Source organism: Avibacterium endocarditidis (assembly GCF_965138825.1).
GTDB lineage: Bacteria > Pseudomonadota > Gammaproteobacteria > Enterobacterales > Pasteurellaceae > Avibacterium > Avibacterium endocarditidis.
Map to the genome: position 1 here is coordinate 55128 of NZ_CBCSDH010000007.1, position 57671 is coordinate 112798.

The following is a 57671-nucleotide window of genomic DNA, read 5'->3' on the forward strand; positions in this document are numbered from 1 at the left end:
ATCGCATAGTGAAACTGGGTGATAAACGCATTTCGCTGGTTAATATAGAACAAGCCTTGCAGCAGCATTCTTGGGTGGTGGATTGCTTTATTGCGCAGCACCCTAATCAGGCTCGCCCTGCGGCTTGGGTAGCATTAAATGAGAAAGGGTTAAACCTATATCGCACACAAGGGCGTAATGCGGTCATTCATTCACTTCGCCAGCATCTTAGCCAAACTCAAGAAGCCGCAGCGTTGCCACGTTTTTGGCGTTTTACCGAGAAACTGCCACGCAACAGCCAATCAAAAATTTTAAAAGCAGATTTCGAGCAGGCCTTTCTCCGCCAGCAAGAGGAATTAACCAATGCATAATCAGCCAATAAATCAACAAGTGATTGCCCTTATTCCTCATTACAATCATTCCAACACCGTAGGTGCCGTGGCACATCAGCTACGCCAACTTAATTTACCTGTGCTGATTATTGATGATGGCTCAACAGCGGAGCACAAAGTGGCACTTCACGAACTTGCACAACAAGACGGTATTCAAGTTCATTTTTGTCCGCAGAATGGGGGCAAAGGCGCAGCAATGAAAGTGGGATTTAAGCTAGCTTGGGAACAGGGTTTTGCCTATGCTGTACAAGTTGATGCAGACGGACAACATCAACTTTCTGATGTGGCGATCTTTTTACAAAAAAGTGCGGAAAATCCCACCGCACTTATTTGTGGACGTCCTATTTATGGTGATGACGCACCAAAATCCCGTTTATACGGTAGAAAGATTACCGATTTTTGGAATGCCATTCACACCCATTCACGGGATATTTTAGATGGAATGTGTGGTTTTCGGCTTTATCCTGTGGTGGCAATGATGGATTTGTTGAAACAGGAAAAAATTGGCGATCGAATGGATTTTGACATTGAAATTATTGTCAAAGCACATTGGTATCAAATTCCAATGGTATGGGTGGATACCCCCGTGCGTTATGATAAGAACGGCACATCACATTTCCGAACTTTTGCGGATAACTGGAAAATCAGCAAAATGCACACCAAACTTTTTTGGCAAATGGTATGGCGAATGATACGAGGCAAACCGTTATGAGCCAACAAGAAAAACATTGGGCAAAGCAACAAGAGCGTGGTACAAGATTCTTTCTCAATCTCACCCGATTGATTGTGGCATATCTGCCTTTGTGGGCGATCCGCATTGCCACCTTCGTGGTGGTGAGCTATTTTTTTGCCACTTCAAAGAAAGCGCGTCAGTATATTGCTGAATATCAGCAACGTTTGTGTCAAACCTTTCCAGAAGTGAAATTACCAACTTGGGCGGTTTTTCGTCAATTTTTAACTTTTGGCGAAGCAATCACGGATCGCTTTGCAGTGTGGCAAAATAAAATTAACTATCACGATTTGCATATTGATGATGCGGATAATCTTTATCACGACATTGATCATCAAAGCCGTGGACAAATTTTATTATGCTCCCATTTTGGCAACATTGAAATTTGTCGCGCGCTAGTTGATAGCGGACATCATCCTAATTTTGTGCTGAACGTGTTAGTACATAGCCACCACGCAGAGGCTTTCAATGAAGCCTTAGAAAAAGCGGGGGCAAAAGCCCTTCCTGTCATTCAGGTAACGGATTTAGATGCACAAAAGATGTTTGAATTGCACCAACGTATAGAACGTGGCGAATGGATTGCCATTGCAGCAGATCGCATTCCTGTGCGTGGCGATAAAACACAAAAAGTTAATTTTCTCGGCAGGCTAGCAGATTTTCCGCAAGGCGCTTGGCTGCTTTCGACATTGCTCAAAGCACCGCTTAATACGGTGTTTTGTGTGAAATCGCAAGGGCGTTATCAATTAAAATTGCGCCGTTTCAGCCCTGCTATCTCAGGACGTGGTGAAGTGCGTCAGCAACATATTCAACAGGCAATGCAGCAATATGCTGATGTATTGGCGCAAGCCTGCCGTGAGCAGCCATTACAATGGTTTAATTTTTACGATTTTTGGAACGATAACAAAGAATGAAAGCGAAAAAACACGTTTATTGCCAACATCAATCTGATTATGAAATTCCCTTTTTTGATGTGGATTCTGCGCATATTATGTGGCACGGGCATTACATTAAATATTTTGAAATGGCACGTTGTGCATTGCTAGAAGACATTGGCTACACTTATGATGATATTCGTGCTGACGGCTATGGTTGGCCCATTGTGCAACTGAATGTGAAATACGTTCGCCCTGCACTTTTTCGTCAAAAAATCCGCGTAACCCTTTCCGTGGTGGAATATGATACCTGCCTGCGTATTGATTATGTGATTACCGATTTAGCAACGGGTAAAAAACTCACGGTCGCCAGCACCACACAAGTGGTGGTGGACGCCCAAACAGGCGAAATGCAATTAGAGGCAACGGAAAATTGGCGTAAAGCCTTTGAAGCCTACAAAGACTTTCAACCGTTAGCATAAGGCAAAGGAAAAACTGAAATGAAAAAATATTTGGTGTTATTGCTAGGGGTAATCAGCTTACCCCTTTGGGCATTCTCTGAGCAAGATCTGATCAAACAACTTCAACAAAGCCATAATGTGCAAGGGGATTTTGTGCAGCAACGCTTTCTCAAAGCATTACCCCAACCGATTGAAAGCAGCGGGCAATTCGCCTTAGTGGCAGAAAAGGGATTGCTGTGGAAAATGCAACAGCCGTTTAACACGGAATTACGCATCACGCCACAAGGCATTGAGCAATGGAATGGGCAACACTGGATTTCCAACGGAAATATGGCACAATCGCAACAAATTCGCTTGTTTTTAGGGTTGTTGTCGGGCGATTTGTCAGGACTAAAAAGCCATTTTGACGTGGCATTAAGTGGCGATGCAAAACAATGGACATTGCACCTTACGCCCAGTTCACTCTTAATGAAACAGATCTTTACGTCAATTATTGTGCAGGGAAATCAAAGCGTTACCGCAATGCAACTGAATGAAGTCCAAGGTGATAGCACCAAAATTCACTTTCAGCACATTCAGCTTAATCAACCCTTACCACCTGCGGTGAAGCAAGCACTAGAATAAAAAGTGGAGCCAAAATGTCGCACTTGCCAATAAAAACAGCAAAATTTTCCACCGCACTTTTTTCTACATCGGTTCGCCTTGCTTATGTAATAAGCTTGGTGTTTTGTGTGGCTGTGCTGGCGGTGTTTATTTGGCGTGGGAATTGGCTACAAACGGATTTACAAGCACTGCTCCCTAAGGATCAACAATGGCAAGCGGTGCAACAGCAAGTGGATAAACAACAGGAACAACAACTTAACCGAAAAATTATTGCCCTTGTCGGCTCACCGCAAGCTCACCAAGCATTGCAACTTTCGCAACAAATCGCACAGCGCTGGCGTGAGAGCGGATTGTTCAGCCAAGTGGCGAGTGAATTTCAACCCGATCTTAATCAGCTTCGTGAAGGCGTAAAAGCCCTTGCTTTCGCCACCTTGCCTGTGGATATTCGTACACAATTAATTCAACAGCCCCATCAATATTTTCAGCAATATGCCGAGCAAATTAGTAATCCTTTCGCGGCACAAAGTTTATTGCCCTTAGATCAAGATTGGCTTGGCTTCGGACGATTTACACTCGCGCAAGCACAGTCACAAAGCAATGTGCAATGGCAGGCAGAAAGTGGCGCATTAACAGTCAATGAGCAAGGAAAAACTTGGGTATTATTGCAAGGCGAATTAGCCCCAAAAAACTGGCTTACTCCACCTTTGGCATTGCAGCAACTGATTGCGCAAAATCAGCACCTTGTGCAAGAACAGGGGGCGGAAATGGCGATCACTGGCGCAAGTTTATTTGCGCTGCAAGCCAAACAAGGGGCGGAACGAGAAAGCCAATTAATGAGCGGTTTTGGCATTGGGCTGACTTTAATCTTATTGCTGATGGTATTTCGCTCGTTACGCGTGTTATGGCTATTTTTTCCCATTTCGGCTGGAGTGTTGGTCGGCTTAGTGGTAACCCTTGCTTGGTTTGGACAAGTGCATATTTTAACCCTGGTCATCGGTACGAGCTTAATCGGTGTGTTGATTGACTTTCCGCTACATTGGCTATCTGGCTCATTGCTTTCTCGCCGTTGGCAAGCGCAGCCTGCAATGCAAAAATTACGCCTAACCTTTAGTGTGAGTTTATTAGTCACCTTGCTTGGCTATGGTTTGCTGGGGTTCACCACCTTACCCGTGTTACAGCAAACTGCGCTATTTTCAGCGGCGGCACTATTGGCAGCGGTGTTGTGTACACAACTTTTATTGCCTTATTTTTTCCGCCATTATCAAACTAAACGCCCAACAAATTTGTTATATGCCTTTTACAAAGTGCGGTGCTTTTTGCAAAAGTTTTTTGTTTACCGAAAAGCCTTGATCGCTATGCTCATTCTTTTTGTGGCAGGCGGAATTACGCAATCTAAGTGGCAAGATGATATTCGCCAATGGGTGGCATTGTCGCCCAACTTAGTCAGCCAAGCACAAAGAATTGGTGAATTAACCGGAATGCAGTTAAGTGGGCAATATTTTTTAGTGCTAGCAGAAAATGATGAAAAATTACTCGAAAAATTGACCGCACTTGATATTCGATTAAAACAAGCCAAGCAGCAACAGCAGCTAGACAGTTATCAATCTTTGAGCCAATGGTTAATGAGCGAAAAGCAGCAGCATAATTTTGCCCAACAATTACAGAATTTATCTGAACAGGATTTCGCACCGCTCACCGCAATGGGTATTACTTCTGAAATTGTGCAACAACAGCTTAACGCATTGATAACCCAACCTGCGGTATCCTTACAAGCTGCACTAAAAAATCCCTTAGGGCAAGGGTGGCAAAGTTTGTATTTAGGGCAAATAAACGGACAACGCACAGCGATTGTTCCAGTTAATGGTGGAGTTCACCAAGCCTTATCGCAACTTGCGAATGATCAAGATATTTTCTGGCAAGACAAGCGTAGCCACTTAAACGAATCTTTCCAACAAACCCGTAATCAAGCAGCGTGGTTGAAACTGCTTTCTTTCGCGTTGGCGGGATTGTTGTTATGGCGTTATTTCGGGGCGAAAACCAGTGGCAAAATGTTATTTGTGCCAGTTTGTGCGGTGCTTGCCACCTTGGGGATTTTCGGCTGGCTTGGCTTGCCAATCAGTTTGTTTGCGATATTTGGAATGTTATTAGTTTCCGCCATTGCAGTGGATTATGTGGCGTATTTGCAAGCGGTGTCGGCATTGACTGCGCATAAGCAATTCGCCATTTTACTCGCGGCCAGTACCACGCTGATTTCTTTCGGTTTGCTCACGTTAAGCAGCACGCCAGCGGTGGCGTTGTTTGGACTAAGCGTGAGTATCGGCGTGATCTGTGCAGTGGGGATTGCGTTTATAATGTATCGTAAATAATAACTAAACTTTTTAGGGAGAAAAAATGAGTCAATGTGATATTGCAATTATTGGTGCAGGGCCTTCAGGTTCAGTGACTGCGGCATTGTTAGCAAAGCAAGGGTTGTCTGTATGCGTGTTAGAGAAACAATATTTCCCACGCTTTGTGATTGGTGAGAGCCTACTGCCTTATTGTATGGAAATTTTGCGTGAAGCAGAGTTGGTGGACGCAGTAAACCGCGAACCGAGTTTCCAATTTAAAAATGGCGCAGCGTTCACTTGGGGCAATCGCTATACTTATTTTGATTTTACTGACAAATTTACCGCTGGCGCTGGCACAACCTTTCAAGTTAGACGGGGAATTTTCGATAAAATTTTAATTGATGAAGTAGCAAAGCGTGGCGTTGATGTGCGTTTTGGCAATGAAGTGTTAGCTTTTGAATCTCAAGACAATGGTGTGCAATTACAGGTGCGTAATGATAAAGGCGAAAGCTACAATTTGAACGCGAAATTTGTTCTTGATGCAAGTGGTTACGGGCGCGTATTACCACGCTTATTAGATTTGGAGTTACCTTCGCACTTGCCTGCTCGTGTGGCTCGCTTCACCCATATTGATGACAATATTGATGATCCTGAGTTTGATCGAAACAAAATTCTTATTACCACTCACCCAGAGCATCGTGATGTATGGCTATGGTTAATTCCATTTGCCGATAATCGTTGCTCAATTGGCGTGGTTGGTTTGCCAGAAACCCTTGATGGTGATGATGAACAGGTGCTGAAACAATTTGCGTTAGAATGCCCTATGTTAAAACGGATATTAAAAAATGCAGTGTGGGAAAACGACTTCCCTTATCGCCATATTCAGGGCTATTCTGCGAATGTAAAAACCTTGCACGGCAAAGGCTTTGCTTTATTGGGTAATGCGGCGGAGTTTTTAGATCCCGTATTTTCATCAGGGGTAACCATTGCGTTGCATTCCGCGCATCTTGCCGCGCCGTTAATCGTGCGTCAATTAAAAGGCGAGAGCGTTGATTGGCAAAAAGAATTTGCCGAGCCATTAATGCTTGGCGTTGATACCTTCCGCACTTATGTAAATGGCTGGTATGATGGTTCGTTCCAAGATGTGGTGTATGCCAAAGATCCACAGCCTGAAATTCGCCGTATGATTTCTTCTATCTTAGCTGGCTATGCGTGGGATAGTGCCAATCCATTTGTGGCGAAATCAAAACAGCGCCTTGCTGCGTTAGCTGAGATTTGTGGTGCGGCAAGCCAAGAGTAATGAGAAATAAAAATAGATAGAAAATTAAAGTGCGGTGGGATTTTTGCGTGTTTTTCCAAATTCGTTGGTGCATAGCATCAGGTTCTCGTTTTTCTGTGAATTGAAATAAAAAGAAATATGCTACAATCGAAAAAATCAAAAAAAACAACCGCACTTAATATGATGATAAAAAGAATGAATCAATGGCGAGCTGGGTTTATTGCTGTTGTGCTATGTGGTTTGATGGGCTGTCAGAATTTGCCGCAACCGCAAGATTTTCCAGCGAATACGCCAGCGAGCCAATTATTTAAAATTGAACGGCAAGATGAGCAAAATCTCTCACAGCAACAAAGTTTACTTGCCTTACAATATCAGCCTAAACAATGGCGTTGGGTGCAAACCGATCCCCTTGGTGCGCCCTTAGCACGGGCGATTTTAACGCCGCAAGGCTGGCAAAATGATGGTTTTGTAATGCCAAATCCACAAGCGAAGTGGTTATTTTCTGCGATCGCAACGGCGTTATATCCAGACGCTCCGCTTTTTCCATTTAGCGCAGTGGAAATGCAAGGTAAACAACGAGTTTATTTTATTAATCACAAACCAGTGTGGTCGATTGAAGGGCAATTCCCTGCGTGGAAAATTGATTTAACCGACCACAGCCACTGGCGTGTAACGTTACTAAATTAAGGAATAATGTGAGTAAATTGTATTTATCGCAACCTGCGGTGGTAAGTAGTTTAGGCGAGGGGCTGGCAGCCCATATTTCAACCTTATTATTAGGCGCACCTTCTACATTAAGTTTGTGTGATACGCCATTTAGCGAAAATGGGCTGTCAGACAATGCTCGAATGTATGGTGCGGTGAATGTGCCACTTCGCCCTTTTCAAGATACTGTTCCTGCCGAACATCGTAGCCGTAATAATCAACTTTTGTGGCATTGTTTAGCCCAGCTAGAAACGCAGATTGAGCAAGCCATTCAGACGTTCGGCAAACATCGCATTGCGGTGGTGGTGGGGACATCCACCACAGGCGTAGATGAAAACATTGAAGTATTTAAGCAAGCAGCGGAACATCAAGATTGGTCGAAAGTTCCTTTTAAACAGCAACAACAATATTTTTCAGCACCCGCAGATTTTGTCGCGTGGCAATATGGTTTGAATGGCTTATGTTATGGCATTTCCACCGCTTGCACGTCTGGGGCAAGAGCCTTAATGAGTGCGGCACGATTATTGAAAAATAATCTATGTGATGCGGTGATTTGTGGCGGTGTGGATACCTTATCGCCTTTAACCATTAAGGGCTTTCAATCCTTGTCTGTGTTATCTGATCGCCAAACGAATCCGCTTTCAGCAAATCGTAAAGGGATTAATATTGGCGAGGGCGCAGCAATGTTTGTGCTGTCCAAACAACCTTTAGGGCAATCGGTGGAATTATTAGGTTATGGCGCGAGTAGTGATGCGTATCATATGTCTTCCCCACACCCCGAGGGGGAGGGAGCGATTGCGGCATTTCGTGCCGCTTTAGCAAATAGCCAGCTTGTGGCAGATGAAATCGGTTGGATCAATTTGCACGGCACAGGCACAATCCATAACGATCAAATGGAAATTTTAGCAGTGCATAATGTGTTTGGTGAAAATACCCCTTGCACCACAACAAAACCTTACACAGGGCATACATTAGGCGCTGCCGGCGCAGTAGAAGCCGCGATTTTGTGGGGAATGATTCATTCTGATTTCAATCCCGAGGGGAAATTGCCTCCACAATTATGGGACGGCGAGCCCGATCCTGCCTTACCAAAAGTTGCGATTACAGACGATAACAGCCGTTGGACGCATAGAAAACGCATTGGTGCAAGCAGCTCCTTTGCTTTTGGCGGCAATAATACGGTGATCATTTTGGGAGAAAGTGATGTTTGATTTAACCTGCCCGATTACCCATATTGCACCACTTTTGCCACATAGCGGTGAAATGGTGTTATTACAACAAATTGATGAATTTGGAGAAGATTTTCTCATTGCGCAAGCGCAGGTAAGTGCGGAGCATATTTTGCTAAAAAATGGCAAACTAGCAAGTTTTGTAGGGGCTGAAATTATGGCTCAGGGCATTGCGGCTTGGGCGGGTTGTAAATGTGTTCGAGCAGGTCAGCCTATTGGGCTAGGTTATTGGCTTGGTACAAGAAAATTACATATTTATCAGCAAAATATTCCTGTTGGCAGCACATTAGAAATTCGCATTCAGCGCTCTCTTGAAGATGACACTGGCTTTGGCGTATTTGATTGCCAACTGCGAAATAAAAATACGAATGAACTGATTATTGAAGGGACGCTGAATGTATTGCGTCCACCAAAAGAGAAAAGAGTATGACAAATAGCGTATTAATTACAGGCTCTAGCCGGGGTATTGGCAAAGCCATTGCGTTACAGCTGGCGCAATCAGGCTTTGATATTGTATTGCACTGCCGTAGTCGAGTGGCAGAAGCACAAGCAGTGGCAGAACAAATTCGAGCAATGGGACAACATGTACGCATTTTGCAATTTGATGTGAGTGATCGTGATGACACCGCCCAAAAATTACTGGCTGATGTTGAGCAATTTGGGGCTTACTATGGCGTGGTGCTCAATGCAGGATTAACCCGAGATAATGCCTTTCCTGCATTAACCGATGAAGATTGGGATATTGTGTTACGTACTAATTTAGATGGCTTTTACAATGTTCTTCACCCCATTATGATGCCGATGATCCGCCGCCGAAAAGCAGGGCGAATTGTGTGTATCACATCCGTGTCTGGCTTAATTGGAAATCGTGGACAAGTGAATTACAGTGCCTCAAAAGCAGGGATTATTGGCGCTGCCAAAGCCCTTGCTGTGGAATTAGCAAAACGTAAAATCACGGTAAATTGCGTTGCTCCAGGGTTAATTAATACAGAAATTTTAGACGAAAATGTGCCTGTTGAAGAGATTCTCAAAGCCATTCCCGCTGCAAGAATGGGTGAACCTGAAGAAGTGGCACACGCAGTAGATTTCTTAATGAATGAAAAAGCAGGCTATATTACTCGCCAAGTGATCGCCGTAAATGGCGGATTATGCTAAGGAACAAATGATGAAACGAGTTGTGGTAACAGGTGTTGGCGGTATTACCGCATTTGGGCGTGATTGGGCGAGCATTAAGCAAGCCTTCGCAAAACAAAAAAATGCGGTGCAAACTATGGATTGGGGCAGGTTAGACGGAGAAATTGAATCTCGTCTTGGCGCACCGATCAACAACTACACACCGCCAAGCCATTGGAATCGTAAGCAGTTACGCAGTATGGGGAAAGTGGCTCGGCTTTGTGTTGATGCTGCTGAAATGGCGCTAACAAATGCCGGTTTATTGCAAAATGGCGAACTGGATCCTTGTGTACTCAATGGCAATATGGGGGTAGCAAGTGGTTCATCATCAGGTAGCACTAAAGATATTCAAGATCTTGGCTTAATGATGGCAGGCTATCCGAACACCAGCAGTGCCAATACTTATGTGCGAATGATGCCCCATACCACAGCGGCAAATATCGGCATTTTCTTTGGCTTAAGCGGACGCATTATTCCCACCTCCAGCGCCTGCTCATCAGGCAGCCAAGGCATTGGTTATGCCTATGAGGCGATCAAATATGGAATGATCCCAATGATGTTAGCTGGAGGCGGTGAAGAATTCTGCCCTTCACAAGTTTATGTGTTTGATTCCCTTTACGCCGCAAGTCGTCGTAATGACCAACCGCAGCAAACACCGCGCCCTTATGATCAGGATCGTGATGGCTTAGTGATTGGTGAGGGCGCTGGGATCTTAGTCTTAGAAGAACTTGAACACGCGAAAGCGCGTAATGCAACAATCTTAGCGGAAGTCGTAGGCTATGGCGCAAATAGCGATGGTAGCCATATCACGCGTCCGCAAAAAGAAACGATGCAACGCTGTATGGAATTGGCTTTAAAAGACGCAGGCTTACGTCCTGAGCAAATTGGCTATGTAAATGGACACGGCACCGCCACAGAACAAGGTGATATTGCAGAAACCCTTGCCACCGCCGCTTTATTTGGTAACGTACCGCTTAGTTCTCAAAAAAGCTATCTTGGACACACACTCGGTGCGTGCGGTGCATTAGAATCTTGGTTCTCCATTGAAATGATGCGAGATAACTGGTTTGCCCCAACGCTTAACCTAGACAATATCGATCCACGTTGTGGTGAGTTAGATTATATCCGCCACGCCGCAAGAGAAATTCACACAGATTATGTGATGAATAATAACTTCGCCTTTGGCGGAGTGAATACGTCGCTTATTTTTAAACGCTGGACGGAAAACTAAGCCTGTAGTGGATATTTAGAAATAGAATTTTCTGTAGCCCACAAAAATTCAATGATTTTCAACCGCACTTATTTTTATACGAAAAAATAAGTGCGGTTGAATTTTTGTAAATTTTTCTCTTTGAAGAAAATATTAAGCAACGGATTAATTCTTTTTATATTAAGTAAAAAATGCCTGTTTATTATCGTGGAAAATATCAGTTTCATTAACCTTTCCTACGATAAAAAAATCATTTTATTGAAGAGATTCGATACAAGAAAATAAAAAGCACCTAGTTAATCTCCCCCCTTGTGTTAAATTATTTAATTCAACTTTTAGTGGGCAATAAAACAAGGTGCTTTTATTGTAGGACTATGCCCAACCTAACGCTTTCTTAATGCCTTCACCATAGGCTGGATCGCACTTGGTGCAGTTGTCGATATGACGTTGCTTGATGAAATCAGGGGCATCGCCCAAGGCGCGTGCGGTGTTTTCAAAAAGCACTTGCTTTTGTTCTTCAGTCATTAGCTGGAACAACGCGCGAGGTTGGCTGAAGTAATCTGCATCATCTTCGCGATAATCCCAGAAATCCGCATCACCAGTGATTTTCAATGGTGGTTCTTTGTATTGCGGCTGCTCTTGCCATTGGCTGAAGCTATTTGGCTCATAATGCGGCAGGCTACCATAGTTTGCGTCCACACGTCCTTGACCATCGCGGTGGTTACTGTGTACAGGGCAACGCGCACGGTTTACAGGGATTTGCTGATAATTCACGCCTAAACGGTAACGCTGTGCGTCTGCATAGTTGAACAAGCGCGCTTGTAGCATACGGTCTGGTGATACGCTAATTCCCGGTACTAAATTGCTTGGTGCAAACGCAGATTGTTCTACATCTAAGAAGAAATTTTCTGGATTGCGATTGAGTTCAAACTCACCTACTTCAATTAATGGATAATCTTTTTTCGGCCATACTTTGGTGAGATCGAAAGGGTGATAAGGCACTTTTTCCGCGTCTTTTTCTGGCATAATTTGCACAAACATCGTCCATTTCGGGAAATCACCACGTTCAATGGCTTCATATAAATCACGTTGGTGGCTTTCGCGATCTTTACCGATAATCGCTTCAGCTTCAGCGTCGGTAAGATTTTTAATGCCTTGCTGTGTGCGGAAGTGGAATTTCACCCAAAAACGTTCATTTTCCGCATTGATGAAGCTATAAGTGTGCGAGCCATAGCCGTGCATATGACGATAACTTGCCGGGATACCGCGATCGCTCATCACGATAGTTACTTGATGGAGCGCTTCTGGTAACAATGTCCAGAAATCCCAGTTGTAAGTCGCTGAACGCATATTGGTGCGTGGATCGCGTTTTACCGCTTTGTTAAGATCTGGGAATTTACGCGGATCACGTAAGAAGAACACAGGCGTGTTGTTGCCCACCATATCCCAGTTACCTTCCTCGGTATAAAATTTTAGTGCGAAACCGCGAATATCACGCTCTGCATCCGCCGCCCCACGCTCACCGGCTACTGTGGTAAAACGTGCGAACATTTCCGTTTTCTTACCAATTTCACTAAAAATTTTCGCTCGGGTATATTTGGTAATATCGTGGGTAACGGTGAATGTCCCGAATGCACCAGAACCTTTCGCGTGCATACGGCGTTCAGGAATCACTTCACGCACAAAGTTCGCTAATTTTTCTTGCAGCCACACATCTTGGGCTAAAAGTGGCCCACGCGGCCCTGCGGTTAAACTGTTTTGGTTATCCACCACCGGCGCACCAAAATCGGTGGTTAAGTGAGTAACCGGACATTTTTTGATTGAATTGTCAGTCATTTTTGTTTCCTTAGTTTAGTTAGTAGGGAGTTAATTGGCATAAATCATAGCAGTATTGGGCTAAACCTGACTAAATGATAATTTGTATTGATTTAATAGGGAGAAGGGGCAAGAGATAGAGAAAAAGTGTGGTGGAAAATTTGTGATTTTTCATCTGCCGCTCAAATTTACACCACACTTGATTTCAAAGTGATATATTTCTTACTCAAAAAACTTATCAGCATACTCCTGGCTGTTAATCCATTGGTGATCTTTTTCCCAAGTAAACCGCCATTTGCGAACAGGGCCGGCCATAACATTGAGATAATAGTTGTTATAACCCGCAATAGTGGCAACTGGGTGATAGCCTTTTGGCACTTGCACTACATCGCCATCATAGACTGCCATACATTCATCTAAGCTTCGATCATTGGTATAGACTCGTTGCAAGCAGAATCCTTGAGCGGGTTCAAAACGGTGGTAATAGGTTTCTTCTAAATAAGTTTCAGTTTCACTATTTTTTTGATCATGTTTATGGCTTGGGAATGAACTGGTGTTTCCCTCATCGGTAAATACTTCCACAACTAATAAGGCATCAGCGGGTTCTGTTTCAGGCAGAATATTGTGCACAAGGCGTTTATTATTGCCGAATCCACGTTGTTCAACACCCACTTCTGCTGGTGTGATTAAACGTACTGGTAAATTACCTTCACTTGGCGCACGGCAAACCGCTAATTCTAAATAAGTTTCTGCTTGGATTTCAACTTGGTGATGATGTGGCACATAAAGAGAATAAGGCGGAATACGGTCGAAAGGAGATTGGCGGTTACCAATATGTTCGAATATTTGCCCTGCTGTCGAAATGGTGCATTTTCCAGCCAAAACCACAAAACACACTTCGGTATTTTCTGTATCAAAGCTCAAATTTTGATTAGGCTGTAAGTGATAGCATTCAAACCCAACATATTCCCAATTGGCGCTCTTAGGGGTTACTCTCTGTACTAAACCATTAGGAGCTGGATTTTGTTTGGCTGACTTTGACAATAAATAGCTCATATTCACCTCTCATTGAATTAATTAGGTAGTTTTCGTCCAAATCATAGATCAGATAGCGGAAGGTTGTCAGAAAAAATTATCAAATATCCAACGTAGATCACAAAAATGAAATAATTATTTCATTATTTGGTAAAGTGAATTGAAAAATTTATTTCATTATTCTAATCTAGTGTACAACTTAAATTTGTGCAAAGCACAATCAGATGAATCATTCATTTCACTTTTAGGTTAAGGAGCAAAGAATGGAAACTGTTTTAAATTTTATTAATGGAAAACTGGTTGAAAGCCAAGGCGAAAAAGTATGGCCAATTTTTAATCCTGCGACAGGAAAACAAATTCGCCAAGTGCGTATGAGTACTGAAGCGGAAGTGCTGGAAGCTGTTGAGGTGGCACAAAAAGCATTCCCTGAGTGGGCTGCGACTTCGCCATTACGTCGAGCAAGGGTGCTCTTTAAGTTTAAAGAATTATTACAGCGTGATTGGGATTCATTAGCACGTTTAATCACTGAGGAACATGGTAAAGTTTATTCTGATTCTTGTGGTGAGTTAACTCGTGGTTTGGAAGTGGTTGAATTTGCCTGTGGGATTCCGCATTTGCTTAAAGGTGAGTTCTCGGAGCAAGCAGGGCGAGGTATTGATATTCATTCCACAATGCAACCTTTGGGAGTTTGCGTTGGTATTACGCCATTTAACTTCCCTGCGATGGTGCCAATGTGGATGTTCCCGATTGCACTAGCTTGTGGTAATACCTTTATTTTGAAGCCTGCAAAAACTGACCCTTCACTTTCTATTCGCCTTGCTGAATTATTAAAAGAAGCAGGCTTGCCAGATGGTGTGTTTAATGTAGTACATGGAGATCGTCATGATAATGAAATTTTATTGCGTGAGCCTCGTGTGAAAGCGATAAGTTTTGTGGGCTCAACAACAGCGGCAGAATATGTGCATAAAGTTGGTTCTGAGTATGGTAAACGTGTACAAGCACTTGGTGCAGCGAAAAATCACGGTTTGGTAATGCCTGATGTGGATATTAATGCGACCGCAGATGCGTTACTCGGTGCAGCTTTTGGGGCGGCAGGTGAACGTTGTATGGCATTACCAATTGCAGTAACCATTGACGATGAAACAGCAGATAAATTAGTGGCTGCGCTAAAACCAAAAGTAGAAGCTTTACGTTATGGACCAGGTATTCCAAAAGAAAGCGAAAAAGAAATGGATTTTGGACCGCTCATTACGCAGCAACACCTCAACAACGTAACCAAATATATTGATAAAGGTGTAGAAGAGGGTGCTACTTTAGTCGTGGATGGACGTAATAAAAAACCAGCCGGCTATGAAGAGGGTTTCTTTATCGGAGGTACGTTATTTGATCATGTTACTGAGGATATGGTTATTTATAAAGAAGAGATTTTTGGTCCTGTGCTTGGCATTGTTCGTGCGAAAAATTTTGAAGATGCAATGCGTTTAATCAATGACCATCAATTTGGTAATGGCGCAGCTATTTTCACTAATAGCGGTGCTGCAGCTCGGGAATTTTCATATCGCGTCCAAGCTGGAATGGTTGGGGTGAATATTCCAATTCCAGTTCCGATGGCATTCCATTGCTTTGGTGGTTGGAAAGGTTCAGCTTTTGGGGCATTAAATGTGTATGGTCCAGATGGTGTGCGTTTCTACACTAAAATGAAAACTGTGACAACACGTTGGCCAGAACAAAATATGGATTCTCAAGCAGCATTCAGTATGCCAACCTTATAATAAAAAATAAAAGAGATTTCTGCGATGGAAATCTCTTTTTTCTTGCGTAAGGAAAAAGAAATGAAAAAAGTAAGAATTGGATTAATTGGCACAGGATATATTGGACGTTGCCATGCTATTGCTTATGCTCAAGCACCTACGGTTTTTCCGCTAGACGCGGAGCTAGAATGCGATTACCTAGCAGAAATCACACCTGAGTTAGCAGCTCAAAAGGCTAAAGAGTTTGGCTTTAAGCGTTCTACAGGAGATTGGCGTGATGTGGTACAAGATCCCAATATTGATGTAGTAGATATTTGCACCCCAAACTTTTTACATAAAGAAATTGCATTAGCTGCAATTGAGCAAGGTAAACATGTTTATTCGGAAAAGCCTCTTGCTTTAACTGCAGAAGATGCCAAATTAATGTATCAAGCCGCACAAAAAGCAGGAGTAAAAACCCTTGTAGGGTTTAATTATATTAAGAACCCAACTACTCAACTTGCGAAAGAAATCATAGAGCGGGGAGAAATTGGAGAGATTGTTCATTTTTATGGAACGCATAATGAAGATTATCTCGCAGATCCTAATACACCACGAGATTGGCATTGCATTCGTGAAAAAGCAGGGTTAGGGGCGTTAGGCGATCTTTCCGCGCATATTATACAAATGTCGCAATATCTTGTAGGTAGCCAAATTCAACGCGTGGTTGGAGATATGGAAACGGTAATAAAAATGCGCCCTAACCCGCAAAATTTAAATGAACAGCTTCCTGTTGAAAATGAAGATCAAGCCACCGCAATCGTACGTTTTGCTAATGGTTGTATGGGGACAATTGAAACTTCTCGAATTGCGTGTGGACGCAAAATGGGACTAAGTTATGTCATCACAGGAACAAAAGGCACAATCAGCTACACGCAAGAAAGAATGGCAGAACTGAAATTGTATCTCCACACAGATGAACCAGCACGGCAAGGTTTTAAAACCTTACTGACAGGCCCACACCACCCTGATTATAAGCATTTTTGTGTAAGCGCTGGACATGGTATTGGTTTCAATGATCAAAAAACGGTGGAAATTCGTGATCTTATTAATGCCATCACAAATAATCAGCCAATGTATCCTGATTTTGAAGAAGGATTTAAGGTTTCTCGAGTGCTTGATGCAATTGCAATGTCCTGTCAGGAAAAGCGTTGGGTTAATGTGGAGGAGGTAGCTTAATTTCCCGTTAGCTTTAAAAACAAAAAAACTTGGCAATTATGCCAAGTTTTTATTTTTAAAGTGCGGTCATTTTTTACGAATTTTTCGCTAACTTGGACCAGTTGTAATAGCCGTATAACGAGTTAAGCAAATAAGCGCCGAACATTAAATACATTGCTGGGGTGTCAGCCCAGAGAATGATAGAAAGGATATTGATGATAATCCATAAGATCCATTGTTCGCTATAACGCAAAATCATCAATAATTGTGCTGCAATAACCAGCACGGTGGTGAGGCCATCTAAGCCGATAGAATTGCCGTCTGTTGTTTTTAAAATGCTGATAAAGGCAATAGAACCCAGTACTACAAGGCTGATTAGGGTGGCCCAACCTTTTACGGTAAGAAATTTAGCGATTACCGTTTCGCTTTGTTCTGTGCTGTTACGCATATTTTCTTTCCATAAGAAATAACCGATAAATTGCGCAGGAATATAAACATAAAGGGTCGTGGTCATTTCGCCATAAAATTTGTTGTCTAACGACACATAGAAATAGCTATAAGCAAAAATTAAACCGAAGAAATAGTTACTGATTTTCCCTTTGCCCACAAACACCACGCATAAGATACCTGAAATCCCTGCAAGCGCCTCTAACCAAGACACGGGCGATTGTGCATAGGCGTAAAGCTGTGCAGCAATAAATAAGAAAAGCCAGACGACTTCAAAAGGTTTCCAGCCGCCAAAAAATTCATTTTTAAGAGTTTGAGAAAAACGCATAGCATTATCCTTAATAAGTGAAATAAAAACCTTGCGATTTTTGCACCGCACTTTTAAAAAGTCAAGGATAGGCTACATTTTTCTTTTTATTCTGTGATTTATGTTGTATTTTTGTTGTATATATTTTCATTTCTTTTTCACTGTAAGATCGTTAAAATAGCCGCCCTTTTTCGTAATAAAATCTTCGCTAAATGGCTTGTTATCAGCATACGCCATTTAGCTATAACAATAATAAGAGTAAATTTTATGTCCTTTATAGTTGGTCAGCGTTGGATTAGTGAAAGTGAAAATGATCTTGGCTTGGGCGTGGTTGCGGAAGTCAATTACCGTACGGTTACGCTAAATTTTCCTGCCGCCGAAGAAATTCGTATTTATGCCTTAGATAATGCCCCGTTAGTGCGCGTGGTTTTTCAAGTGGGTGATGAAATTCGTCATAAAGAGGGCTGGCAGGGCAAGGTGCTTGAAGTGTTAGATCATAATGGGCTGGCGTTCTATTTGGTGCAAAAAGAAGATGGGCAAGAGGCGATGTTGCAAGAGGCGGAACTCAGCTCGCAAATCACCTTCAGCAAGCCACAAGAGCGTTTATTTGCGGGGCAAATCGATCGGGCTAGCCATTTTGTATTGCGTTATCGAGCGTTGCAACAGCGTCAAGCCCAATTTCAATCACCGTTACGCGGGTTGCGTGGCATTCGTGGCGGCTTAATTCCGCACCAGTTGCACATCGCCAAAGAAGTGGGACAGCGAATTGCTCCGCGTGTTTTGCTCGCTGATGAAGTGGGACTGGGGAAAACCATTGAAGCGGGTATGATTTTGCAACAGCAACTTTTTGCTGAAAAAGCGGAACGCGTGCTGATTATTGTGCCAGAAACCTTGCAACATCAATGGCTTGTGGAAATGCTCCGCCGTTTTAATTTGCATTTTTCCTTGTTTGACGAAGAGCGTTGTGCGGATTTTGATGGGCTTGATGGGGGCGTGGCGAGCAATCCATTCAAAACCGAGCAACTGATTATTTGTGCGTTGGATTGGCTGGTGCAAAAACCAAGACGCGCCGAACAGCTTGCCAACGCGGATTTTGATTTGCTTATTGTGGACGAAGCCCATCATTTGGCGTGGTCGGAACAAGCGCCAAGTTTGGCTTATCAAATTGTCGAGCAGTTGGCGAGCCATATTCCTACCGTATTATTGCTGACGGCAACCCCTGAACAATTAGGGCAAGAAAGCCATTTTGCACGCTTGAAATTGCTCGATCCCGATCGCTTTTATGATTACAGCGCTTTTGTGCAAGAACAGCAGCATTATCAACCAGTGGCTGAAGCTGTGAATGGATTGTTAAGCGAGCAGCCATTAAGCACGCAAGAAGAAAAACATATAGCGGAATTGCTGTCTGATCAAGATATTAGCGGATTATTAGCGGATCTTCATCATAGCGAGAAAAAAGTGCAAGCGCGTGAAACCTTAGTAGAAAATCTGCTCGATCGCCACGGCACCAGTCGTGTGTTATTTCGTAATACCCGCCAAGGCATGAAAGGCTTCCCATTGCGTCATTATCACGAAATCACCTTGCCAATGCCAAAGCAATATCGCAATGCGATAGGCGTGCTGAAAATGCTTGGTGAAGTGAAAACCAGCGATTTATTTTACCCCGAGCAGATCTTCCAGAAAATGAACCCTGATGCCGCTTGGTGGGATTTTGATCCGCGTGTGGAATGGCTGATCGACTTCTTACAATCTCACCGCGAAGAAAAAGTGTTGGTGATTTGTCATCAAGCCAAAACCGCCATTCAGCTAGAGAAAGCCTTACGCGAAAAAGAAGCCATTCGCAGTGCGGTGTTCCATCAAAATATGTCTATTGTAGAACGGGATAAAGCCGCGGCTTATTTTGCTCAACAGGAAGAGGGCGCGCAGGTGTTGCTCACCTCAAGCATTGGCTCTGAGGGGCGAAATTTCCAATTCACTCATCATTTGGTGCTGTTTAACTTGCCTGATAATCCCGATTTATTGGAACAGTGCATAGGGCGTTTAGATCGCATCGGGCAAAAACAAGACATCGAGATTTACGCCCCTTGCTTTGCTGACAGCCCGCAAGTGTTGCTCGCCCAGTGGTATCATCAAGGCTTGAATGCGTTTGAAGAAACCTGTCCGATGGGCGCAACCTTGTTTGAAAAGCGCGGTGCAAAATTGCAAGATTTTTTACAGCATAATGAACAGAATGCGGCGTTTGATGAATTTGTTGCTCAGACCCGAACCGAGCGTGATGCCTTAAAAGTGCAGCTTGATCAAGGTAGAGATCGTCTATTAGAAATTAATTCTAACGGTGGCGAACAAGCCCAAGCCTTGGCCGCAGCCATTGCGGAGCAAGACGGCTCAAGCGAATTAATCAATTTTACCTTAAATTTATTTGATATTATCGGCGTGGAGCAAGAAGATCTCGGCGAGAAAAGCATCGTTATTCACCCCACAGGCACAATGCTGGTGTCAGATTTCCCTGGCTTAAAAGAAGAAGGCTTAACGGTAACCTTTGATCGCAATTTAGCCGTGGCGCGCGAAGATGTTGAGTTTCTCACTTGGGATCACCCAATGATTCGCAACGGCATTGATTTGATTACCGATGGCGATATTGGCAAAACTGCCGTATCATTGCTCATCAATAACGATCTGCCAGTGGGATCGCTGTGGCTTGAGCTGATTTATATTGTCGAAGCCCAAGCTCCACGCGGCTTGCAACTTACCCGTTTCCTTCCGCCGACACCGGTGCGATTGCTGATCGATGGCAAGGGCAATAATTTAGCGGAAAAAGTGGGCTTTGAGCTGTTGCAAAAACAACTCAAGCCGATGGGCAAACAAATGGCAAGCAAAGTGCTGAAAATGTTGCGTCCTGCCATTGAGCAATTATTGCAAGCGGGCGAAAAACACATTGGCGACACCGCCCAACAGCTTATCACACAGGCCCAACAGCGGGCGGAGCAATGCCTTGATAGCGAGCTAACCCGTTTGCAGGCGTTAAAGCAGGTGAATAAAAACATTCGCCAAGATGAAATTGACACATTAAGCACGCAACGTAGCCAAATTCTTGAGCATTTGCATAATGCCTCGTGGCGATTGGACAGCCTGCGTGTGGTCATCAGTAATAAGAGTAAATAATGGCATTAATTGATTACAATCCCCCGCAAGAACCTTGGTTAGATGTGATCTATCACGACAACCATATTTTATTGGTAAATAAGCCGAGCGGTTTGCTTTCCGTGCCGGGTAACCAACCGCAATATTACGACAGCGCAATGTCGCGCGTAAAAGAAAAATATGGTTTTTGCGAGCCGGCGCACCGTCTTGATATGGCAACCAGTGGGATTTTGCTGTTTGCAATGAGCAAGCTGGCAGATAAAGAACTCAAGCGCCAGTTTCGTGAACGTGAGCCGAAGAAATCTTATCAGGCACTCGTTTGGGGGCATTTAGCGCAAGATAGCGGCACGGTGAATTTGCCGCTGATTTGCGATTGGGAAAACCGCCCGCGACAAAAGATTTGTTTTGAACTTGGCAAAAGTGCGGTAACAAAATTTGAAATTTTACAACGCCTCCCCAATAACAGCACAAGGGTAAAGCTTACCCCAATTACGGGGCGTTCGCACCAATTACGCCTACATATGCTTGCCCTTGGCCACCCTATTTTAGGCGACAAATTTTACGCTCATCCGCAAGCGAAAGCGATGTCGCCACGTTTGTGTTTGCACGCACAATCCTTACAAATTCGCCACCCTTTAACGGGCGAAATAATGGATTTCACGGCAGATGTACCGTTTTAATTCGTTCTAACCAATCACAGAAATAATGCGGAGAATTGGCGATTTAATGCTACAATTCTCCCCAATTCATTTTTACCAAATAGTAGAGAAATTATGTCCCGTCAAAAGAAAACACGCCGTATTACGGATATTATGCCAACACGCAAGGCGGATAAACCCGCGCAAAGCGCCCCTGCTGGGCGCGGGCGCAAATTGACACGTTATGAATTAGATGCCAAAGCCCGTGAAGAAAAAAGAAAGAAAAAGCACAAAGGCTTAGCGGCAGGGTCGCGTCATAGTAGCCAAGGGGAAAATAAACCCTTGGAGCAAAATCAGGTGCAAGATCCCCGCGTTGGTAGCCGTAAAAAAATCCCGTTAGTGGTGGAATTTGTCAATAAACCTGAAAAAGGAATGACTATTCCGCCTGTGGAAGTTACAAAACCAAAAGCCCTTGATCCTATGGTGGAACTTGAACAGCTTGAAAACAACGAATGTTTAAATGATTTGTTGGATCAGCTTGAGGCAGGCAAAACCTTAAATGCCAAAGATCAAGCCTTTGTGGACGAATGCCTTGATCGCATCGCTCAATTAATGGACGAACTTGGCATTAAAGATGAAGAAGAAAATGCGGAAGATTTATACCGCACTTTTGAAACCATTGATATTAATCAGTTTAAATAATTTATGTGGATTTATCTTTTACTTGCCCTCGGGCTTTTGATTATTGTGGGAATGGCCGCTTATGCGGTGAAATTATTGCGTGCGTTAAAAAGCCAAAAACAGGCGTTAGAAAATGTACGCTTGGCGCGTGTAAAACGCCTAAAAGAGAGTATTGAGATTATCGCTCGGGCAATGCAAACTGGCGATTGTAATCTTTCTGAAGGCGTGATTCGCCTCAAAATGTTGCTTGATCCGCTAGGCATTAAAATCGCCAGCTATCCCGCGATGGGCGAGCTTTATGAGGTGGTGAAAGAAATGCCAACGCATCAAGCGAGAACCGCATTGAAAAAGAACGAACGTATGCGTTTAGATCTTACCCGTGAGAGTGCGGAGGCGGAGCTTGAGGCAAAAATAACGTTGGAATTAGATCAATTATTGTTGGATATGAAAAATTTTTAGGGGGAGTGAATGACAGGAACGATGTGGGATTCCACGTTAATTCAAAAATATAACTATTCTGGGCCGCGTTACACCTCTTACCCAACGGCGTTAGAATTTAACGAAAATTATACTGAACAAGATTTCCAAGCGGCAGCAGCGCGTTACCCTGACCGTCCGCTTTCTCTTTATGTGCATATCCCGTTTTGTCATAAATTGTGCTATTTCTGCGCCTGTAACAAAATCATTACGCGTCATCAGCACAAAGCGGATATTTATCTTGATTATTTGGAAAAAGAAATCAAAAATCGCGCCGCACTTTTCCGCAATCGCAAGGTAACCCAAGTGCATTGGGGCGGCGGCACACCGACCTATCTCACAGAGCAACAATCCAGCCGTTTAATGGCAATGTTGCGTGAGCATTTTCATTTTGCCGATAACGCCGAAATTAGTATCGAAATGGATCCGCGTAAAATTGAGCTGGAAACCCTCGATCATCTGCGTAAAATTGGCTTTAACCGCATTAGTATGGGCGTGCAGGATTTTAACAAAGCGGTGCAAAAAGCGGTGAACCGCGAACAGGACGAGAACTTTATTCAAGCCTTATTGGAACGGGCAAGAGCCTTGGGCTTTCAATCCACCAATTTGGATTTGATTTATGGGTTGCCATTGCAGAATGTGGAAAGCTTTATGTTCACCCTGCAAAAAGTGATTGAATTAAACCCTGATCGTTTGAGCGTGTTTAACTATGCCCATTTGCCAAGCCGTTTTGCGGGGCAAGCGAAGATTAAAGAGGATCAGCTGCCTGCACCTGAAACCAAGCTCACCATTTTGCAAAAAACCATTGAAACCTTAGAGGGGGCAGGCTACCGCTTCATTGGAATGGATCACTTTGCGAAGCCTGATGATGAACTTGCGATAGCACAACAAAATGGCGTGCTACACCGCAATTTCCAAGGCTACACCACCCAAGAAGAATGCGATTTGCTTGGTCTTGGTGTGTCTGCCATTAGCCTGTTAGGGGATACTTACGCACAAAATCAAAAAGAGCTAAAACATTATTACGCAGATATTGAGCAAAAAGGCACCGCACTTCACAAAGGCTTTGTGATGAGCCAAGAAGATTGCTTGCGCCGTGATGTTATCAAACAGCTAATTTGCAACTTCAAACTGGATTACGCCCCATTTGAGCAGCAATATGGCATTGATTTCAAAACCCATTTTGCGGAAGATTTAGAATTGCTCGCGCCCCTTGCCGCAGATGGCTTAATTGAAATTGGCGAAAAAGGATTACAGGTTTCCCCTGTTGGACATTTGCTGATTCGCAATATTTGTTTGTGTTTTGACACCTACTCAAGACAACAAGCCAGACGCCAACAGTTCTCGAGAATTATTTAATCTCAAATAATCCGCTCAAAAGATTGTTTTGGGCGGATCAATGGTGGGCTTGAAAGTATTGTGCTAGTCAAAGAAATTCTGCATATTTAACTTTTTTATAACATATTCCTTTAAGTTATTTGTAAATCCTTTTGTTTCTTTTACAATGCTTGGCACTTAACGAAATCTATTCAAAGGAGAATATTATGTTGAAAAAATTAGCATTTTTTTCCACCGCACTTTTAGCGATTACTACCGCAACCCAAGCCATTGCAGCGGAAAGTTTGATTGAACGTATCAACAATAAAGGGACGATTACCGTCGGCACAGAAGGCACTTACGCTCCTTTCACTTACCACGATGCCAGCGGTAAATTAACGGGCTATGATGTGGAAGTTACCCGTGCCGTTGCGGAAAAACTCGGTGTAACTGTTGATTTTAAAGAAACCCAATGGGACGCAATGCTTGCGGGCTTAAAAGGCGGACGCTTTGACCTTGTAGCAAACCAAGTGGCACTCACCACCCCAGAACGCCAAGCAACCTTTGATAAATCTGAGCCTTATAGTTGGTCTGGTGCGATGTTATTGGCTCGCCAAGATGAAAATCGTCTTCACAAAGTAGAAGATGTGAAAGGCTTAAAAGCAGCACAAACCCTCAGCTCAAACTATGGTGAGCTTGCAGTGAAATACGGTGCAGAAATTGTGCCGATTGATGGAATGGCACAAGGCTTATTGCTAATTCAACAAAAACGTGCTGATGTAACCTTTAATGATTCTTTAGCCTTATTGGATTATTTGAAGAAAAACCCAAATTCAGGCTTAAAACCATTTTGGGAATCCGCAGACAAAGTGGGGGCGGGCTTCGTTGTAAATAAAGGCAACGAGGAAGCACTGGCGAAAATTAGTGCAGCCATTGAAGAACTTCGTAATGACGGCACATTGAAAAAACTTGGTGAACAATTCTTCGGTAAAGATATCAGTGTTAAATAATTTCTTAGCTTCCTTACCCTTTATGACCGATGCTCGTGCTGAGCTGGTGATAAATGGTTTTCTCCCAATGGTTAAAGCAGCGGTATTGGTTTCAATACCGCTTGCTGTTGTTTCTTTCTTTTTTGGAATGATTATCGCGGTGGGCGTGGCGTTATTACGCGTTACCCCTGTCAATGGCTGGTTGCACCGTATTTTGTTGGCGATTGCGAAAGTCTATATTTCGATTATTCGCGGTACGCCAATGTTGGTGCAAATTTCTGTGGTATTTTACGGCTTGCCAGCGCTGGGCGTGTTTATCGATCCCATTCCTGCGGCGATTATTGGCTTTTCCCTCAATGTGGGGGCTTACGGTTCAGAAACCGTGCGTGCGGCCATTCAATCTGTGCCGAAAGGACAATGGGAAGCGGGCTATACCATCGGTATGACTTATATGCAAACTTTCCGCCGCATTATTGCCCCGCAAGCTTTCCGTGTTGCCGTTCCGCCGCTGAGCAATAGTTTTATCGGCTTGTTTAAAGATACCTCTTTGGCTTCTGTGGTAACCGTAACTGAAATGTTCCGCGTGGCGCAACAAATTGCCAATTCATCTTACGATTTCTTGCCTGTGTATATTGAAGCAGGTTTGGTGTATTGGTGTTTCTGTTTCGTGCTGTTTATCATTCAAGCGCGGGTAGAAAAACGTTTAGATCGCTATGTGGCACGATAGGGGAAGGCAATGATCAAAGTACGCAATATTCATAAAACCTTTGCTGATAATCCGGTTTTAAAAGGGGTTGATCTGGATATTCATAAAGGCGAAGTGGTGGTGATTCTGGGGCCTTCTGGTTCGGGAAAAACCACGTTTTTACGTTGTTTGAATGCCTTAGAATTACCCGAAAAAGGCACGATTGATTTTGCTGAAAAAAATCCGCTTTATGTGGATTTTGCCAGCCCTGATATTCAGAAAAAAATCCTGCCATTACGCCGTAAATCAGGAATGGTGTTCCAACAATACAACCTATTTCCGCACAAAACCGCGTTGGAAAATATTATGGAAGGTCCTGTGCAAGTGCAAAAGCGCGATGCGAAAATTGTGCGTCAAGAAGCGGAAGCGTTGCTTGCGAAAGTGGGCTTGTTAGATAAGAAAGATCTTTACCCTTACCAACTTTCAGGCGGCCAGCAACAGCGTGTCGGCATTGCTCGCGCCCTTGCCATTCAGCCTGAACTAATGCTATTTGATGAGCCAACTTCTGCGCTTGATCCTGAATTAGTGCAAGATGTGTTAAACACGATGAAGGAACTCGCTAACGAAGGCTGGACAATGGTGGTGGTTACCCACGAAATCAAATTTGCACTAGATGTGGCAGATGTGGTGGTGGTAATGGACGGTGGGGTGATTGTGGAACAAGGCTCACCGCAAGAATTGTTCGCTCACCCTAAACACGAACGTACCAAAGCCTTTTTACATCGCTTGAAATCAGAATAATGAGGGCATCACTGTACAACTAAGGTGCGGTGAAAAGTTTTATTAAATAAAGCCGATGAGCAATCATCGGCTTTTTCTTCGCTATTTCTAGAGAGAAAAATGTCGCAAAAAAACACCGCACTTTATTTATTAAGTGCGGTGTAATTTTATTCAGAATCTGAAATTATCAGCCCATACCGTATTTTTTTAATTTTTTGCGTAATGTGCCACGGTTAATGCCAAGCATTGTTGCTGCACGAGTTTGATTACCGCGAGTATATTGCATAATCATATCGAGCATAGGGTGTTCAACTTCCGATAAAACTAATTCATAAAGATCGTCCACATCTTGACCATCTAATTGAGCTAAATAATTTCTGATCGCTTGTTTCACAGAATCACGAAGTGGTTTGTTTGTTACTTGAGATTGTGAATTTAATACTGAAACAGTCAGAGCTTCAGCTGGATTACGTTGTTGTTCTAACATTGTTGTCTTTATCCAATAAAATCAAATTAAAAAATTCTTCCAATGCCGTTATTTGCGCTTTCGCATTGGTAATGGCATTAAAAGTCTGTCTAAAACTGGAATTAGGTTGAATTCCCTGTAAATACCAAGCAACGTGCTTGCGTGCAATGCGATACCCCTTTTCTTCGCCATAAAATTGGTGAAGTTCTTGAATATGTCGCAAAATAACACCGCACTTTTCTTGTAAACTTGGTGTTGAAGTTGTTGAGCCGTTTTCCACTAGCCCAGCCACAGATTGAAAAATCCACGGCTGACCTAGCGCACCACGCCCAATCATTATTGCATCAGCACCGGTGTAATCAAGCACCGCTTGGGCTTTTTGTGCCGATGTAATATCACCATTGGCAATCACTGGAATAGAAACCTGCTGTTTCACCGCTTTAATGTTGTCGTACTCGGCTTCGCCCTCAAATAAACATTCACGAGTTCGCCCGTGAATGGTGAGCGCTTGTACACCTGCTTGTTCGGCAATTTTCGCGATTTCCACGCAGTTTCGATTTTGTCGATCCCAGCCTGTTCTAATTTTTAGTGTTACAGGCACGTCCACAGCACGCACCACTGCTTCAAGAATTTGTTGCACTAAATCAGGATATTGTAAAAGGGCAGAACCTGCCAATTTACGATTTACCTTCTTTGCAGGACAGCCCATATTGATGTCAATAATTTCTGCCCCATAGCCCACATTCACTTGCGCGGCTTGTGCCATTTCCTGCGGATCAGATCCAGCAATTTGCACAGCGTTAATGCCTACATCTTGATGATAAGCAAGACGTTGTTTCGATTTTTCTGTATGCCATACGCGCGGATTGCTTGCCATCATTTCTGAAAAGGTCAATCCTGCCCCATAGTTCGCACAAAGGCGTCTAAAAGGTTGGTCGGTAATCCCTGCCATTGGCGCAAGCAAAATACGGTTTTTTAATTGATAATCACCAATTCGCACTGCGCTACCCCTAACAAGTTACTACCTTTTAACACACAATCTATCGCCAGCCCCAATGGGCAAGGCGTGCTATAATACGCACTTTTCTGTTATTTGCAAAGCATAATTTTTATACAAAAAGGAATTTTTTTAATTGTTTTGACCTAGGTCTATTAATTGTGCAGAAAGGCGACAAATCAAGGCGATAATTTGCAAGTGTCAATAGTCACTAACGAATTTATAACTATTTTTCAGTATTTATTTGTATTTTGAAATATTATTATTTATTATCCATATTTTAATGCGAATCATTTTTATTTGTATTAGGGGGTTAATAATGAAATTTCAAAAATGCTATGTATCCTTGGCGTTATCCGCCTGCCTAAATACCGTCACGAATGCAGCAGAATTGGATACGATTGTCGTTAAAAGCAACGCTGAAGTTCAAGCGGAGCAGAAAAAAGATGAGGTTTATCTTCATAATATCACCAATATGTATTCTGATAAAGAAACCGTGGAACGCTATAAAGGGGCAGCTCCTGCGGATCTGTTTCAAGCTTTTAATGGGGTGTACAGTGGTGATGCACGCAATAGTGGTGCCGTTGATCCAAATATTCGTGGCGTGCAAGGACAAGGGCGTATTCCTGTAACGATTGATGGCACAGAGCAGGCGATTACAACTTGGCGCGGTTATAACGGGGCAAATAATCGAAATTATCTTGATCCGAATTTAATTGGTGGCATTACCCTTGAAAAAGGGCCAGCGTTAGCGGCAGGAACGGCAAGTGGCATTGGTGGGACGGTTAAAATGCGTACTATTGATGTTGATGATATTGTGGCGCCCAATCAAAAAATCAGTACTGAATTAAAACTTGAGACCAGCAATAACTCAGTAAAAGAACATCCTAATAACCTGCATTTAGGTGAAGACTCTCGTATGTATGATCCTTTTCCTGGGGATTTTCTTCCTACTACCTTGGTTAAGCCTAAAACTAAAGGAGAATGGGGCAAAGATAATGCCATGCGTTTAGCTGTTGGGTTACGTGAAGAAAAATTTGATCTGCTAGCCGCTTATAGTTATCGCAGTAAGGGCAATTATCTATCTGGGCAAGGTGGTTCTCATCGTTACGAAGGGAGCCTTGATGAAAAATCGGGACGTGAGTTAAAACAAATGGAGCCGAATTTACCTTTTGCTGCCTCGATTTATCGCCCCCATACCGAAATCCCGAATACCTCGAGTACAATGGAGTCTTATTTACTAAAGAACACTTGGCGGTTTACGGATAAACAAGAACTCAAACTGGGCTATCGCCATACTAAAATGACTTATGGTGAGATTATGCCTTCTCGTTTAGATTTTTCGAAATTTTATGACCGTGTGCCTCAATGGCCTTTAGCTACAGTGACACAGCACGCCTTTAATGCTGATTATCATTACAACCCCGATAACCCATTGATTAATTTAAAAGCGGGGATATGGTACACACGCACCATTAGCGATACCAATACCTCTGGCGGTAATCCACGGGAACCAAATGAGCTAGATAATGAATTTATGGGGATTGCAATGCAAAAATGCTATAGACCAATGAGTGAGGAGGATCTTGCTAACTCCACGCCAGATGAGTTTATGAATCAATTTGATTTAAATTGTATGAAAGCCGAACATGCGGAATGGAGCAAAACGCACCCGAATACCAATGGTAAATATAATTTTGTCAATGCAGCACAATCTAATGCGTATAATACAAGAAGAGGATTTAACCTCAGCAATCAAATGCATTTAACCGATAAATTGGATTTAACCCTTTCTGGCTCATTTCAAAAAGAACGTCTCACCAGTGATCACCTAAAATCAAAACCTAACCCAAATAGCACCTATGAAAGTCCTGCAAGAATGGGGCGCCGTCAAGAGTGGGATATCGCCTTTAATTTTAACTATCGCCCAACTAATTGGTTAATGCTGACCGCTGGGGCTCGTTATAATGAATATTGGTCTTATGATGATTATTTAGATAGATTGGTTAAATCAGGGGGACTTTATAAACCTTATGAAGATAATCCAACTCGCCCTAGACAAATTTCCATAGGAAAAAGCTTTAAATATGACATAGTGGTAGATAAAGATATCTATTTGGCGTATAAAAAAGTAGAAAATGAGCTTTATGATAGTCAAAATATGGATTCCAACGGCTGTGATGATGACGATGAGAAATGCTGGGACAACTATTTTTCTCCACTCACAAAAATGGAAGAGAAATACGGAATAATAGATGATGATGGAACTATAAAAGATCATCAAGTTGAATGGCTTTATCATTCTGATGGGCGTTTACATAAAGAAGATAACCCTTTTTATAACGGAACATTAAAAAATGAAAAAGTGATTCATCCAGTGACAGGTGATGTTACAGATAAATATACAAATATTAGCTTAGGGCACCATTATGTAGATTTAAAAGAAAGCGATAAATTAAAAAAAGTGGAAAAACGTCGTGCTCACGCTTTTGCTCCTGCTTTTTCTGCAACGGCATTTTTAACGGATAATTCCAGAGTGTATCTTCGTTATACGCAATATGCTCGTATGCCAAGTATTTTTGAAGATACTGTTGGTTTTTCCGCCAGTGCTGATACCAATGCCCGTTTCAAAGATGCCCGCTTAAAACCTGAGCGCGCTAAAAATATTGAGGTGGGCTATTCCTATGATTTTAGCTCCTTATTTAATACACCAACCAAAGCAGATGTAAAACTCAGCTATTATCACAATGTCACTAAAAATGTCATCGACCGTAATACAGATTTCCGTTTTGTTCAATTAGATAAACGGGTTGTTGATGGCATAGAACTTCAAGCCCGCTATGATAACAGTGATTATTTTGCTGATTTAGGTATAGCTTATAACCTTAAAAATAAAGTCTGTGATGCGGATATGGCAGTGGAAATGGATCCTATCGCAATGCGCGTGCCACATTGTATGACTGGTGGCTTCCCTTGGGGTTATTTACGCACCCAATTACAACCTAAATATTCCATTACCGCTAATCTCGGTGGACGTTTCTTTGATCGTAAATTAGAAATTGGTAGCCGTTGGCTTTACCACAGTAAAGCGGTCAATAAACAAGAAGCAAGATTATTTGAACTCAATGAAAGCCTCTCTACAAATGAAAAAATTGACTTAGGTTGGAACAGACCGATGTATTGGCAACCCGTATTAGTGGTAGATGCTTATATTAAATATCAATTTTCACCGAATTTAACCGTCGAATTCACGGGCACCAATTTAACCGATCGTTATTATCTTGACCCAATGACACGTTCAATGATCCCTGCACCAGGACGGACATTTAAATTGAGGTTAACGGCGAAATTTTAATTTCAGCTTTGGCTGGGATTAAAAAGGCGGTCATTTCCCTTCGCTCTCACACAACAGGGAAATGACCAAAATGCATCGTAATGATGCCAATAAAACGGGGAACATCCCCATTCTCAAAAAGGAAAAGAGTATGAAAAATATTTCTTTAAAAATGACCGCACTTAGTGTGACCTTATTGGCTTGCCTCACTGCTCAAGGAGCCGTCACTTCAGGCATTTCTAATGGTAATGCTGGATTATTGGTATCCAACGAATCTGCTGCACATAATGGTTGGTTCCATTCTGATGAAGGAGGGTTACCTGGTGTGGAAGTTAAAGGTGTCAGCTCTAAAGTGACGAGCTTTAAATCCTTAACTAAAATTACCAAAAACACCCAATGGATGCGTGCTTTTGGTGGTATTGATAATGATGGCGTAGTTGTGCTCAAAATGAACAATATGCCAAGCTGGGTACCTGGATTCCATAATAAACTTGGCAACTTTGCGTTCAAAAAAGTGGGTGAGCAAGAGCTGTATTATGGCGAATGGGTGGCGCGTGATGCCGATGCGACAAAAGATCGCGTGGTGTATTATGCGGGAAATGATAAAACCGTTGCCTTACCAAAAGGTGGTAAAGCCACTTATACTGTAACAGGTATCAATAACAACAATGATCTTAATAAAGGGGTGTTAAAAGGGCAGTTTACCGCTGACTTTAGAAATAAAACCTTAAAAGGGGATATTTCACGTCAAGATTTAACAGTAGAAGTTAATGCCAAAATAAAATCAGATGCTAGTTTCTCAGGTTCTGCCAAAGCAAATGGCGTAGTTGATGGAACAAGCCAAGGACATTTCTTTGGTAAAGATGCTGCGACGTTAGCAGGTTATGCTAAATTTACAGATCACAAATATGACACTGCCTTTGGTGGTAGCAAAAATAAATAAATTCATAGGGGGCCTTCCCCCTTTTTCCTATTTATATTAGATGTTATAGCCTATGAAAAAATATGTTTTAATTTTGTTGGGCGTTGCCTTTCTTACAGCTTTGCCAAGCTATGCAGATGAAAATGCAGAACAATCTCTGCAACTATGGCAAGACTCGCAACAAAAAATCAATCAACAACAAAAAGAAGCAGCATTATTCACTACCGCAAACCAGCAAGAAAATGAAATCACCTTAGATGGACAATCTTTTTCTGTGGCAAATACTGAAGCCGATGTCGGGCAAGCCCTTTATATTGCGGTAAATCAGCAACTTTGGCATTATGCAGAAAAATTTTTACTGCAATATCGCCAATTTCCCCAACATAAAAAAGAACTTGTATGGTTTGCTCAAGGAGCACTCGCCCGTCAACGTGGAGAGTTAGCTAAGGCGGAAACTGAATATCAAAAATTATTACAATCTGAACCTGATTTTTTACGGGGACAATTAGATTTAGCACGCATTCTATTTGAAAATAAAAAGAATAAAGAAGCCAGTAAACTGTTTTCTCAGTTTGTTCAAATGCCATTACCCAATGAAGTGAGCACATTATTAAAGGAATATTTACAAATTTTAAAAGAGCGAGAGCAATGGCACGGTGGATTACGTGTGGGGTATCGCTATCAAAAAAATATCAATCAATCCTCAGAACATTATCGCTGTCTGTTATTTTCTGGCACAACTTGCGTCGTTGAACGTGCGGCCCCTAAAGCGATTAACGCAAAAGGTTGGGGATATGAACTCAGCTTAAATAAAAAATTTAATTTAATGGGACATCACGGAATAAATATTTATTTCAATAGTGAAGGACAATATTATCCAACGGCTCGACAATATAATGATACCACATTTAAAACTTATATTGGATATGCTTTTCAAAATGCGAAAAAAGAGCTCATTATTGCTCCACTTTTTGAATATGAATGGTATGCCAATCAGCGTTATTATCACGCTTTTGGGGGGCATTTAGAATGGATGCAATCTCTTTTTAAAAAACATTTTCTCAATGTGCAATTTGAACAAAAACATTTGTTTTATAACGCTGGTTACAGTGCGATAGATAAAGCGGACATTTCTTCTTTATATGCCAGCTGGTATTACACGCCTACCAATAACACTACATTATTTACGGGAGTAGATGGGATATACCGCAAAGTTAAAGATAAAACAAATGGCTATCAAATGCTTGGGGCGAGATTCGGACTTTATCATCAATTTAATGACAAAATAAATCTGACCTTACTTGCTTCGATAAAAAATACCCGCTATTTGCAGCACAATGCTATTTTAGAAACGCAAAGAAAAGATAATCAATTCATTTATCAAGCGATTTTGGCTTTTCCCAATGTGTTTTATAGAAGGGTAACACCTAATGTAATCGTTAAAAGAACACATAATCGTAGTAATGTAGATTGGCTTTATTCTTATAAGCAAACTGAATTACAATTTAATTTAAGTTTTGTTTTTTAACCTTACTTTCTCGCATAGAAAAAGCAGCGCTAAAAAGGGATTTTAGCGCTTAAACCCTATTTATGCTTTCCTGCAATACGACACCACTCTTCGCGGATTGCCACGGGATCAAGGGAAAATTGCTCTTGATAGGCTTCGCAAACAGATTGTGCTTGGCTTTCTAAAATGCCTGATAACCCGAGTTTACCTTGTTTTTTTACGAGCTGGCTGATGGTTGGTGCGAGTTCTTTTAATGGCCCAGCTAAGATATTGGCCACCACCACATCTGCTTGCAGATCTTGCGGTGCATCTTTGGCTAAAAAGAGTTGTAGGCGATCGCTCACGCCATTTTGTTCTGCGTTGTTGCGGCTGGCTAAAATAGCTTGCGGATCAATATCAATGCCGATGGCACTTTTCGCCCCTAATTTCAACGCAGCGATCGCTAAAATCCCCGATCCACAGCCAAAATCAATGACTGTTTTGCCATTCAAATCTAAGCTATCGAGCCATTCTAAACAGAGTGCGGTGGTGGGGTGCGTGCCAGTTCCAAAAGCCAAGCCGGGATCGAGCATCACGTTCACCGCATTTTCATCAGGCACTTCACGCCAGCTTGGGCAAATCCATAAGCGTTTGCCAAACTGCATTGGGTGGAAATTATCCATCCATTCACGTTCCCAATCTTTATCTTCAATTTGTTCAATTTTATAAGCGGTTTCTTCGCTTAAATGCCCCGCACTTTTCAGCAAGCTGACAATTTGTTGCATATCGGTTTCCGCGTCAAATAAGGCGATAACATCGGTGTTGCCCCACAGACGGGTTTCCCCAGGGAGCGGTTCAAAAATCGGGGTGTCTTGGCTATCCATAAAGGTTACCGAAACTGAACCGATTTCTTCTAAATAATCACTGATCGTTTCCGCTTGTTGATTAGTACTATTAATGCGGATTTGAACCCAAGCCATAATTTTTCCTTCTTAGTTTATTTTGTTGCGTTTTCACCAAATTTGTTGCCGATCAAAAAGGCAATTAAGCCAAACAATAAAGACGGCACAATGGCGTGAAAATCAAACAGTTTAATACTTGCGGCCGTTAAGCCCACATAGCTGCCCAAGCCCACCACCATTGAGCAAATTGCGCCAACGGCATTAGCTTTTTGCCAATATAGCCCCAGCACGATTACCCATAAAAAGGCAGCTTCCAAGCCCCCAAAGGCGAAAAGGTTGAGCCAGATGATCATTTGGGGTGGATTTAACGCAGCTAAGATCAAAAGTGCGGTCAAAATTAGCGTGATTATTGAAGAAATCCAGCTAATTTTTTTCTGATTTTGTGCCATTGCTGGCTTGGCGCTGAGATATAAATCCTTCACAAAAATTGATGATGATTGAATCAGTTGCGCGTCAATGGTGGACATAATGGCAGACATTGGCGCAGCAAGGAAAATCCCTGCCACAATCGGCGGTAGCACTTGCAACATTAAGGTTGGGATCACCTGATCTGGCACCTCTAAGGTAGGCAGAATAGCACGCCCTAATGCTCCCGAAAGGTGCATACCCAGCATCACTAAAGCCAGTACCACTGTGCCGATTAACATTCCGTTATGCAAGGCTTTGCTGTCTTTAAACGCCATACAACGCACCGCAGTGTGTGGCAGGCCTACCACGCCAAAGCAGACTAAAATCCAGAAAGAGGCCATAAACTGAAAGCCGAACATATCATTTGGCCCATAAGGGCTAGTTAAGTGCGGATCAATTTCGTTAAGTTTTTGCACCGCACTTTCTACTCCGCCTGCAGCATAAATGGTCGCGCCGAGCAAAATGATCGTGCCAAGAATCATCACCATTCCTTGAATGGTATCGGTTAGCACCACGGCACGAAATCCGCCAATAAAGGTGTAAAGCCCCACGGTAACGGCAAAAATCAGTAGCGCATTGGTATAGCTAATGCCAATGGTAGTTTCTAACAAGCGCGCACCACCGATAAATTGCACCGTCATTGCGGCAAAAAAGGCGATGAGCAAGGCGATACAAGAAATCCAAACCAAATATTTATTTTTGTAACGATAAAGCAATAAGTCATTGATCGTTAAGGCTTTACTTTCACGCGAGAGCAAGGCGAACTTTTTCCCAAGCACGCCTAATGCCAGCCATACCGCAGGCACTTGAATCATTGCAAGCAACACCCAGCCTAAGCCAAATTTATACGCCGCACCTGGGCCGCCCACAAAAGAGCTAGCACTGGCATAGGTGGAAGCAGTGGTCATCGCTAGCACAAAGCCGGTCATTGAGCGGTTACCCACATAATATTCTGTTAAAAAATCCCCTTTGGAACGTTTTGTATAAGCATAAATCGCCGCGCCAAACACAAAGGCAAGATAAATCACTAGGGGGAAAATAATGCCAAGATTCATTGTTCCAATATCCTTATTTAACGTCCTTGCTCAGTGTCCTTGTTTTCTGGCTCAATATTTTCTAAATCAATCTCTTGATAGACGATTTTTACCACCCAATAAGCCACCACAATAAATAGCACGGGCAAATAAATACAGGCTAGCTCAAACCAAAGCGGAAAGCCCAAAGGCCCTTGCTGCCCTTTTGGCAAATAAGCACATAAACACCAGCCCAGAACATAAAGCAAGGTCAAGCCAAATGCCCAACGCGCTTCTTTTGTCGCTTGCTGATAACGAGAATGTTGTTTCATAGTGTGAGTTGCACTCCTGTATTTTTCACCTTTATTGCTAGCAAAATCGAGGGCGAACCTCGTTGTTCGCCCGCGTCTAATCTTAGCAAAATATATCGACAAAAATCACCTTAAATATGTTGAAAATTGTCGGTTAATCGTTATTGCTTTTGAGCAAGAAAAGAGATTGCTAGGAATATTTCTCGCCAAAATAATTTCACAATTTTGCACCGCTCTTTTATACAAAATAAAGAAAAAATGCCGCAATAAAAAAGGCGTTATCTAAAACGCCTTTCGATCAAATAATGCAATTAATCGTGCATTCCTAATTTCTTCTCCAAATAGTGGATATTTGTGCCACCGTTTTGGAAGTTTTCATCGGATAGGATCAATTCGTGCAATGGAATATTGGTTTTAATTCCGCTGATAATGGTTTCAGCCAAGGCATTTTGCATACGGCGAATGGCCACTTCACGGGTATCCCCATAGGTGATTAATTTGGCAATCATTGAATCATAATGCGGTGGCACGCTGTATCCTGTGTAAATATGCGAATCCCAACGCACGCCTAAACCACCCGGTGCGTGTAAATGTTCGATTTTACCTGGTGAAGGTAAGAAGCTCTTCGGATCTTCCGCATTGATACGACATTCAATGGCGTGGCCGCGCACTTTAATGTCTTCTTGTTTGATAGAAAGCGGTAGGCCTGAAGCGATTAATAATTGCTCTTTCACCAAATCCACGCCGGTAATCATCTCAGTTACAGGGTGTTCTACTTGAATACGGGTGTTCATTTCGATGAAGTAAAACTCACCGTTTTCATATAAGAATTCAAATGTCCCCGCACCACGATAGCCAATTTCCACACAGGCTTTAGCACAACGTGAACCAATATCACGGCGCATTTCTTCGGTAATACCTGGTGCTGGCGCTTCTTCCACCACTTTTTGATGACGGCGTTGCATTGAACAATCGCGCTCTGCTAAATAAACCGCATTGCCGTGCGTATCTGCTAACACTTGGATTTCAATATGGCGTGGATTTTCTAAATATTTTTCCATATAAACCATATCGTTGTTAAATGCCGCTTTGGCTTCCGCTTTGGTCATCGCGATGGATTCTTCTAAAGAATTTTCATCACGCACCACGCGCATACCACGACCGCCGCCGCCGCCAGAGGCTTTGATGATCACAGGATACCCAATGCGTTTAGCGATTTCTTTGTTTTTCTTCATATCGCTGCCAACAGGGCCATCTGAACCCGGTACGCAAGGCACGCCGGCTTTTTTCATTGCGTTAATGGCAGACACTTTATCCCCCATTAAACGGATTACGTCCGCAGTAGGGCCAATAAAGGTGAAGCCTGAGCGTTCCACTTGCTCGGCAAAATCAGCATTTTCAGACAAAAAGCCATAACCTGGGTGAACTGCGTCCGCGCCTGTCACTTCTGCCGCAGCAATAATCGCAGGGATATTCAAATAACTTTTGGTTGAAGGCGCGGGGCCAATACAAACGGTTTGATCTGCCAATAAAACGTGTTTGAGATCGCGATCAGCGGTGGAATGCACCGCCACAGTTTTAATGCCTAGCTCTTTACAAGCACGCAAAATGCGTAACGCAATTTCTCCACGATTGGCAATAACAACTTTTTCTAGCATAAGAATTATCTCTTAGAATTGTAAGGCGAAGCCGCGCTCCGCCTAAATAGAAATGAATTATTCGATAACGATTAACGGCTCGTCAAACTCAACCGGTTCACCGTCATTAATTAAGATCGCTTTTACCACACCTGCTTTGTCAGCTTCAATGCGGTTCATCATTTTCATTGCTTCAACAATACAAAGGGCATCGCCCACTTTCACGGTCTGTCCCACTTCAACAAATGGTTTGGCATCTGGGCTTGGGCTGCGATAGAACGTTCCCACCATTGGTGAACGCACTTGATGACCTGATACTTCCGTAACCGCTGGCACTTCTGCTACTGGGGTTGGTTGTGTAACTGCTGGGGTTGTAGGCTGTGCAACAGGGGCAACACTTGGTACGGTATATTGCACCGCAGTGGCTGAAGGTGAACCACGATTAATGCGAACAGATTCCTCGCCTTCAGAAATTTCAAGCTCCATAATGCCTGATTCTTCAACTAATTCGATGAGTTTTTTAATTTTACGAATATCCATAGTTTTTTCCTAAAATGTGAATATTTTTCACCGCACTTTATGGCTAACACAAAGTGCGGTGGTTTTTAAACTTAAATTTCCGTGGCAAAGATTACCTGAAAACGATCCTTTTTGCGATAAAATTCTGTCAATTTCGCGAAATTTTCGGCAAATTATGCCTTATTTGCTAAATATTGTCGCGCATAATGGAAAGCAAATTCATAGCCTTGCGCACCTAATCCGCAAATCACGCCTTCTGCCACATCACTAAAATAAGAATGATGACGGAACGGCTCACGTTTATGCACATTAGACAAATGCACTTCCACAAAAGGAATAGCGACAGCCAGCAAAGCATCACGCAGCGCAACACTGGTGTGCGTATAAGCCGCGGGATTAATAATAATAAAATCCACCTGTTGGAAACTTTGATGAATTTTATCGATCAATTTTTCTTCGCTGTTCGCTTGAAAGCAGGTTAATTCAATTTGATGTGCGGCTGCAAGATCCTGCATTCGTTGCTCAATGGCGGGCAAAGAAAGACTGCCATAATGCTTTGGCTCACGTTTGCCTAGCATATTCAAATTCGGGCCATTAAGTAACAAAATTCGTGCAGATGCTGACATAATTAATCCTTTTCCCTTTAACTTGTTGCATTATAATGATTTTTCTAAAAATTGCCGTTGCCTTATGGCTGGTCGAACCAATGCAAATTTTAATCCATATTCACTTTGACGATATTTTCGCTGTTCAGTTCCAATAATGGTAACGTTGAACCTTGCCACGGGCGAATAAGCTGATATTGCATAAGATCTAACGTATCCAAGCCCGGCGTGGTATCTGGCGTGTAACGCTGTGCAATGCGAGCCAGTTGGGTTAACCCAAAACTGCTTTCTAAAGATGAGCTGATCACCGCCATAATGCCTTGTTGATGGGCCTGTTCAATCAGTTCAACACAACGCGCAAGGCTGCCCACTAGAGTCGGTTTAATAATAATCGCCGCTAAGTGCGGTTCTTTTTTCACTTGAAAATTTGGCTCGCGCACGCTTTCGTCCCACGCGATAGCAATGCCTGTTTCAGCGGCGAACTGACGGCTTTCTTCAGGGGTTTTGCAAGGCTCTTCCAAAAATTGAATACGCCTACGATGTTCAGGCTTAATATATTTGGCAAACAGCTGCGCTTTCGCTGGTGTCCAAGCACGGTTGGCATCTAAACGAAGTTTTAAATCGGGAATGGCTTCTAAAAACATATCCGCGATTAAGCCATCACGATTTGCCTCATATAACCCTACTTTAATTTTTGCTACTTTTTCCCCTTCGAGCTGATCTAGCTCTGCATAAAGCTCATCAGGATCGCCATAGCAAAGGGGCGCTGTGCGGTAATTTCCTTGCTCCGGCAATTCGCCTTTCATTTCTGCCAAGGCACAACTTAGCCCAAACGCCACGGAAGGATAAAGCCCCTCAAGGGATAATTTTTGATTTTGACTGCGTGCCACGTCCCAATCTTTTAGCCACTGCTTGGCTTGGGCTTCTGCCTGTTCAAGAGTTTCTTGGCTAAATTCAGGCAGTGGAGCAATTTCCCCCCACCCCTCGTGTTCGCCACAACGAATTTGCACTAGCAACCCTTCACGCAATTTCAAAAAGCGATTGCGCAGCACCACTTGGGAATCCATCGGAATTTGGTAACGATAAAGTTGATAAGAACGCATTATGTTTCTCCTTGAGTATGGGGGTTACAGGCAAATTTTTTAATGACAATCAGCAGAACGCTGATGAGCAAAAGGATAAAAGAAAGCAACAAGCCCGTGATGAGTGTCGCAAATAAACTATGCCAAAAGGGGGGAATCAGCCCTTTGAAAAAGCCTTCCAGCACGGCTAAGGCAAGGAAGCCACAAAAAAATTCGATAGAAAAATGGAAAAATACCGTACCTTGCAACAGGGCTTTCAGCCAACTACTTTGACGCAATGCCTTGTGCCATTGTAATTGATTACGGCGAAGTAATTGATAATCGACAAAGGTGTAAAAAGCGATAAAGCACAACACCCCCACTACCATTCCGAGTACAGACATCACATCACTCGCCACCAATAGCCCGAAGAAAAAGCACAACGCCGCATTCAGACCAACCACTCCCGTCCAAAATAACACGAGTTTTTTAAGTGAAATAGTTTGCATTAGGCATTTTGCTCCTTCTTTTGATAAATCACTTGCCCCACTTGTTGGATATGCTGAATGAGATCGCGGTGCGTGAGCTGGTGATACAGCGATAAATCCACTAAGTAGGGAATATCCGATTCTTGTAACTCACCGAATAAATGATTTAATGTGCTTTCTGAAAGCTGTTCTCCCACTAAGGTGAGATCAATATCTGACCCCGCCCGCTGTGTGCCTTTTGCCCGCGAGCCATAAATAATCACCTGTTCGATCTCTGGGTGAGCTTGAAACAGACGGGTTAAATCGCAAAGTGTGCGTTCACTTAAACCAAATTTTCCTGATTGTCCTGACATAACGCGACCATTTCTTGTTCAAATTGGCAAAAGAGCGGGTAGTAAGTGCGGTAAATTTTTTCGCTAATTTGGGCGGCGGTTGCTTCGTTGTAGCTATGCACGGATAAAATACGATCATTCACCATATCCAACCAATCTTGCCCATCAGTGATTAGCCCGATCTGAAAGGCTTTGCGAATCGCATCTCGGCTGCCTTGAATATCGCTAATGCCTTGATAGGTCAAATAATCTTTCATCACTCGCCAAGCCAGTTCATAGTTATATTCAAAACACTGCACCAAACCTTGCTGTTCAAATTTATTTAAACTCGGCTGCTGAATAAATTCCGAAAGTTGAGCCAATGCACGTTGATAATTTTGTAAACGTTGTTGCCAGCGAATTTCCTGTTTCATTCTTTTTCCTGATGCTTTTTCCTGATGTTAAGGCGATAAAATTAAAAGATGAATGAAAACCAAAGTGCGGTCAAAAAACACTGTGATTTTTTGACCGCACTTTTGCTTATGGGTTACGCTTAAACTTCGCGAAATCTGGGGCGCGTTTTTCGTTGAAGGCGTTACGACCCTCTTGCCCTTCTTCCGTCATATAGAACAGCATTGTGGCATTGCCAGCTAGTTCTTGTAAGCCTGCTTGTCCGTCGCAATCGGCGTTTAAGGCAGCTTTCAAGCAACGCAGGGCGATTGGGCTGTTACGCAACATTTCACGACACCAACGCACGGTTTCTTTTTCTAACTCTGCGTAAGGCACAACGGTGTTCACCAAGCCCATCTCTAAGGCTTCTTGGGCGTTGTATTGACGGCATAAGAACCAAATTTCACGGGCTTTTTTCTGCCCTACAATGCGCGCCATATAGCTTGCACCCCAACCGCCATCGAATGATCCCACTTTCGGGCCTGTTTGACCGAAAATGGCATTTTCCGCTGCAATGGTCAGATCGCAAAGCATATGTAAAACGTGGCCGCCACCGATAGCATAACCTGCCACCATTGCCACCACAGGTTTCGGGCAGCTACGAATATCACGCTGAAAATCCAATACGTTTAGGTGATGTACGCCTGCGTCATCTTTGTAACCGCCGTAATCGCCACGCACTTTTTGATCGCCGCCTGAGCAGAAGGCTTTTTCCCCTTGTCCTGTTAGCACGATCACGCCAATATTTTCGTCAAAACGTGCATCAGAAAACGCATTGATCATTTCTTTCACCGTTTGCGGGCGAAAGGCGTTACGCACTTCTGGGCGGTTAATGGTGATTTTGGCAATGCCATCGGTGGATTTGTGATAAAGAATATCCGTATAGCCTTCGCTATGATCAACCCACTCAACAGGGGCATAAAGCACATCATCTTTTGGATTTTGCATAATTAATTCCTTCGCTAAATAAATGTAGCTGGCATTATAGCTTAATCTGAGAATGACTAAAAGCACCGCCCTTTGACAAACAAAAAGCCTCGCTTTCGCGAGGCTGTCATTACCGCATTAATAAAGTGAAAGTGCGGTGCTTTTTGGGGAAGAATTACGATTGACTTGCGGTGATTTTACCATCAACGTAATCAAGGGTAATGGTTTTCCCTGGGATTAATTCCCCTGAGAGAATTTGTTGTGCGAGTGGGTTTTCCACTTCTTGTTGAATCGCACGTTTAAGCGGTCTTGCACCGTAAATTGGGTCATAACCAATTTCGCCGATGAAGTCTAACGCTGCATCCGTGAAGGCTAAGTGGTAGCCGTGTGATTCCATACGTTTTTCTAAACGTTTTAATTGGATTTTCGCGATGGTGCAAATATTTTCTTTATCCAATGGGTGGAACACCACTGTTTCATCAATACGGTTAATAAACTCAGGGCGGAAGTGTTGGCTAACCACCGACATTACCACTTCTTTCATTCCTTCATAGCCAAGATCTTGATTGCCTTGGATTAAGTCTGAACCTAAGTTTGAGGTCATAATCACCACGGTATTACGGAAATCTACGGTGCGACCTTGACCATCAGTTAAACGTCCGTCATCAAGCACTTGTAATAAGATGTTAAAGACATCTGGGTGCGCTTTTTCTACTTCGTCTAATAACACCACAGAGTATGGGCGGCGGCGAACGGCTTCGGTTAAGTAACCACCTTCTTCATAGCCCACATATCCCGGTGGTGCGCCCACTAAGCGAGATACGCTGTGTTTTTCCATAAACTCAGACATATCAATGCGTACCATTGCGTTTTCATCATCAAACAAGAAGTTGGCAAGGGTTTTACACAATTCAGTTTTACCTACCCCTGTTGGCCCTAAGAATAAGAATGAACCAATTGGGCGATTTGGATCGGATAATCCCGCACGGCTACGGCGAATGGCGTTCGCAACGGCAACCACGGCTTCATTTTGTCCAACTACACGTTTGTGTAATTCTTTTTCCATACGCAATAATTTTTCTTTTTCCCCTTCCATCATACGAGAAACAGGGATACCGGTGGCACGTGAAAGCACTTCTGCAATTTCTTCATCAGTTACACGATAGCGTAACAAGTGCATTTCTTTGCCCTCTGCACTTTCTGCTTGAGCAAGTTGTTTTTCAAGCTCTGGAATGCGTCCGTATTGCAATTCAGACATTTTGTTTAAATCGCCCACGCGGCGCGCTTGTTCCATTTGGGTGCGTGCATTTTCTAATTCTGCTTTAATATGCTGTGTGCCAGAAAGCGCTGCTTTTTCGCTTTTCCACACTTCTTCTAATTCCGCATATTCACGCTCTTTTTCAGCTAATTCTTTTTCAAGCATTTCTAAGCGTTTGCGGCTGGCGTTATCGTCTTCTTTTTGTAACGCTTGTTGCTCCAATTTTAATTGGATAATACGGCGTTCCAATTTATCTAATGGTTGCGGTTTGGAATCGATTTCCATACGAATACTGGATGCCGCTTCGTCAATTAAATCAATGGCTTTGTCTGGTAATTGACGATCTGAAATATAACGATGCGAAAGTGTCGCCGCCGCAACGATTGCAGGGTCTGTAATTTGAACGTGATGGTGAATTTCATAACGTTCTTTCAAACCACGCAAGATAGCGATGGTGTCTTCAACACTTGGTTCGTCCACAAAGACTTTTTGGAAACGGCGCTCAAGTGCGGCATCTTTTTCAATATATTGACGATATTCATCAAGGGTGGTGGCGCCCACACAGTGCAATTCACCACGTGCAAGGGAAGGTTTTAATAAGTTACCTGCGTCCATTGCGCCGTCAGTTTTACCTGCACCAACCATTGTATGAATTTCATCAATGAATAAAATCACACGCCCTTCTTCTTTGGCGATTTCGTTAAGCACGGCTTTTAAGCGCTCTTCAAACTCACCGCGGTATTTTGCCCCCGCAATTAATGCGCCCATATCAAGGGAAAGTACGCGTTTGTTTTTTAACCCTTCTGGCACTTCGCCATTTACAATACGCTGCGCAAGGCCTTCAACAATCGCGGTTTTACCAACACCTGGCTCACCAATTAATACTGGATTATTTTTACTCCGGCGTTGTAACACTTGAATAGTACGGCGAATTTCTTCATCACGTCCAATCACAGGATCTAATTTGCCACTTTCCGCACGCGCGGTTAAATCAATAGTATATTTTTCTAATGCCTGACGGCTTTCTTCTGCGTTTTGGTCGTTCACTGACTGACCTCCTCTAATTTGTTCAATCGCTTGTTGTAAATTCTCTTTTTTTGCACCGCACTTGCGTAATATTTCGCTTAAGCTGCCTTTTTCTTCTAACGCGGCTAATAAAAAGAGTTCTGATGAAATATATTTATCTTGTTTTTGCTGTGCGAGCTTGTCGCATAAATTTAATAAATTCACCAAGTTGCGTGAAATCTGCACATCACCACCGTTACCAGAAACCTGCGGTAAGCGGTTGAGTTCAGCATTAAGCTCATTGCGGAATAATGCCACATTCACGCCACTGGCGGTTAAAATCGGGGCAATAGATCCGCCTTCTTGATTTAAAAGTGCGGTCATTAAATGCACTGGTTCAATAAACTGATTATCTTTGCCTAAAGCTAAAGATTGTGCCTCACTCAAGGCTTGTTGAAATCTAGTAGTAAATTTTTCTATATTCATAATCTATTCTTCCTCAATATTAAATTCTGTTGCCTAGCTTGTACGGCTTGGCTTGTTCAAGTAAGTGAAGACTAATTTGGCAATTTCAAGAGTAAAATGAAAAAAATTTAAAAAAAATCTATTAATCATTTTAGAACGATAGGTTGCACTAATGGAGAGTTTACTCAATCTCACTTCACCTTTATAATTGCGCCTAATTAACGATTTTCAATAAGGACGGAAAAATGCAATTTTCCAAAATGCACGGATTAGGCAATGATTTTGTGGTGGTGGATGCGGTAACGCAGAATGTTTACTTTCCAACGGAAACCATTAAAAAATTGGCGGATCGCCACACAGGAATTGGCTTTGATCAACTTTTAGTGGTTGAGCCACCTTATGATCCTGATTTGGATTTTCACTATCGCATTTTCAACGCTGACGGCAGTGAAGTGGCACAATGTGGCAATGGTGCGAGATGTTTTGCTCGCTTTGTGACAATGAAAGGGCTAACCAACAAAAAAGACATCGCAGTCAGCACCGCCAAAGGCAAAATGATCCTAACGGTGCAAGATGACGGAATGATCCGCGTGAATATGGGCGAACCTATTTGGGAACCAGCGAAGATCCCATTTATCGCCAACAAATTCGAGAAAAACTACATTTTACGCACCGACATTCAAACCGTGCTATGTGGCACGGTTTCTATGGGTAACCCACATTGCGTGGTGCAAGTGGAAGACATTACCACCGCTAATGTAGAGCAATTAGGCCCTCTATTAGAAAGCCACGAACGTTTTCCTGAACGCGTAAACGCAGGCTTTATGCAAGTGATTAATCGTAACCACATTAAATTACGCGTTTATGAACGCGGTGCTGGCGAAACCCAAGCCTGTGGCAGTGGCGCTTGTGCCGCCGCCGCGGTGGGCATTATGCAAGGCCTTTTGGATAACAAAGTGCAAGTGGATCTTCCCGGTGGCAGCTTGACTATCGAATGGCAAGGCGAAGGCCACCCACTTTATATGACAGGCGATGCCACGCATATTTATGATGGGGTGATTAGGTTGTAATTATCCATTATTTTGCACCGCACTTTGTTTTTCACGTTGTTTTTAATAGAGAAATTGAAATGCACCAACAACTCAATAATTATTGGAATTATCTGCGCATTGAACGGCAGGTAAGTCCACATACATTGAGCAATTACCAGCGTCAGCTTGAGGCGGTGGTGGCGTTGTTGCAGGAAAATGAAATTTCTCAGTGGCAGCAGGTAACCCCCAGTGTGGTGCGCTTTGTGTTAGCGCAAAGCAAAAAAGCAGGCTTACACGAAAAAAGTTTAGCCTTGCGCTTATCGGCATTACGCCAATTTTTGAGCTTTCTTGTACAGCAAGGTGAGCTTTCTGTGAATCCTGCGGTTGGCGTATCTGCACCGAAGCAAGGCAAGCATTTACCTAAAAATTTGGATAACGAACAGGTTCAACAATTATTAGCCAACGACAGTAAAGAGCCAATCGATTTGCGGGATAAAGCGATGCTAGAGCTAATGTATAGTTCAGGTTTGCGTTTATCTGAATTGCAAGGGCTGAACTTAAATAGCATCAATCTGCGAGTACGTGAAGTGCGTGTAATCGGGAAAGGCAACAAAGAGCGAATTTTGCCTTTTGGGCGCTATGCTTCGCACGCGCTTCAGCAATGGCTAAAAGTGCGGTTGTTATTTAATCCAAAAGATGATGCCTTGTTTGTTAGCCAGCTTGGTAACCGAATGAGCCACCGTTCAATCCAGAAACGTATGGAAGTGTGGGGTATTAAACAAGGGCTATCTAGCCATTTGAACCCTCATAAACTACGCCATTCTTTCGCCACGCATATGCTTGAAAGCAGCTCTGATTTACGTGTCGTGCAAGAGCTACTTGGGCATAGCAATCTTTCTACCACACAAATTTACACCCACCTTGATTTCCAACATTTAGCACAGGTTTACGATTCCGCACACCCGAGAGCGAAACGAAAAAAATCGTGAAAATTGCACCGCACTTATTATTTTATTAACTTATCACCCCACCAACACCCCAAACAACGGGATATCCCAGCTTTCTACGGGTAATACGTCCACTTGTTGGCATTGGTGGGCTAAGCCGATGGGGAGGAAGTTTTTTTGTTGCCAGTTTTGCAAAGTGCGGTCGTAAAAGCCGCCACCCATTCCAAGGCGGTTGCCTTGTTTATCAAAGGCGACAAGTGGGGTAAATATGATGTCAAGTTCATTAGTTGGGAGAACATTTCGGACGTCTAATTTGGGCTCTAAGATGCCAAATTTATTTTTTTGCAATGGGCTGTTTGGGTGATAGCGGAGAAAGAGCAAATTATTAGCTGAAAAAGGATGCAGAATGGGCAGATAAACAGCGATGTTTTTTTTCCATAATTGCTGAATGACCTGTTTTGTTGAGATTTCGCCATCAAACGAAAGATACAATCCGATATGCTTAGCTTGTTTTTTTTCTATGAGATCAAGGGCTTGTTGAGTGATTTTTTGTTCAGCAAGGTTTTGCTCAGCTGGGCTAAGAGATTGCCGTAATTGACGAATTTGTTGGCGAATAATTTGGCGTTGTTGATTGCGAGTTGTGAGGTTCATTGTTTTATGGAAGAACCCGAGATGCCGTTGTGAGTGGTCGGTCCTTGAACCCTACGGTTCAAGGGAATCAGTCGTTATCGTTTTTAGGCTTCTTACATCAGGGCTTGCGCCAAGGTAAGCTTGCACACCAACAATAGGAAACCGATTCATAAGATGTTAAGTATCGGCTCAGGGACGTAACCCACTAGCGAACATCTCAGGTAATCTTTAAATTTGTGGTAATACTAACGCAATTTAACCGTATTGACTAGCTTAATTTTTCCAATTCTTAGCTAAGATCATATTATTTCATCAGACATTCGTTTTTTGCGCCAAAATGCCTTCCAAAGAGCTATCTAGCTGTTTGATTTGTGTGCTAACTGCTTGTTCAATTTTCTGTGTAACTTGCTGCTGTTGGATGAGCTCATAGCTTAGATTTAACGCCACGATAGAAAGGACTTTTTCCAATTGTAAGATGCCTGTCCGTTCCTTCATCTCAGATACTCGTTGATCTAACGCGCGAGCAGCTTGGCGTAAGGCATCGTGTTGATCTTCTTGACAATTTAAACGTAAAACCTGTCCTAATACGGACAATTCAATGCTTTGCGATGACATACTTATCCTCAGTGAAAATAAATTTTTTCGCTATTATGCCATAGCAAATATTTTTCGTCATAAAAATCCGCCTGATTGTGGTTAGCTTAATCCAACAGTGCTAAACTACACCTATCTTTAGCAAAAGGAAAAAATTATGTCTGATATTCTCTCTTATGACGAATTAGAACAAAAACTCCGTCAAGCCACCATTCCTGTTACCGCCGCCGAATTACACGGCTTTCTCACTGGTTTAATTTGTGGCGGCGCGAGTGAGCAAAAATGGCCGATTTTTATGAATGAATTTACCAACAATGGCGAGGCCTACCCTACAGCTTTGTTAAAAGAGGTTTCGGCGCTCTACCACGATATTCAGCACAGTTTAGAAGATATTGATAGCTTCAACTTTCAACTTTTCTTACCAGAAAACGGCGATGTGTTTAACGAAATTGATGCCCTTTCAGAATGGACAAGCCACTTTTTGCTCGGTTTAGGCTTAGTGCAAGCGAAAATGGATAAAGAAACGGGGGAAATTGGCGAAGCCTTAGATGATCTGCAAAATATTGCTGTATTGGCTTATGAAGAAGATGACGATCCTGAAGAGCTAGCGGAATCCTTAGAACAAGTGGCGGAATATGTTCGCACCTTGGTGGCGGTGCTTTATGCTCATTATCGCCCTTACCAAGCCACGCAGAAAACCGTATTACATTAAGGAGAACGAAGATGGATCTTGCTTATTTAGCCCAAATCCCTGCCGAAGAATTTGTGCAACGCCGTGAAAAATTGTTGGCGCAAATGGCGGAGAATTCCTTGGCGATTATTTTCTCGGCACAAGAACAAGTGCGCAACAAAGACACTCACTACCCTTTCCGTCAAGACAGCTATTTTTGGTATTTAACGGGCTTTAATGAGCCTGATGCGATCTTAGTATTAGCCAAAACCGCACAACAATCTCGCACAATATTGTTCTTACGCCCTTCTGATCCGTTAATGGAAACTTGGAATGGTCGCCGTCTGGGCGTGGAAAAAGCAGCCGCTAAATTAAACTTAAACGAAGCCTATTCCATTGAAGACTTTGCGCCACAATGGCAAAAAATCAGCCAAAATTTTACCGCACTTTACCATAACCCTGAGCCACAACCTTGGGGCAATAAATTGTTGGAGAAAAGTGCGGTGCAATTTTCGCAAGTTTTTGATTGGGCTGCGATTTTAGATGAAATGCGTTTAATCAAATCCACCAATGAAATTGCGCTTTTACAACAAGCAGGACAAATCACCGCATTGGGGCATTTACGCGCAATGAAACAAACCCGCCCGAACCGCTTAGAATTTGAAATTGAAGGGGAATTGCTACACGAATTTAATCGCTTTGGCGCACGTTTTCCGTCCTTTAATTGCATTGTGGCAGGCGGTGAAAACGGCTGTATTCTGCATTACAACGAAAACGATCAGCCTTTGAAAGACGGCGAATTGGTACTGGTGGACGCTGGCTGTGAATTTGCTTACTACGCTGGCGATATTACCCGTACCTATCCCGTTAATGGCAAATTCAGCCAAGCCCAACGTGAAATTTATGAAATCGTGCTAAATGCACAAAAGCACGCCATAAAATCCTTGGTGGCAGGCAATAATATTCAGCAAGTGAATCAAGAAGTGATCCGCATTAAAGTGGAAGGTTTGGTGCGCTTAGGTATTTTGCAAGGGGAAGTGGATCAGCTGATCGCCGATGAAGCCTACAAAGCCTTTTATATGCACGGATTAGGCCATTGGCTTGGCATTGATGTGCACGATGTAGGGCGTTATAGCCTTGAAAAAGACAGCAAATTACGCGATCGTCCATTAGAAGTGGGTATGGTGCTAACGGTTGAGCCGGGCTTGTATATTCCAAGCAATGCCGATGTGCCTGAGCAATATAAAGGCATTGGCGTGCGTATTGAAGATGATATTGTGATCACCGAATACGGCAACAAAGCGCTAACCAGCGCCGTGCCAAAAGAAATTGATGAAATCGAACAAGTGATGGCACATAACGCGTAATAACAGTGAAGTAAAATGGGGCAAAAATGGAACAAATTAAGCATTATGATGTGATTATCGTGGGCGGTGCAATGGCAGGTTGCACCCTTGCTTTAGCGTTAAGCGCACAAACTCAAGGCAAAATGCGCATTGCGTTATTAGAAAAACAAGCGCCCCAACAACATCAGCAAAGCGGTTTTGATGCCCGTTGCATTGCCCTTTCAGCAGGTTCTTGTCAACAGCTTGCGCAGCTCAATTTGCCTAACCAACAATCATTATGGCAACAAATTTCACCCCTTGCCTGCCCCATTGAGCATATTCACGTTTCCGATAAAGGTCATAGTGGTTTAGTCGAATTTCACGCTGATGAATTTCAGCTAAAACAATTGGGCGCGGTGGTCGCCTTACAGCCTGTGGGAGAAATCTTGCTGACTGCAATCAAGCAATACGCCAACATTGATTATTTTTCCCCAGTGGAGATTGAGCAAATCCAATTTGAGCAAGTGCGGGTGAAAATTTCGCTAAAAAATCACCGCACTTTATCTTGTCAGCTGATTATCGGCGCAGACGGCACACAATCTTTGGTGGCGAAATCTGCCAACATTGCGATCAACAAACTTCGCGATTATCAGCAAACCGCCATTATCACCAACATTCAAGCACAACAGCCACACCAACAGCGTGCCTTTGAGCGTTTCACTGCGCAAGGCCCATTAGCGCTTCTGCCAATGCAAGAGAATTTAATGTCCTTAGTATGGTGCGTGAAATCACCCGATGAGCTAATGGCATTGCCTGATGACGCATTTCTTGCCCGTCTACAACAACAATTCGGCTGGCGGCTTGGCAAGTTGCAACAATGCGGCAAGCGTTTTGCTTATCCTTTGGCGTTATATCAAGCCAGCCAGCACATTCATCACCGCACCGCCTTAGTCGGCAATGCTGCACAAACCTTACACCCCATTGCAGGGCAAGGCTTCAATCTTGGTATGCGTGATGTGATTTGCTTAGCTAAATTGTTAAGCCAAGCCTTTATGCAAGGGCAAGATCTCGGCACTTATTCTTTATTAAGCCAATATGAAAATGCACGCCAAGGGAATCAAACAACGCTCATCAACTTAACCAACGGCTTGGTTTCTCTCTTTGCCAATGAATTATTACCGTTGCAAATTGGGCGGAATCTGGGGCTAATGGCAATGGCGCAATCTCATTTACTCAAACAGCAGTTTATTAAACCAGCATTAGGGTGGTTAGAATAGTGAAAAATTTTGATCTAATTATTATCGGTGGTGGAATGGTGGGGCTTGCGCTCGCTGCCAAATTAAAAAATACCGCAATGCGTATCGCCCTACTCGAACCTAATCCGCCACATTTTTCTTTAACGAATATAGCTTATCGTGTTAGCGCGTTAAATCTTGCGAGCGAGCATTTATTGCAAGAACTCAACGCGTGGCAAACCATTCAAGCTGAACGTGCCACCGCCTATGATAAAATGCTGGTGTGGGAAAAAGACAGTTTCGCCAAAATTGAATTTGACACCAAAGGCTTAGGCATTTCCCACCTTGGGCATATTGTGGAAAACCAGATCATTCAACATAGCCTGTGGCAACAAGTGGCAACACAAGAAAATGTGGAAATTTTCAACGCAACAGCACAACACTTGGGCATTAACGAAAGCACCGCCATTCTCACCTTAACAGACGGACAAATGTTAGCGGGGAAACTGGTTGTGGGCGCAGACGGCGCAAATTCGTGGCTACGTCAAAAAGCTAATATTCCGCTTATTTTCCGCGATTATGGGCAATATGCCTTAGTATGTAACGTGAAAACCGCAGAGCCACATCAACACTGCGCCAGACAAATTTTTGCTCCAGATAGCATTTTGGCGTTCTTGCCATTACATCAAGAAAATCTGTGTTCTATAGTGTGGTCGCTTTCGCCAGAACAAGCCAAACAGTTGAGCTGCTGTGAACAAACAGAATTCAACAAACAGCTGAGTATCGCCTTTGATAATCAGCTGGGATTATGTGAAGTGCAAAGCGAACGCCAAGCCATTCCGCTTACCGCGCGCTATGCACGCAACTTCGCTCAACCGCGTATCGCCCTAATTGGCGATGCCGCACACACCATTCACCCACTGGCAGGACAAGGGGTAAATCTCGGCTTGCAAGATGCCCTACTACTGGCGCAAGAAATTGAAAAACATTTTGCCCTAGGCTTAGACATCGGTGAATACCGCAACCTACGTTATTACGAACGCACACGCAAAGCCGAAGCGGTAAAAATGCTCATAGCAATGCAAGGCTTAAAAGATCTCTTCGCCGGCAACAACCCGCTGAAAAAACTTGCCCGCGGCATCGGCCTTAGCGCCACCAATCAATTCAGCTTGTTGAAAGAACAGCTTATTCGGCAGGGATTGGGGATTTGATTTCAAAAAAATGCCCATTTCGGGCGTTTTTTGTGGCTGTTATATTAAGATTTCAACTGTGCTGTTTTTTCTTTAACAAGTGCATAGACAAAATACAAAATTGATGTTGCGCCAAGGCAGTAGTAGCCAATCCAAACATAATCAGGGACATTATGCGCCATAAAAATGTACATAGTGAAAGAAAGGAAGCTAATAATTAATGCGACTGGTTTTGCTAACGCCCAAGGTTTAATATCCACCTGTTTGGTGTATTCTTCTTTATATGGTGTTTCCATTGGCGCAATTTTACCAATAATAAGCATGACCACTACATTAATCGCAAAGAGAATGGCGATTAAGTGGAAGAAGTGAATATCCACTTTAATAACAAATGAACAGAAAATGTAAGCAACCATACCAAAAATTAAGCCAAATTTTGCCGCAATTGGTGGAACGCGTTTGGTTAGCAGCCCCACTACAACTACACTTAAAATCGGAGCGTTAAAAATACCTTGTAGCTGTTGAATTAGGAAGTAAAGCCCTTCTGGCGCATTAGCAACCAGTGGTGCCACAATCATTGCAATGATTGCTAAAACTGTGCCGACAATCTTTCCGACTTTGACTAATTGAAGATCGCTCGCATTAGGATTGAGTTGAGTTTTATATACGTTGCGAGAGAAAAGCGTAACGGAAGAATTTAATGCGCTATTAAATGTTGAAAGCACAGCACCTACGACAACCGCAGCAAAAAAACCGACTAATGCTTCAGGTAAAACAAGGTGTACAAGATCTGGATAGGCTTGATCTGGCACATCAAGTTGTCCTTGGAAAATGTGGAAGGCAACAATTCCCGGAAGGATAATGAGTAAAGGTCCTAACAATTTTAGGAATGCACAGAATAGTACTCCTTTTTGCCCTTCTTTGAGGTTTTTTGCACCTAAAGCACGTTGGATAATAGATTGATTTGTACACCAGAAGAATAGGTTGGATACAATCATTCTGGTAAATAATGTGGAGAATGGGACAACGGAATTTTTATTGCCAATAGAATTAAAATGGTCTGGATTAGCTTGATAGACTTCTTTCAGCCCTTCCCAAGGGTTTCCTGCCCCGACATAGGCAAGCCCTAAAACGGTAACTAAAATACCGCCAACTAATAACCCAACGCCATTAATCGTATCAGATACAGCAACCGCTTTTAAGCCACCAAAAATAGCATAAATTGAACCTAGAATGCCAATGCCCCATACCATTATCCAAATAGCAGTCGTTTTGCTCACGCCAAAGACCATAGAAACTTGGAATAAACTTTCTAATGCTAAAGCACCAGTATAAAGCACGATAGGTAATAAGGAGATGACATAGCAGCCTAAAAAAGTAAGGAGGTGATCAGTAGTGTGCCTTTATCAAAGCGTTTTTCTAAAAATTCAGGGATTGTTGCTATCCCTAGCTTTAGATATTTAGGCAGAAAATAAAGGGCGAACGCGGCAATGGTGATGGCTGCGATCACTTCCCAAGCCATTACGATAAATCCTTGACGATAAGCCAATCCATTCAAGCCAACTAAATGTTCCGTAGAAAGATTGGTCAGCATCATTGAGCCTGCTATGAACACCGCGGTTAATGAGCGCCCTGCGAGATAATACCCTTCCGAGTTACTCAGATCGTCTTTTCTGGTGTACCACCAAGCTAACACAGCAACTAATGCCGTAAAACCTACAAAGGAAATAAAGGCTAACATAACGATTCCTTATATCTTTTTAGATAAGTTGATTACATCAAAGAAACTCCATTGATTGAAATATACATTTCAAATATTGGATGATCAAACGGAAATGTTTCATTTTGTTATGGAGATCAAATTTTTGGTTAGGGACTAGATTTATGCGATGAAAAGCTCATCAAAGGGTAGAAAAATGCTTAAACCTTCATTTTTTATAAGTGCGGTGGAAAAAATGTGAGTTTTTATGTGCTTTTTTCTATTTTTAAATGGCAAAACACGATCTAATTCACAATTTTTTAACTTGATGATTGCGAGCCTTTGACCTTAATGCTATATATAAAAATAGATAATTTGTTTCAAAATTATCTAAAATTGAAATTTATATTCACAAAATAGGCCTTGTGCAATATAGTGGTATTTCGGCTTTGTAATCAATCTAACCTTTAAAATAGGAGTAGAAGAATGAAAAAAACACTATTAGCAATGTTATGTGGCGGATTGTTATTGACCTCTCAAGCGGTGATGAGTAAGCAGCTTGTGATTGGTGCCCCAATGAATTCTTTCGCTGATAAATGGCAAACATATTTACAAGATTCGATTCGTGATTTTGATGCAAAACACGATGATGTGGAAATTAAATTATCCGATGCAAATGGCGATCCCGCTCGTTTGTTAAATGATGTAGAAACATTTATCGATCAAAATGTTGATGCTTTACTTGTTGTCCCTACAGATCCAAATATTGTTAAGGTCATTGGACGTAAAGCACAAAAAGCCAAAATTCCTCTCATTATTGTCAATCGTAAACCTAATGATGAAGATATGAAATACGTTACAAGCTATGTGGGATCTGATGAGATTGAAGGCGGACGTATTCAAGCGGATTTTATTGTGAATACGTTAGATGGCAAATCGGGTAATGCATTAATTTTATTAGGGCCTTTAGGGCAAGATGCTGTTACTAAGCGTACTCAAGGTAACAAAGATATTTTTGCACAACATAAAAATATCAACATCGCGACAGAGCAAGAAGGAAAATGGGAACGCGATAGAGGGTTGAGTATTGCTGAAAACGTATTGGCTGCAAATAAAGAGATTAATGTTGTGGTGAGCAACAATGATGAAATGGCAATTGGGGCGTTGCTTGCGTCACGTAAACTTGGACTAAAAGATGAAGACATTCTTATTGTTGGCTTAGATGCCACGCCAGATGCCTTGGAATATTTAGGCAAAGGGCTTGATGCTACCGTCTATCAATCAGCCAAGGGGCAAGGCTCTGCTGGTGCAGAAGTGGCATATTTAGCGGCAAAAGGAGAAAAAGTGCCTGCCATCAAATGGATTCCATTTGAATTAGTTACCCCAGATAAAAAAGAGGAATATCAAGCCAAATACAAATAACACTCATACTGAAGGGCAAAGTGCTGACTTTGTCCTTTCCTTTAACTGATACGAGATAACTCAAAGTGCGGTTCATTTTTAAGTTATTTTTGGAGTGTAAGTGATGTTGAAAAAACTATTCTTCCTACTTCTTGGCATCTTCTTTATTCCCGCATTATTTGCCAAATCCTTAACCATAGGTGTGTCGATGTATAGCTTGTCGGATAAGTATCCCACTTATTTACAAGATGCAATGCAGAAATTTGAAAAGGCGCATCAGGATGTAAAACTCAAATTTGCAGATGCAAATGGCGATCCGGCAAAAATGTTGAATGATATTGAAAACTTTATTGATGTTGATGCCATTGTTGTAATGCTAACCGATCCTAAAATTGTGAAATCAATAGGTTTAAAAGCAAAGAAAGCAAAAATTCCATTAATTGCTGTTACGGTTAAACCGAATGATGAAGATATGCAATACCTCACCAGCTATGTAGGTTCGGAGGAAATTACCAGTGGAAAAATGCAAGGCGAATTCGTTTTACGCACATTAAATGGAAAACCTGCTAATGCCATTATTTTATTAGGTCCTTTAGGACTTGATGCACAAATTAAACGCACAGAAGGAAATAAATCTGTTTTAGCTTCTCACCCTGAAATCAATATCCTTTCCGAGCAAGAGGCAAAATGGGATAGAGCGAAAGCAATGGAAGTCGCCGAAAATTTATTTGCGGTACACAAAAATATTAATGTAGTGCTAGCAAATAATGACGAAATGGCAATCGGTGCATTACTTGCAGCAAGGAAAGCAGGGATTGCTGATGATGAAATAATTATTATCGGTATTGATGCAACACCAGATGCGCTTGAATATCTTGGTAAAGGCTTAGATGCCACTATATTTCAGTCGGCTGCAGAACAAGGCAGAATGAGTATTGAACTGGCGTATAAAGCGGCAAAAGGAGAAAAAGTTCCCGCCATAAAATGGATTCCATTTGAGTTAGTTACACCTGATAAAAAAGCACAATATCTCAATAAATATAAAGAATAACTCTGATAAATATTGATATGAAGGAGTAGAGTATGAGTACAGCGACAAAATTGCCCTATATTTTAGAAATGCGTAATGTTTCTAAAACATTTCCTGGGGTAAAAGCATTAGATGGAATTAATTTAAAAGTAAAAAGAGGATCTATTCACGCCTTAATGGGTGAAAATGGCGCAGGTAAATCCACATTGATGAAAGTGCTTTACGGCATTTACACCCCCGATGTAGGCAGTGAGTTAATTTTAGATGATAAACCTTTTAAACCTACCCGACCTATTGACGCTATTCGACATGGCTTAACAATGGTGCCGCAAGAAATTTCACCTGCCGCCAATTTAACCATTGCAGATAATTTCTATCTTGGGCGCGAAATTACAAAAGGACGTTTCTTACTTAATCAAAAAGAGATGAATGCAAGAGCAGCAGAAATTCTCAATGATCTTGGCGTGCCAATGGATGTTACCGTCAAAATGTCTGAAGTCTCTGTTGCGAAAGCACAACTTGTCGCCATTGCAACTGCCGTCTCAAATGATGCGAAAGTGATTATTATGGACGAACCGACCACGGCATTGACTGAAACTGAGGTAGAACAACTTTATCGTATTATTGATATTGTGAAAAATCGTGGTATCGCCATTATTTTTATTTCACATAAATTAGATGAGGTATTTAAAGTTTCTGATGAGATTACCGTAATTCGTGATGGGCAATATGTTGGTACAAAAGCAACGTCAGATATTACTAAAGATCAGCTTATCGCAATGATGGTTGGGCGAGATATGTCTGAAATGTTCCAACGTGAGCGTTTCGAGATTTCAGATGAAATTGTTGTTGAAGTTAAAAACTTTAGCCGTGCAGGAAAATATCAAAATATTAATTTCAAAGTTCGCAAAGGAGAAATTTTTGGTATTGCTGGCTTGGTAGGGGCAGGGCGTTCTGAAATAGTAGAAGGGTTATTTGGCTATAAGCCAGCAGATAGCGGAGAAATTTACATTCATGGTGAAAAAGCTGAAATTCATAATCCCTTAGATGCAATGAAATACAAAATTGGTTTTG

Annotated in this window: 55 protein-coding genes and 1 other RNA gene (2 of these 56 cut by a window edge); 34 read left to right on the plus strand and 22 right to left on the minus strand. The window is 42.6% G+C overall.

Translation table 11 applies throughout. From position 1 onward, the window contains the following. The 12 genes from ACNAV8_RS05520 to ACNAV8_RS05575 all read left to right on the plus strand — a co-directional run. Positions 1-350 carry the end of an AMP-binding protein gene (locus ACNAV8_RS05520; protein WP_415777358.1) on the plus strand. The gene continues 976 nt to the left of window position 1, outside the view, so only the last 350 of its 1326 coding nucleotides appear in the window; its start codon lies off the left edge, out of view; it ends in the stop codon at positions 348-350. Next, entirely contained in the window at positions 343-1083 is a 741-nt protein-coding gene (locus ACNAV8_RS05525; RefSeq protein WP_103855155.1) for a glycosyltransferase family 2 protein, read from the plus strand. Before ACNAV8_RS05520 ends, ACNAV8_RS05525 begins: the two co-directional genes overlap by 8 nt. After that, the gene (locus tag ACNAV8_RS05530; RefSeq protein WP_415777359.1) at positions 1080-2012 is read left to right on the plus strand and encodes an LpxL/LpxP family acyltransferase; all 933 of its coding nucleotides are present in this window, start codon (positions 1080-1082) and stop codon (positions 2010-2012) included. Before ACNAV8_RS05525 ends, ACNAV8_RS05530 begins: the two co-directional genes overlap by 4 nt. Further along, positions 2009-2455 carry an acyl-CoA thioesterase gene (locus tag ACNAV8_RS05535; protein WP_103855157.1) on the plus strand — a complete coding sequence of 149 codons (447 nt, stop codon included), beginning with the start codon at positions 2009-2011 and terminating at the stop codon, positions 2453-2455. The genes ACNAV8_RS05530 and ACNAV8_RS05535 overlap by 4 nt, the downstream gene beginning before the upstream one ends. Before the next feature lie 18 nt (positions 2456-2473). Then, a complete protein-coding gene (locus ACNAV8_RS05540; RefSeq protein ID WP_103855158.1) occupies positions 2474-3058 on the plus strand; it encodes a LolA family protein in 585 nt (194 codons plus the stop codon). Positions 3059-3072: 14 nt separating this feature from the next. Then, positions 3073-5403: an MMPL family transporter gene (locus ACNAV8_RS05545; protein ID WP_415777360.1), complete on the plus strand. Its 2331-nt coding sequence runs from the start codon at positions 3073-3075 to the stop codon at positions 5401-5403. A gap of 25 nt (positions 5404-5428) precedes the next feature. Beyond that, positions 5429-6664 carry an NAD(P)/FAD-dependent oxidoreductase gene (locus ACNAV8_RS05550; protein ID WP_103855159.1) on the plus strand — a complete coding sequence of 412 codons (1236 nt, stop codon included), beginning with the start codon at positions 5429-5431 and terminating at the stop codon, positions 6662-6664. A 117-nt stretch (positions 6665-6781) separates the two neighbouring features. Beyond that, positions 6782-7330, plus strand: coding sequence for a DUF3261 domain-containing protein (locus ACNAV8_RS05555; RefSeq protein WP_245872554.1), 549 nt, complete (start codon positions 6782-6784; stop codon positions 7328-7330). Positions 7331-7338: 8 nt separating this feature from the next. Beyond that, positions 7339-8559, plus strand: a complete 1221-nt coding sequence (locus tag ACNAV8_RS05560) for a beta-ketoacyl-ACP synthase (RefSeq protein WP_103855160.1) — start codon at positions 7339-7341, stop codon at positions 8557-8559. Beyond that, positions 8552-9007, plus strand: coding sequence for an ApeP family dehydratase (locus ACNAV8_RS05565; protein WP_103855161.1), 456 nt, complete (start codon positions 8552-8554; stop codon positions 9005-9007). The genes ACNAV8_RS05560 and ACNAV8_RS05565 overlap by 8 nt, the downstream gene beginning before the upstream one ends. Next, positions 9004-9732, plus strand: coding sequence for a 3-oxoacyl-ACP reductase FabG (gene fabG / locus ACNAV8_RS05570; RefSeq protein WP_103855162.1), 729 nt, complete (start codon positions 9004-9006; stop codon positions 9730-9732). The genes ACNAV8_RS05565 and fabG overlap by 4 nt, the downstream gene beginning before the upstream one ends. Before the next feature lie 10 nt (positions 9733-9742). Next, entirely contained in the window at positions 9743-10981 is a 1239-nt protein-coding gene (locus ACNAV8_RS05575) for a beta-ketoacyl-ACP synthase (protein WP_219827886.1), read from the plus strand. Positions 10982-11332: 351 nt separating this feature from the next. Here ACNAV8_RS05575 and ACNAV8_RS05580 read toward each other — a convergent pair whose 3' ends face one another. Both ACNAV8_RS05580 and iolB read right to left on the minus strand, forming a co-directional pair. Next, a complete protein-coding gene (locus tag ACNAV8_RS05580) occupies positions 11333-12796 on the minus strand; it encodes a catalase (protein ID WP_103853672.1) in 1464 nt (487 codons plus the stop codon). A 201-nt stretch (positions 12797-12997) separates the two neighbouring features. Next, on the minus strand, positions 12998-13831 hold the full coding sequence (gene iolB, locus ACNAV8_RS05585) for a 5-deoxy-glucuronate isomerase (RefSeq protein ID WP_103855163.1): 834 nt from the start codon (positions 13829-13831) through the stop codon (positions 12998-13000). Positions 13832-14073: 242 nt separating this feature from the next. On the opposite strand from iolB, the gene ACNAV8_RS05590 reads away from it, so the two are divergent. Both ACNAV8_RS05590 and ACNAV8_RS05595 read left to right on the plus strand, forming a co-directional pair. Continuing rightward, the gene (locus tag ACNAV8_RS05590) at positions 14074-15582 is read left to right on the plus strand and encodes a CoA-acylating methylmalonate-semialdehyde dehydrogenase (protein ID WP_415777362.1); all 1509 of its coding nucleotides are present in this window, start codon (positions 14074-14076) and stop codon (positions 15580-15582) included. Between the two features lie 60 nt (positions 15583-15642). Next, positions 15643-16779: a Gfo/Idh/MocA family protein gene (locus ACNAV8_RS05595; protein ID WP_415777364.1), complete on the plus strand. Its 1137-nt coding sequence runs from the start codon at positions 15643-15645 to the stop codon at positions 16777-16779. A gap of 73 nt (positions 16780-16852) precedes the next feature. Here ACNAV8_RS05595 and pnuC read toward each other — a convergent pair whose 3' ends face one another. Continuing rightward, positions 16853-17533 (minus strand): nicotinamide riboside transporter PnuC, encoded by a 681-nt coding sequence (pnuC, locus tag ACNAV8_RS05600; protein WP_103855165.1) that lies wholly within the window; start codon positions 17531-17533, stop codon positions 16853-16855. A gap of 246 nt (positions 17534-17779) precedes the next feature. Here pnuC and rapA point away from each other — a divergent pair, with 246 nt between their 5' ends. The 8 genes from rapA to ACNAV8_RS05640 all read left to right on the plus strand — a co-directional run bounded on the left by rapA (position 17780) and on the right by ACNAV8_RS05640 (position 26241). Then, positions 17780-20674: an RNA polymerase-associated protein RapA gene (gene rapA, locus ACNAV8_RS05605; protein WP_415777366.1), complete on the plus strand. Its 2895-nt coding sequence runs from the start codon at positions 17780-17782 to the stop codon at positions 20672-20674. After that, positions 20674-21333: a bifunctional tRNA pseudouridine(32) synthase/23S rRNA pseudouridine(746) synthase RluA gene (gene rluA, locus ACNAV8_RS05610; RefSeq protein ID WP_103855166.1), complete on the plus strand. Its 660-nt coding sequence runs from the start codon at positions 20674-20676 to the stop codon at positions 21331-21333. Before rapA ends, rluA begins: the two co-directional genes overlap by 1 nt. 93 nt (positions 21334-21426) lie before the next feature. Continuing rightward, the gene (yihI, locus tag ACNAV8_RS05615; protein ID WP_103855167.1) at positions 21427-21993 is read left to right on the plus strand and encodes a Der GTPase-activating protein YihI; all 567 of its coding nucleotides are present in this window, start codon (positions 21427-21429) and stop codon (positions 21991-21993) included. 3 nt (positions 21994-21996) lie between these two features. Next, positions 21997-22431, plus strand: a complete 435-nt coding sequence (locus ACNAV8_RS05620; RefSeq protein WP_103855168.1) for a DUF2489 domain-containing protein — start codon at positions 21997-21999, stop codon at positions 22429-22431. A 9-nt stretch (positions 22432-22440) separates the two neighbouring features. Further along, positions 22441-23808: an oxygen-independent coproporphyrinogen III oxidase gene (gene hemN / locus ACNAV8_RS05625; RefSeq protein WP_103855169.1), complete on the plus strand. Its 1368-nt coding sequence runs from the start codon at positions 22441-22443 to the stop codon at positions 23806-23808. A 185-nt stretch (positions 23809-23993) separates the two neighbouring features. Beyond that, a complete protein-coding gene (locus tag ACNAV8_RS05630; RefSeq protein ID WP_103855170.1) occupies positions 23994-24776 on the plus strand; it encodes an amino acid ABC transporter substrate-binding protein in 783 nt (260 codons plus the stop codon). A gap of 22 nt (positions 24777-24798) precedes the next feature. After that, complete coding sequence (locus ACNAV8_RS05635; RefSeq protein ID WP_228516272.1) at positions 24799-25482, plus strand: amino acid ABC transporter permease; 684 nt, start codon at positions 24799-24801, stop codon at positions 25480-25482. Between the two features lie 9 nt (positions 25483-25491). Further along, on the plus strand, positions 25492-26241 hold the full coding sequence (locus tag ACNAV8_RS05640) for an amino acid ABC transporter ATP-binding protein (protein ID WP_103855172.1): 750 nt from the start codon (positions 25492-25494) through the stop codon (positions 26239-26241). Positions 26242-26407: 166 nt separating this feature from the next. On the opposite strand, the gene fis is transcribed toward ACNAV8_RS05640, so the two are convergent. Both fis and dusB read right to left on the minus strand, forming a co-directional pair. Further along, positions 26408-26707, minus strand: a complete 300-nt coding sequence (fis, locus tag ACNAV8_RS05645; RefSeq protein WP_103855173.1) for a DNA-binding transcriptional regulator Fis — start codon at positions 26705-26707, stop codon at positions 26408-26410. Continuing rightward, positions 26688-27686, minus strand: coding sequence for a tRNA dihydrouridine synthase DusB (gene dusB / locus ACNAV8_RS05650; RefSeq protein WP_415777367.1), 999 nt, complete (start codon positions 27684-27686; stop codon positions 26688-26690). The genes fis and dusB overlap by 20 nt, the downstream gene beginning before the upstream one ends. A gap of 316 nt (positions 27687-28002) precedes the next feature. Between dusB and ACNAV8_RS05655 the strand changes: the two genes are divergently transcribed. The 3 genes from ACNAV8_RS05655 (at position 28003) to ACNAV8_RS05665 (ending at position 33467) form a co-directional block, all read left to right on the plus strand. After that, positions 28003-31038, plus strand: a complete 3036-nt coding sequence (locus ACNAV8_RS05655) for a TonB-dependent receptor domain-containing protein (RefSeq protein ID WP_415777368.1) — start codon at positions 28003-28005, stop codon at positions 31036-31038. Between the two features lie 130 nt (positions 31039-31168). After that, positions 31169-31960 carry a Slam-dependent surface lipoprotein gene (locus ACNAV8_RS05660; protein ID WP_103855174.1) on the plus strand — a complete coding sequence of 264 codons (792 nt, stop codon included), beginning with the start codon at positions 31169-31171 and terminating at the stop codon, positions 31958-31960. A 253-nt stretch (positions 31961-32213) separates the two neighbouring features. Further along, a complete protein-coding gene (locus tag ACNAV8_RS05665) occupies positions 32214-33467 on the plus strand; it encodes a surface lipoprotein assembly modifier (RefSeq protein WP_181022013.1) in 1254 nt (417 codons plus the stop codon). Between the two features lie 56 nt (positions 33468-33523). On the opposite strand, the gene prmA is transcribed toward ACNAV8_RS05665, so the two are convergent. From prmA to clpB, 12 genes are all read right to left on the minus strand, one after another. Beyond that, positions 33524-34405: a 50S ribosomal protein L11 methyltransferase gene (prmA, locus tag ACNAV8_RS05670; protein ID WP_103855176.1), complete on the minus strand. Its 882-nt coding sequence runs from the start codon at positions 34403-34405 to the stop codon at positions 33524-33526. Between the two features lie 17 nt (positions 34406-34422). Further along, the gene (gene panF, locus ACNAV8_RS05675) at positions 34423-35850 is read right to left on the minus strand and encodes a sodium/pantothenate symporter (RefSeq protein WP_415777369.1); all 1428 of its coding nucleotides are present in this window, start codon (positions 35848-35850) and stop codon (positions 34423-34425) included. 17 nt (positions 35851-35867) lie between these two features. After that, positions 35868-36140, minus strand: coding sequence for a YhdT family protein (locus tag ACNAV8_RS05680; protein WP_103855177.1), 273 nt, complete (start codon positions 36138-36140; stop codon positions 35868-35870). A 290-nt stretch (positions 36141-36430) separates the two neighbouring features. Next, complete coding sequence (gene accC, locus ACNAV8_RS05685; RefSeq protein ID WP_415777370.1) at positions 36431-37777, minus strand: acetyl-CoA carboxylase biotin carboxylase subunit; 1347 nt, start codon at positions 37775-37777, stop codon at positions 36431-36433. A 57-nt stretch (positions 37778-37834) separates the two neighbouring features. Continuing rightward, positions 37835-38296, minus strand: coding sequence for an acetyl-CoA carboxylase biotin carboxyl carrier protein (accB, locus tag ACNAV8_RS05690; RefSeq protein ID WP_103855178.1), 462 nt, complete (start codon positions 38294-38296; stop codon positions 37835-37837). Positions 38297-38448: 152 nt separating this feature from the next. Then, complete coding sequence (gene aroQ / locus ACNAV8_RS05695) at positions 38449-38901, minus strand: type II 3-dehydroquinate dehydratase (RefSeq protein ID WP_103853692.1); 453 nt, start codon at positions 38899-38901, stop codon at positions 38449-38451. A gap of 89 nt (positions 38902-38990) precedes the next feature. After that, positions 38991-39983: an o-succinylbenzoate synthase gene (gene menC, locus ACNAV8_RS05700; RefSeq protein ID WP_103855179.1), complete on the minus strand. Its 993-nt coding sequence runs from the start codon at positions 39981-39983 to the stop codon at positions 38991-38993. Then, on the minus strand, positions 39983-40450 hold the full coding sequence (locus tag ACNAV8_RS05705) for a hypothetical protein (protein ID WP_415777371.1): 468 nt from the start codon (positions 40448-40450) through the stop codon (positions 39983-39985). The genes menC and ACNAV8_RS05705 overlap by 1 nt, the downstream gene beginning before the upstream one ends. Further along, entirely contained in the window at positions 40450-40782 is a 333-nt protein-coding gene (locus ACNAV8_RS05710; RefSeq protein WP_103855181.1) for a nucleotidyltransferase domain-containing protein, read from the minus strand. Before ACNAV8_RS05710 ends, ACNAV8_RS05705 begins: the two co-directional genes overlap by 1 nt. Next, entirely contained in the window at positions 40752-41174 is a 423-nt protein-coding gene (locus ACNAV8_RS05715) for a nucleotidyltransferase substrate binding protein (RefSeq protein WP_103855182.1), read from the minus strand. The genes ACNAV8_RS05710 and ACNAV8_RS05715 overlap by 31 nt, the downstream gene beginning before the upstream one ends. A 106-nt stretch (positions 41175-41280) precedes the next feature. After that, positions 41281-42138, minus strand: a complete 858-nt coding sequence (gene menB, locus ACNAV8_RS05720; RefSeq protein ID WP_103855183.1) for a 1,4-dihydroxy-2-naphthoyl-CoA synthase — start codon at positions 42136-42138, stop codon at positions 41281-41283. Positions 42139-42292: 154 nt separating this feature from the next. Beyond that, complete coding sequence (gene clpB, locus ACNAV8_RS05725; protein WP_103855184.1) at positions 42293-44866, minus strand: ATP-dependent chaperone ClpB; 2574 nt, start codon at positions 44864-44866, stop codon at positions 42293-42295. A 224-nt stretch (positions 44867-45090) separates the two neighbouring features. Here clpB and dapF point away from each other — a divergent pair, with 224 nt between their 5' ends. Further along, the gene (dapF, locus tag ACNAV8_RS05730; protein WP_115249996.1) at positions 45091-45915 is read left to right on the plus strand and encodes a diaminopimelate epimerase; all 825 of its coding nucleotides are present in this window, start codon (positions 45091-45093) and stop codon (positions 45913-45915) included. Between the two features lie 59 nt (positions 45916-45974). After that, positions 45975-46865: a tyrosine recombinase XerC gene (gene xerC, locus ACNAV8_RS05735; protein WP_103853698.1), complete on the plus strand. Its 891-nt coding sequence runs from the start codon at positions 45975-45977 to the stop codon at positions 46863-46865. A 33-nt stretch (positions 46866-46898) separates the two neighbouring features. On the opposite strand, the gene ACNAV8_RS05740 is transcribed toward xerC, so the two are convergent. The 3 genes from ACNAV8_RS05740 to ACNAV8_RS05750 form a co-directional block, all read right to left on the minus strand. Then, positions 46899-47474: a 5-formyltetrahydrofolate cyclo-ligase gene (locus ACNAV8_RS05740; RefSeq protein WP_415777372.1), complete on the minus strand. Its 576-nt coding sequence runs from the start codon at positions 47472-47474 to the stop codon at positions 46899-46901. 9 nt (positions 47475-47483) lie between these two features. Beyond that, positions 47484-47680: non-coding RNA, 6S RNA (gene ssrS / locus ACNAV8_RS05745), on the minus strand. Positions 47681-47765: 85 nt separating this feature from the next. Beyond that, positions 47766-48068: a cell division protein ZapA gene (locus ACNAV8_RS05750; RefSeq protein ID WP_103854772.1), complete on the minus strand. Its 303-nt coding sequence runs from the start codon at positions 48066-48068 to the stop codon at positions 47766-47768. A 145-nt stretch (positions 48069-48213) separates the two neighbouring features. On the opposite strand from ACNAV8_RS05750, the gene ACNAV8_RS05755 reads away from it, so the two are divergent. From ACNAV8_RS05755 to ACNAV8_RS05770, 4 genes are read left to right on the plus strand one after another with little or no spacing between them, the layout of a single operon-like run. Continuing rightward, positions 48214-48759 carry a YecA/YgfB family protein gene (locus ACNAV8_RS05755; protein ID WP_194750700.1) on the plus strand — a complete coding sequence of 182 codons (546 nt, stop codon included), beginning with the start codon at positions 48214-48216 and terminating at the stop codon, positions 48757-48759. An 11-nt stretch (positions 48760-48770) separates the two neighbouring features. Then, positions 48771-50084, plus strand: coding sequence for a Xaa-Pro aminopeptidase (gene pepP, locus ACNAV8_RS05760; RefSeq protein ID WP_415777373.1), 1314 nt, complete (start codon positions 48771-48773; stop codon positions 50082-50084). A gap of 26 nt (positions 50085-50110) precedes the next feature. After that, positions 50111-51319, plus strand: coding sequence for a 2-octaprenyl-6-methoxyphenyl hydroxylase (gene ubiH, locus ACNAV8_RS05765; protein WP_103854771.1), 1209 nt, complete (start codon positions 50111-50113; stop codon positions 51317-51319). Further along, the gene (locus tag ACNAV8_RS05770; RefSeq protein WP_103854770.1) at positions 51319-52488 is read left to right on the plus strand and encodes an FAD-dependent monooxygenase; all 1170 of its coding nucleotides are present in this window, start codon (positions 51319-51321) and stop codon (positions 52486-52488) included. Before ubiH ends, ACNAV8_RS05770 begins: the two co-directional genes overlap by 1 nt. A gap of 44 nt (positions 52489-52532) precedes the next feature. Here ACNAV8_RS05770 and ACNAV8_RS05775 read toward each other — a convergent pair whose 3' ends face one another. Both ACNAV8_RS05775 and ACNAV8_RS05780 read right to left on the minus strand, forming a co-directional pair. Beyond that, positions 52533-53807: a solute:sodium symporter family transporter gene (locus ACNAV8_RS05775; RefSeq protein ID WP_256594092.1), complete on the minus strand. Its 1275-nt coding sequence runs from the start codon at positions 53805-53807 to the stop codon at positions 52533-52535. Positions 53808-53836: 29 nt separating this feature from the next. Then, positions 53837-54208 (minus strand): sodium:solute symporter family transporter, encoded by a 372-nt coding sequence (locus tag ACNAV8_RS05780; RefSeq protein ID WP_256594093.1) that lies wholly within the window; start codon positions 54206-54208, stop codon positions 53837-53839. A gap of 444 nt (positions 54209-54652) precedes the next feature. Here ACNAV8_RS05780 and ACNAV8_RS05785 point away from each other — a divergent pair, with 444 nt between their 5' ends. From ACNAV8_RS05785 to ACNAV8_RS05795, 3 genes are all read left to right on the plus strand, one after another. Next, positions 54653-55588: a substrate-binding domain-containing protein gene (locus ACNAV8_RS05785; RefSeq protein WP_103853705.1), complete on the plus strand. Its 936-nt coding sequence runs from the start codon at positions 54653-54655 to the stop codon at positions 55586-55588. A gap of 103 nt (positions 55589-55691) precedes the next feature. After that, entirely contained in the window at positions 55692-56618 is a 927-nt protein-coding gene (locus ACNAV8_RS05790) for a substrate-binding domain-containing protein (protein WP_103854769.1), read from the plus strand. A gap of 32 nt (positions 56619-56650) precedes the next feature. Next, positions 56651-57671: the 5' portion of a sugar ABC transporter ATP-binding protein gene (locus tag ACNAV8_RS05795; RefSeq protein ID WP_415777374.1), read on the plus strand. Its footprint extends 488 nt past the window's final position; the window shows 1021 of its 1509 coding nt (coding positions 1-1021); it begins with the start codon at positions 56651-56653; the stop codon falls past the right edge of the window.

Bases quoted from the DNA above. Each gene is read 5' to 3' on its own strand.
- ACNAV8_RS05680 (WP_103855177.1), bottom strand. From the start codon at position 36,140: ATGAAACAACATTCTCGTTATCAGCAAGCGACAAAAGAAGCGCGTTGG.
- ACNAV8_RS05630 (WP_103855170.1), top strand. From the start codon at position 23,994: ATGTTGAAAAAATTAGCATTTTTTTCCACCGCACTTTTAGCGATTACT.
- ACNAV8_RS05540 (WP_103855158.1), top strand. From the start codon at position 2,474: ATGAAAAAATATTTGGTGTTATTGCTAGGGGTAATCAGCTTACCCCTT.
- ACNAV8_RS05705 (WP_415777371.1), bottom strand. From the start codon at position 40,450: ATGCAAACTATTTCACTTAAAAAACTCGTGTTATTTTGGACGGGAGTG.
- iolB (WP_103855163.1), bottom strand. From the start codon at position 13,831: ATGAGCTATTTATTGTCAAAGTCAGCCAAACAAAATCCAGCTCCTAAT.
- ACNAV8_RS05660 (WP_103855174.1), top strand. From the start codon at position 31,169: ATGAAAAATATTTCTTTAAAAATGACCGCACTTAGTGTGACCTTATTG.
- ACNAV8_RS05535 (WP_103855157.1), top strand. From the start codon at position 2,009: ATGAAAGCGAAAAAACACGTTTATTGCCAACATCAATCTGATTATGAA.
- ubiH (WP_103854771.1), top strand. From the start codon at position 50,111: ATGGAACAAATTAAGCATTATGATGTGATTATCGTGGGCGGTGCAATG.
- ACNAV8_RS05635 (WP_228516272.1), top strand. From the start codon at position 24,799: ATGACCGATGCTCGTGCTGAGCTGGTGATAAATGGTTTTCTCCCAATG.
- ACNAV8_RS05640 (WP_103855172.1), top strand. From the start codon at position 25,492: ATGATCAAAGTACGCAATATTCATAAAACCTTTGCTGATAATCCGGTT.
- dapF (WP_115249996.1), top strand. From the start codon at position 45,091: ATGCAATTTTCCAAAATGCACGGATTAGGCAATGATTTTGTGGTGGTG.
- ACNAV8_RS05655 (WP_415777368.1), top strand. From the start codon at position 28,003: ATGAAATTTCAAAAATGCTATGTATCCTTGGCGTTATCCGCCTGCCTA.
- ACNAV8_RS05620 (WP_103855168.1), top strand. From the start codon at position 21,997: ATGTGGATTTATCTTTTACTTGCCCTCGGGCTTTTGATTATTGTGGGA.
- ACNAV8_RS05595 (WP_415777364.1), top strand. From the start codon at position 15,643: ATGAAAAAAGTAAGAATTGGATTAATTGGCACAGGATATATTGGACGT.
- pnuC (WP_103855165.1), bottom strand. From the start codon at position 17,533: ATGCGTTTTTCTCAAACTCTTAAAAATGAATTTTTTGGCGGCTGGAAA.
- prmA (WP_103855176.1), bottom strand. From the start codon at position 34,405: ATGGCTTGGGTTCAAATCCGCATTAATAGTACTAATCAACAAGCGGAA.
- accC (WP_415777370.1), bottom strand. From the start codon at position 37,777: ATGCTAGAAAAAGTTGTTATTGCCAATCGTGGAGAAATTGCGTTACGC.
- menC (WP_103855179.1), bottom strand. From the start codon at position 39,983: ATGCGTTCTTATCAACTTTATCGTTACCAAATTCCGATGGATTCCCAA.
- ACNAV8_RS05780 (WP_256594093.1), bottom strand. From the start codon at position 54,208: ATGTTAGCCTTTATTTCCTTTGTAGGTTTTACGGCATTAGTTGCTGTG.
- ACNAV8_RS05750 (WP_103854772.1), bottom strand. From the start codon at position 48,068: ATGTCATCGCAAAGCATTGAATTGTCCGTATTAGGACAGGTTTTACGT.
- ACNAV8_RS05715 (WP_103855182.1), bottom strand. From the start codon at position 41,174: ATGAAACAGGAAATTCGCTGGCAACAACGTTTACAAAATTATCAACGT.
- fabG (WP_103855162.1), top strand. From the start codon at position 9,004: ATGACAAATAGCGTATTAATTACAGGCTCTAGCCGGGGTATTGGCAAA.
- fis (WP_103855173.1), bottom strand. From the start codon at position 26,707: ATGTTAGAACAACAACGTAATCCAGCTGAAGCTCTGACTGTTTCAGTA.
- ACNAV8_RS05575 (WP_219827886.1), top strand. From the start codon at position 9,743: ATGAAACGAGTTGTGGTAACAGGTGTTGGCGGTATTACCGCATTTGGG.
- pepP (WP_415777373.1), top strand. From the start codon at position 48,771: ATGGATCTTGCTTATTTAGCCCAAATCCCTGCCGAAGAATTTGTGCAA.
- aroQ (WP_103853692.1), bottom strand. From the start codon at position 38,901: ATGTCAGCATCTGCACGAATTTTGTTACTTAATGGCCCGAATTTGAAT.
- rluA (WP_103855166.1), top strand. From the start codon at position 20,674: ATGGCATTAATTGATTACAATCCCCCGCAAGAACCTTGGTTAGATGTG.
- ACNAV8_RS05590 (WP_415777362.1), top strand. From the start codon at position 14,074: ATGGAAACTGTTTTAAATTTTATTAATGGAAAACTGGTTGAAAGCCAA.
- ACNAV8_RS05790 (WP_103854769.1), top strand. From the start codon at position 55,692: ATGTTGAAAAAACTATTCTTCCTACTTCTTGGCATCTTCTTTATTCCC.
- ACNAV8_RS05565 (WP_103855161.1), top strand. From the start codon at position 8,552: ATGTTTGATTTAACCTGCCCGATTACCCATATTGCACCACTTTTGCCA.
- accB (WP_103855178.1), bottom strand. From the start codon at position 38,296: ATGGATATTCGTAAAATTAAAAAACTCATCGAATTAGTTGAAGAATCA.
- menB (WP_103855183.1), bottom strand. From the start codon at position 42,138: ATGCAAAATCCAAAAGATGATGTGCTTTATGCCCCTGTTGAGTGGGTT.
- hemN (WP_103855169.1), top strand. From the start codon at position 22,441: ATGACAGGAACGATGTGGGATTCCACGTTAATTCAAAAATATAACTAT.
- ACNAV8_RS05525 (WP_103855155.1), top strand. From the start codon at position 343: ATGCATAATCAGCCAATAAATCAACAAGTGATTGCCCTTATTCCTCAT.
- panF (WP_415777369.1), bottom strand. From the start codon at position 35,850: ATGAATCTTGGCATTATTTTCCCCCTAGTGATTTATCTTGCCTTTGTG.
- ACNAV8_RS05740 (WP_415777372.1), bottom strand. From the start codon at position 47,474: ATGAACCTCACAACTCGCAATCAACAACGCCAAATTATTCGCCAACAA.
- ACNAV8_RS05545 (WP_415777360.1), top strand. From the start codon at position 3,073: ATGTCGCACTTGCCAATAAAAACAGCAAAATTTTCCACCGCACTTTTT.
- rapA (WP_415777366.1), top strand. From the start codon at position 17,780: ATGTCCTTTATAGTTGGTCAGCGTTGGATTAGTGAAAGTGAAAATGAT.
- ACNAV8_RS05530 (WP_415777359.1), top strand. From the start codon at position 1,080: ATGAGCCAACAAGAAAAACATTGGGCAAAGCAACAAGAGCGTGGTACA.
- ACNAV8_RS05555 (WP_245872554.1), top strand. From the start codon at position 6,782: ATGCTACAATCGAAAAAATCAAAAAAAACAACCGCACTTAATATGATG.
- clpB (WP_103855184.1), bottom strand. From the start codon at position 44,866: ATGAATATAGAAAAATTTACTACTAGATTTCAACAAGCCTTGAGTGAG.
- ACNAV8_RS05710 (WP_103855181.1), bottom strand. From the start codon at position 40,782: ATGTCAGGACAATCAGGAAAATTTGGTTTAAGTGAACGCACACTTTGC.
- yihI (WP_103855167.1), top strand. From the start codon at position 21,427: ATGTCCCGTCAAAAGAAAACACGCCGTATTACGGATATTATGCCAACA.
- ACNAV8_RS05580 (WP_103853672.1), bottom strand. From the start codon at position 12,796: ATGACTGACAATTCAATCAAAAAATGTCCGGTTACTCACTTAACCACC.
- ACNAV8_RS05550 (WP_103855159.1), top strand. From the start codon at position 5,429: ATGAGTCAATGTGATATTGCAATTATTGGTGCAGGGCCTTCAGGTTCA.
- ACNAV8_RS05785 (WP_103853705.1), top strand. From the start codon at position 54,653: ATGAAAAAAACACTATTAGCAATGTTATGTGGCGGATTGTTATTGACC.
- xerC (WP_103853698.1), top strand. From the start codon at position 45,975: ATGCACCAACAACTCAATAATTATTGGAATTATCTGCGCATTGAACGG.